At 40.4% G+C, this 57671-nt stretch carries 49 protein-coding genes (1 of these 49 only partly in view); 15 read left to right on the top strand and 34 right to left on the bottom strand.

Features of this window, described 5'->3' with window-relative positions:
• The 3 genes in view from rfaC to rfaD are tightly spaced (at most 10 nt apart) and all read right to left on the bottom strand, a layout consistent with a single transcriptional unit that may run on beyond the window.
• Positions 1 to 723: the 5' portion of a lipopolysaccharide heptosyltransferase RfaC gene (rfaC, locus tag G3341_RS19190; protein ID WP_163863398.1), read on the bottom strand. Its footprint begins 240 nt before the window's first position; 723 of the gene's 963 nt are visible here — the first part of the coding sequence; the start codon lies at positions 721 to 723; the stop codon falls past the left edge of the window.
• Positions 723 to 1769, bottom strand: a complete 1047-nt coding sequence (rfaF, locus tag G3341_RS19185) for an ADP-heptose--LPS heptosyltransferase RfaF (RefSeq protein WP_154624180.1) — start codon at positions 1767 to 1769, stop codon at positions 723 to 725. The genes rfaC and rfaF overlap by 1 nt, the downstream gene beginning before the upstream one ends.
• A 10-nt stretch (positions 1770 to 1779) precedes the next feature.
• The gene (gene rfaD / locus G3341_RS19180; RefSeq protein ID WP_163863395.1) at positions 1780 to 2718 is read right to left on the bottom strand and encodes an ADP-glyceromanno-heptose 6-epimerase; all 939 of its coding nucleotides are present in this window, start codon (positions 2716 to 2718) and stop codon (positions 1780 to 1782) included.
• 354 nt (positions 2719 to 3072) lie between these two features.
• Here rfaD and G3341_RS19175 point away from each other — a divergent pair, with 354 nt between their 5' ends.
• Both G3341_RS19175 and tdh read left to right on the top strand, forming a co-directional pair.
• Positions 3073 to 4269, top strand: a complete 1197-nt coding sequence (locus G3341_RS19175) for a glycine C-acetyltransferase (protein WP_154624178.1) — start codon at positions 3073 to 3075, stop codon at positions 4267 to 4269.
• Between the two features lie 23 nt (positions 4270 to 4292).
• Positions 4293 to 5321 carry an L-threonine 3-dehydrogenase gene (tdh, locus tag G3341_RS19170; RefSeq protein WP_154624177.1) on the top strand — a complete coding sequence of 343 codons (1029 nt, stop codon included), beginning with the start codon at positions 4293 to 4295 and terminating at the stop codon, positions 5319 to 5321.
• Positions 5322 to 5365: 44 nt separating this feature from the next.
• Here the strand turns inward: tdh and G3341_RS19165 are convergent, their stop codons facing one another.
• Both G3341_RS19165 and envC read right to left on the bottom strand, forming a co-directional pair.
• Entirely contained in the window at positions 5366 to 6361 is a 996-nt protein-coding gene (locus tag G3341_RS19165; protein ID WP_163863393.1) for a divergent polysaccharide deacetylase family protein, read from the bottom strand.
• Positions 6362 to 6387: 26 nt separating this feature from the next.
• Positions 6388 to 7680 (bottom strand): murein hydrolase activator EnvC, encoded by a 1293-nt coding sequence (gene envC / locus G3341_RS19160; protein WP_163863391.1) that lies wholly within the window; start codon positions 7678 to 7680, stop codon positions 6388 to 6390.
• A 496-nt stretch (positions 7681 to 8176) separates the two neighbouring features.
• On the opposite strand from envC, the gene G3341_RS19155 reads away from it, so the two are divergent.
• From G3341_RS19155 to cysE, 4 genes are all read left to right on the top strand, one after another.
• Positions 8177 to 8614: a rhodanese-like domain-containing protein gene (locus tag G3341_RS19155; protein WP_154624174.1), complete on the top strand. Its 438-nt coding sequence runs from the start codon at positions 8177 to 8179 to the stop codon at positions 8612 to 8614.
• 119 nt (positions 8615 to 8733) lie between these two features.
• Positions 8734 to 9201 carry a protein-export chaperone SecB gene (gene secB, locus G3341_RS19150; RefSeq protein WP_154624173.1) on the top strand — a complete coding sequence of 156 codons (468 nt, stop codon included), beginning with the start codon at positions 8734 to 8736 and terminating at the stop codon, positions 9199 to 9201.
• A gap of 8 nt (positions 9202 to 9209) precedes the next feature.
• Positions 9210 to 10238: an NAD(P)H-dependent glycerol-3-phosphate dehydrogenase gene (gene gpsA / locus G3341_RS19145; RefSeq protein WP_154624172.1), complete on the top strand. Its 1029-nt coding sequence runs from the start codon at positions 9210 to 9212 to the stop codon at positions 10236 to 10238.
• Positions 10239 to 10263: 25 nt separating this feature from the next.
• Positions 10264 to 11085, top strand: coding sequence for a serine O-acetyltransferase (gene cysE, locus G3341_RS19140; RefSeq protein WP_154624171.1), 822 nt, complete (start codon positions 10264 to 10266; stop codon positions 11083 to 11085).
• Between the two features lie 109 nt (positions 11086 to 11194).
• On the opposite strand, the gene G3341_RS19135 is transcribed toward cysE, so the two are convergent.
• The 19 genes from G3341_RS19135 to cpxR all read right to left on the bottom strand — a co-directional run bounded on the left by G3341_RS19135 (position 11195) and on the right by cpxR (position 32458).
• Positions 11195 to 11452 carry a Txe/YoeB family addiction module toxin gene (locus G3341_RS19135; protein WP_163863389.1) on the bottom strand — a complete coding sequence of 86 codons (258 nt, stop codon included), beginning with the start codon at positions 11450 to 11452 and terminating at the stop codon, positions 11195 to 11197.
• The gene (locus G3341_RS19130) at positions 11445 to 11699 is read right to left on the bottom strand and encodes a type II toxin-antitoxin system Phd/YefM family antitoxin (RefSeq protein WP_163863387.1); all 255 of its coding nucleotides are present in this window, start codon (positions 11697 to 11699) and stop codon (positions 11445 to 11447) included. Before G3341_RS19130 ends, G3341_RS19135 begins: the two co-directional genes overlap by 8 nt.
• A 78-nt stretch (positions 11700 to 11777) precedes the next feature.
• Positions 11778 to 12281 (bottom strand): tRNA (uridine(34)/cytosine(34)/5-carboxymethylaminomethyluridine(34)-2'-O)-methyltransferase TrmL, encoded by a 504-nt coding sequence (trmL, locus tag G3341_RS19125; protein WP_154624169.1) that lies wholly within the window; start codon positions 12279 to 12281, stop codon positions 11778 to 11780.
• A 162-nt stretch (positions 12282 to 12443) separates the two neighbouring features.
• Positions 12444 to 13469, bottom strand: coding sequence for a UDP-glucose 4-epimerase GalE (gene galE, locus G3341_RS19120; RefSeq protein WP_163863385.1), 1026 nt, complete (start codon positions 13467 to 13469; stop codon positions 12444 to 12446).
• 16 nt (positions 13470 to 13485) lie between these two features.
• The gene (locus G3341_RS19115; RefSeq protein ID WP_163863383.1) at positions 13486 to 15564 is read right to left on the bottom strand and encodes a polysaccharide biosynthesis tyrosine autokinase; all 2079 of its coding nucleotides are present in this window, start codon (positions 15562 to 15564) and stop codon (positions 13486 to 13488) included.
• A 33-nt stretch (positions 15565 to 15597) separates the two neighbouring features.
• A complete protein-coding gene (locus G3341_RS19110) occupies positions 15598 to 16026 on the bottom strand; it encodes a protein tyrosine phosphatase (RefSeq protein ID WP_163863379.1) in 429 nt (142 codons plus the stop codon).
• Between the two features lie 5 nt (positions 16027 to 16031).
• A complete protein-coding gene (locus tag G3341_RS19105; protein ID WP_163863371.1) occupies positions 16032 to 17186 on the bottom strand; it encodes a polysaccharide export protein in 1155 nt (384 codons plus the stop codon).
• A gap of 158 nt (positions 17187 to 17344) precedes the next feature.
• The gene (locus G3341_RS19100; RefSeq protein WP_163863369.1) at positions 17345 to 18568 is read right to left on the bottom strand and encodes a glycosyltransferase family 4 protein; all 1224 of its coding nucleotides are present in this window, start codon (positions 18566 to 18568) and stop codon (positions 17345 to 17347) included.
• A gap of 211 nt (positions 18569 to 18779) precedes the next feature.
• Complete coding sequence (locus G3341_RS19095) at positions 18780 to 19883, bottom strand: glycosyltransferase (protein WP_163863367.1); 1104 nt, start codon at positions 19881 to 19883, stop codon at positions 18780 to 18782.
• The gene (locus G3341_RS19090; RefSeq protein ID WP_208852754.1) at positions 19880 to 20974 is read right to left on the bottom strand and encodes a hypothetical protein; all 1095 of its coding nucleotides are present in this window, start codon (positions 20972 to 20974) and stop codon (positions 19880 to 19882) included. The genes G3341_RS19095 and G3341_RS19090 overlap by 4 nt, the downstream gene beginning before the upstream one ends.
• A gap of 8 nt (positions 20975 to 20982) precedes the next feature.
• Positions 20983 to 22332 carry a hypothetical protein gene (locus G3341_RS19085; RefSeq protein WP_163863364.1) on the bottom strand — a complete coding sequence of 450 codons (1350 nt, stop codon included), beginning with the start codon at positions 22330 to 22332 and terminating at the stop codon, positions 20983 to 20985.
• Positions 22333 to 22364: 32 nt separating this feature from the next.
• Positions 22365 to 23630: a lipopolysaccharide biosynthesis protein gene (locus G3341_RS19080; RefSeq protein ID WP_163863362.1), complete on the bottom strand. Its 1266-nt coding sequence runs from the start codon at positions 23628 to 23630 to the stop codon at positions 22365 to 22367.
• Positions 23631 to 23637: 7 nt separating this feature from the next.
• Positions 23638 to 24717 carry a DegT/DnrJ/EryC1/StrS family aminotransferase gene (locus G3341_RS19075; protein ID WP_272683016.1) on the bottom strand — a complete coding sequence of 360 codons (1080 nt, stop codon included), beginning with the start codon at positions 24715 to 24717 and terminating at the stop codon, positions 23638 to 23640.
• A 21-nt stretch (positions 24718 to 24738) separates the two neighbouring features.
• On the bottom strand, positions 24739 to 25320 hold the full coding sequence (gene wbpD / locus G3341_RS19070) for a UDP-2-acetamido-3-amino-2,3-dideoxy-D-glucuronate N-acetyltransferase (RefSeq protein ID WP_163762217.1): 582 nt from the start codon (positions 25318 to 25320) through the stop codon (positions 24739 to 24741).
• A 17-nt stretch (positions 25321 to 25337) separates the two neighbouring features.
• Positions 25338 to 26288, bottom strand: coding sequence for a Gfo/Idh/MocA family protein (locus G3341_RS19065; protein WP_163863360.1), 951 nt, complete (start codon positions 26286 to 26288; stop codon positions 25338 to 25340).
• 35 nt (positions 26289 to 26323) lie between these two features.
• Positions 26324 to 27634 carry a nucleotide sugar dehydrogenase gene (locus tag G3341_RS19060; protein ID WP_163863358.1) on the bottom strand — a complete coding sequence of 437 codons (1311 nt, stop codon included), beginning with the start codon at positions 27632 to 27634 and terminating at the stop codon, positions 26324 to 26326.
• 820 nt (positions 27635 to 28454) lie between these two features.
• Positions 28455 to 29894 (bottom strand): capsule assembly Wzi family protein, encoded by a 1440-nt coding sequence (locus tag G3341_RS19055; RefSeq protein WP_163863356.1) that lies wholly within the window; start codon positions 29892 to 29894, stop codon positions 28455 to 28457.
• Between the two features lie 498 nt (positions 29895 to 30392).
• Positions 30393 to 31763, bottom strand: a complete 1371-nt coding sequence (gene cpxA / locus G3341_RS19050) for an envelope stress sensor histidine kinase CpxA (RefSeq protein WP_154623646.1) — start codon at positions 31761 to 31763, stop codon at positions 30393 to 30395.
• Complete coding sequence (gene cpxR / locus G3341_RS19045; protein ID WP_004924392.1) at positions 31760 to 32458, bottom strand: envelope stress response regulator transcription factor CpxR; 699 nt, start codon at positions 32456 to 32458, stop codon at positions 31760 to 31762. Before cpxR ends, cpxA begins: the two co-directional genes overlap by 4 nt.
• 153 nt (positions 32459 to 32611) lie before the next feature.
• On the opposite strand from cpxR, the gene G3341_RS19040 reads away from it, so the two are divergent.
• From G3341_RS19040 to G3341_RS19015, 6 genes are all read left to right on the top strand, one after another.
• On the top strand, positions 32612 to 33151 hold the full coding sequence (locus G3341_RS19040; RefSeq protein ID WP_154623647.1) for a Spy/CpxP family protein refolding chaperone: 540 nt from the start codon (positions 32612 to 32614) through the stop codon (positions 33149 to 33151).
• A 428-nt stretch (positions 33152 to 33579) separates the two neighbouring features.
• Positions 33580 to 34329, top strand: coding sequence for a M48 family metallopeptidase (locus G3341_RS19035; RefSeq protein WP_163863668.1), 750 nt, complete (start codon positions 33580 to 33582; stop codon positions 34327 to 34329).
• Between the two features lie 279 nt (positions 34330 to 34608).
• A complete protein-coding gene (locus G3341_RS19030) occupies positions 34609 to 35250 on the top strand; it encodes a lysophospholipid acyltransferase family protein (RefSeq protein WP_154623648.1) in 642 nt (213 codons plus the stop codon).
• Positions 35247 to 36191: a phosphatidate cytidylyltransferase gene (locus G3341_RS19025; RefSeq protein ID WP_154623649.1), complete on the top strand. Its 945-nt coding sequence runs from the start codon at positions 35247 to 35249 to the stop codon at positions 36189 to 36191. Before G3341_RS19030 ends, G3341_RS19025 begins: the two co-directional genes overlap by 4 nt.
• Before the next feature lie 573 nt (positions 36192 to 36764).
• Entirely contained in the window at positions 36765 to 37742 is a 978-nt protein-coding gene (pfkA, locus tag G3341_RS19020) for a 6-phosphofructokinase (RefSeq protein WP_154623650.1), read from the top strand.
• A gap of 184 nt (positions 37743 to 37926) precedes the next feature.
• A complete protein-coding gene (locus tag G3341_RS19015; RefSeq protein WP_163863354.1) occupies positions 37927 to 38928 on the top strand; it encodes a sulfate ABC transporter substrate-binding protein in 1002 nt (333 codons plus the stop codon).
• 164 nt (positions 38929 to 39092) lie between these two features.
• Here G3341_RS19015 and G3341_RS19010 read toward each other — a convergent pair whose 3' ends face one another.
• From G3341_RS19010 to G3341_RS18990, 5 genes are all read right to left on the bottom strand, one after another.
• On the bottom strand, positions 39093 to 40049 hold the full coding sequence (locus G3341_RS19010) for an OmpG family monomeric porin (RefSeq protein ID WP_163863352.1): 957 nt from the start codon (positions 40047 to 40049) through the stop codon (positions 39093 to 39095).
• A gap of 126 nt (positions 40050 to 40175) precedes the next feature.
• On the bottom strand, positions 40176 to 42056 hold the full coding sequence (locus G3341_RS19005) for a glycoside hydrolase family 3 protein (RefSeq protein ID WP_154623653.1): 1881 nt from the start codon (positions 42054 to 42056) through the stop codon (positions 40176 to 40178).
• A 419-nt stretch (positions 42057 to 42475) separates the two neighbouring features.
• Positions 42476 to 43423 carry an OmpG family monomeric porin gene (locus G3341_RS19000; RefSeq protein ID WP_282560474.1) on the bottom strand — a complete coding sequence of 316 codons (948 nt, stop codon included), beginning with the start codon at positions 43421 to 43423 and terminating at the stop codon, positions 42476 to 42478.
• Between the two features lie 468 nt (positions 43424 to 43891).
• A complete protein-coding gene (gene tpiA, locus G3341_RS18995) occupies positions 43892 to 44662 on the bottom strand; it encodes a triose-phosphate isomerase (protein WP_154623342.1) in 771 nt (256 codons plus the stop codon).
• A 185-nt stretch (positions 44663 to 44847) separates the two neighbouring features.
• Positions 44848 to 45459, bottom strand: a complete 612-nt coding sequence (locus tag G3341_RS18990; protein WP_154623343.1) for a DUF1454 family protein — start codon at positions 45457 to 45459, stop codon at positions 44848 to 44850.
• A 52-nt stretch (positions 45460 to 45511) separates the two neighbouring features.
• On the opposite strand from G3341_RS18990, the gene G3341_RS18985 reads away from it, so the two are divergent.
• Positions 45512 to 45934, top strand: a complete 423-nt coding sequence (locus G3341_RS18985; RefSeq protein ID WP_154623344.1) for a DUF805 domain-containing protein — start codon at positions 45512 to 45514, stop codon at positions 45932 to 45934.
• Between the two features lie 36 nt (positions 45935 to 45970).
• Here G3341_RS18985 and fpr read toward each other — a convergent pair whose 3' ends face one another.
• Positions 45971 to 46717, bottom strand: coding sequence for a ferredoxin--NADP(+) reductase (gene fpr / locus G3341_RS18980; RefSeq protein WP_154623345.1), 747 nt, complete (start codon positions 46715 to 46717; stop codon positions 45971 to 45973).
• 390 nt (positions 46718 to 47107) lie between these two features.
• Between fpr and emrD the strand changes: the two genes are divergently transcribed.
• Positions 47108 to 48292: a multidrug efflux MFS transporter EmrD gene (gene emrD / locus G3341_RS18975; protein ID WP_163863350.1), complete on the top strand. Its 1185-nt coding sequence runs from the start codon at positions 47108 to 47110 to the stop codon at positions 48290 to 48292.
• 40 nt (positions 48293 to 48332) lie between these two features.
• Here the strand turns inward: emrD and G3341_RS18970 are convergent, their stop codons facing one another.
• From G3341_RS18970 to G3341_RS18960, 3 genes are all read right to left on the bottom strand, one after another.
• The gene (locus G3341_RS18970; RefSeq protein WP_163863348.1) at positions 48333 to 53384 is read right to left on the bottom strand and encodes a hypothetical protein; all 5052 of its coding nucleotides are present in this window, start codon (positions 53382 to 53384) and stop codon (positions 48333 to 48335) included.
• Positions 53385 to 53584: 200 nt separating this feature from the next.
• A complete protein-coding gene (glpK, locus tag G3341_RS18965; protein ID WP_154622272.1) occupies positions 53585 to 55111 on the bottom strand; it encodes a glycerol kinase GlpK in 1527 nt (508 codons plus the stop codon).
• 24 nt (positions 55112 to 55135) lie between these two features.
• Positions 55136 to 55978, bottom strand: coding sequence for an MIP/aquaporin family protein (locus G3341_RS18960; RefSeq protein ID WP_154622271.1), 843 nt, complete (start codon positions 55976 to 55978; stop codon positions 55136 to 55138).
• 304 nt (positions 55979 to 56282) lie between these two features.
• Here G3341_RS18960 and zapB point away from each other — a divergent pair, with 304 nt between their 5' ends.
• Positions 56283 to 56522, top strand: a complete 240-nt coding sequence (gene zapB, locus G3341_RS18955; RefSeq protein ID WP_154622270.1) for a cell division protein ZapB — start codon at positions 56283 to 56285, stop codon at positions 56520 to 56522.
• A 517-nt stretch (positions 56523 to 57039) separates the two neighbouring features.
• On the opposite strand, the gene rraA is transcribed toward zapB, so the two are convergent.
• Positions 57040 to 57564, bottom strand: coding sequence for a ribonuclease E activity regulator RraA (gene rraA / locus G3341_RS18950; RefSeq protein ID WP_154622269.1), 525 nt, complete (start codon positions 57562 to 57564; stop codon positions 57040 to 57042).
• Positions 57565 to 57671 lie beyond the last annotated feature (107 nt).

The following is a 57671-nucleotide window of genomic DNA, read 5'->3' as shown; positions in this document are numbered from 1 at the left end:
TTTAGGCAAAACGTCGACAAAATTAAATCCATCCGCGAGGCGTAATGCTCTTTGGCGTTCATGTTCAGCACCCCATGGCAGCTTTATTCTTAAACCACTTTCCGCCATTAATGCAATAAGTTCCCGCCAGTGGCTTTCAGGCCAGTGTTTATCATCACGGGTCGTTGAATGCAAAAATACGACGTAATCATCTGTTGTGACCGTCGGTGCATGTAAAAAATGTTGAGCGATTGCGTAGTCACCTTGTGTGTTGGGGCAATCATAGCCAAGGCTTGCGGCAAATAGTTGGCGAATACGCTCTACTGCGTGTTGTTGCTTACTGATTTGATATTTATAGTCGTAAAAAAAACTGGCAATTGGTTCCCGAATACTATGGCGATCATAGCCATGTTTCGGACCATCTGCGAGGCGAGTGACCAGAAATGCGCTTTTTAATAAGCCTTGTGCATCAATAATGGCATCATAATGCGTCGCGGTAAGCTGCTGGCGAAATTGAGCACGTTCGGCTCGGATTGGCGCAGAGAACCAATTCTTACGCCAACGACGAATGGCGACAGGGATCACTTGATGAACGGCGCTGTGCCATGTTGGGATCTGGGCAAAGCCTTCTTCTACTACCCAGCCAAATTGAATCTCTGGGAAGGCCAGTTGTGCATCCGTTAATGCCGGTAGGGAGTGTAAAACATCGCCCATCGATGAGGTTTTAACTAACAGTACACGCATTAATCGACACCTATGTGTAATCGCGCTAATGCCTCAATCACTAATTGCGGTTGAATATCAATTAAGCTTTGGTGATAGCCACTTTCCCCATCACCTTTACGGACTTTATGGTAGCCACTGATTAAACGAATCACTTCTGCTTGATGGGATAGTGGAGGTGTAAAATCGGGGCTACTCGGGCCATAGAGTGCGACAAGCGGTTTACCTAATGCAGCGGCGATATGCATTAATCCGGAATCATTACTAATAACCGCTTGGCAACTGGCAATAAGGCTGACAGCTTGCTCTAAAGATGTTTTTCCCGCAAGGTTACTGCAATGTTCGTTGGCACTGTCTGTTAGGCTTGCGCGAATTTCTTCGCCTACATCATGATCTTTTTGTGAGCCAAATAAGAGAACTTGATAGCCTTTTTCACTGATCAGTTGTTCAGCGAGGGCGGCATAATGATAATGGGGCCAGCGTTTTGCCGGGCCAAATTCGGCGCCGGGGCAAAAGCCAATGATGGGGCGCGTTGTATCGATGCTAAAAACATTCATCGCATCGGTAACTTCTTGTTCGTTAACGACAAGTTTGGGCCATAAAATAGGCTCAGGAATATCTGCTGCACTATGAATAGTGTGCTTATCATAAGCCAATGCCACATAGCGCTGTACCATTAATGGAAATGCGCTCTTATCTAATATACGTAGGTCATTGAGTAATCCATAACGCATCTCACCACGCCAGCCGGTCCGTTTAGCAATTTTAGCAAAGAAAGGCACGAGCGCAGATTTAAAGGAATTAGGGAGAACAATCGCTTGGTCATAACCATTATGGCGTAAGCTAAGACCAAGCTGGCGACGCTCACCGATAGCGAGCGCACCATGACCTAATGGCATTGGGATGGCTGCATTGACCTCGGGCATTTTGGCTAATAGTGGACGGCACCATTGCGGAGCCATCACATCAATTTGTGCTTGAGGATATTGAGCCTTGATTGTGCGATATAGGCTCTGTGACATCATCATATCCCCTACCCAAGAGGGGCCGATCACCAATATTTTCATAAAGTATGTATTAGTCTTCTTTATTCAGCCATTGCATATATTCGGCAACACCTTCAGCAACCGTTTTGAAGGGGGCTTTGTAGCCAGCCGCACGTAATTTAGTCATATCCGCTTGAGTGAAGCTCTGATAGCGGCCTTTGAGTTTTTCTGGGAATTCAATGTATTCAATAGCAACATTTTTGTCATTATGGAAGTGTGTTACGGCATCTGCCACCGCTTGGAATGATTCCGCACGGCCTGTTCCACAGTTAAAGATCCCAGAAACATTATTCTGCCAGAACCATAAATTAACGGCTGCCACATCACCAACATAAATAAAGTCACGGCGAAAACCATCGCTACCTTCAAAGAGTTTTGGTTGCTGCCCTTCATTAATCTGTTTATTTAGATGGAAGGCAACACTTGCCATGCTGCCTTTATGGTTTTCACGGGGGCCATATACGTTGAAATAGCGAAAGCCACAAATCTGTGATTGTGCTTCAGGTAAAATTTCACGTACATATTGGTCAAACAGGAACTTAGAGTAACCATAAACATTAAGTGGTTTCTCAAATTCACGTTCTTCGATGAAGTTATCACTGCGGCCGCCATAAGTGGCTGCGGAGGAAGCATAAAGGAAAGGAATTTCACGCTCTAGACAAAAGTGCAGTAACTCTTTTGAATATTGGTAATTGTTATCCATCATATACTTACCATCCCACTCTGTCGTGGATGAGCAAGCACCTTCATGGAAGACCACATCGATATCACCAAAGTCATCACCAGCCATAATACCGGCAATAAAATCTTCTTTATCAATATAATCAGTAATATCGAGGTCAACAAGATTGGCGAATTTAGTTCCATCTTTCAGGTTATCTACGACTAGGATGTCTGTACGACCTGCATCGTTTAATGCTTTTACAATATTGCTACCAATAAAACCAGCTCCGCCAGTGACAATGATCATCGGGTGTACCTCAAGTGGTTAATGACATATGGAACATGAATCTATCCATAATTTACTCTAAATGTTTCGAGGTGCAGCTAGGCGATAAGTGAATGGGTCGCTAGGCGCATATATAAGTATGCGACTCGTGTGAATGAATGAAGTCAACAACGCTGCAACTTGAAGTATGACGAGTATAGCATTTCTCTGCGCTGACGACACCATAACGAATAGACAAACATTCTAGAAGTGACATTTTTTATAGGCTAATGAGCGTGATCTTGGCTACAAACTTGATTTATTTATGCTGTAGCTGTCGCGAGTTCTAGTATCTATGATTAAACTCTAAAAATTGAATTATAACAGGAATAAGTTATGTCAGAGTTATTTTATCAGCAGATTAAAGAACAATTAGTGCAAACGGAATCCGAAGGTTTATTCAAGCATGAACGGATAATAACGTCATCACAAGGTTCTGACATTGAAATCGTTGGTGGTCAACACGTTATCAATTTTTGTGCGAATAATTACCTTGGCTTAGCTAATCATCCTGAACTTATCGAAGCGGCAAAGCAGGGGATGGATAGCCACGGTTTCGGTATGGCATCTGTCCGCTTTATTTGTGGAACACAAGATAGTCATAAACAACTCGAGAAAAAATTAGCCGATTTCTTAGGTATGGAGGATGCCATTCTCTATTCCTCTTGTTTCGATGCGAATGGGGGATTGTTTGAAACCTTATTAGGCCCTGAAGACGCTGTCATTTCCGATGCGTTAAACCACGCATCCATCATCGATGGAATACGCCTGTGTAAGGCAAAACGCTATCGTTATTCTAATAATAACATGGCGGAACTACGACGTTGTCTAGAGGAAGCTAAAGCATCGGGGGCACGCCATATCTTGATTGCGACAGATGGTGTGTTCTCAATGGATGGCGTGATTGCTGATCTGAAAGCCATCTGTGACCTCGCTGATGAATTCCAAGCTCTTGTCATGGTAGATGACTCCCATGCTGTTGGTTTTGTTGGTAAAAATGGTCGAGGCACCCATGAATATTGTGATGTGATGGGGCGAGTAGACATTATTACAGGGACGCTGGGGAAAGCACTTGGCGGGGCTTCTGGCGGCTATACCGCGGCAAAAAAAGAAGTCGTTGAGTGGTTACGCCAACGCTCTCGTCCCTACTTATTTTCCAACTCATTAGCACCCGCCATCGTTGCAGCCTCGATTAAAGTCATCGATATGATGAGTGAGGGGGATGAGCTACGTGAGCGGTTATGGCACAACGCGACACTATTTCGTGAAAAAATGACTGAAGCGGGTTTCACCCTTGCTGGTGCGGATCATGCCATTATCCCTGTGATGTTAGGGGATGCGGCGCTGGCGCAAGTTTTTGCGAATGAGCTACTGGAAGAAGGGATTTATGTTACGGGATTCTTCTATCCTGTTGTTCCTCAAGGGCAAGCACGTATCCGTACACAAATGTCTGCGGCGCATACAGAGGACGATATTTTACGAGTTGTTGATGCATTTACACGTATTGGTAAAAAACTGAATGTCATTTCTTAATGGTAACTAAATAAGGCCGTTCTATGAAAGCACTGTCCAAATTAAAAGCAGAACCAGGTATATGGATGACAGATGTTCCAAAACCGGAACTCGGGCACAATGATGTGATGATTAAAATCCGTAAAACTGCAATCTGTGGTACGGATGTGCATATCTATAATTGGGATGAGTGGTCACAAAAGACCATTCCTGTACCTATGGTCGTCGGTCATGAATATGTTGGGGAAATTGTTGAAATAGGACAGGAGGTTAAGGGCTTTAAAATTGGTGACCGCGTTTCAGGTGAAGGGCATATCACTTGTGGACATTGTCGTAATTGTCGGGGAGGGCGTACCCATTTATGCCGTAACACGATAGGTGTCGGCGTGAATCGCCCTGGCTGTTTTGCTGAATACCTTGTACTGCCGGCATTCAATGCCTTTAAAATCCCCGATAATATTCCGGATGAAATTGCCGCGATATTTGATCCTTTTGGCAACGCAGTGCATACAGCATTATCGTTTGATTTAGTCGGGGAAGATGTGCTGGTTTCGGGGGCGGGGCCAATAGGTATTATGGCCGCAGCCGTCTGCCGACATGTTGGAGCTCGACATGTCGTGATCACTGACATCAATGACTATCGACTGGATTTAGCGAAAAAAATGGGCGTTACTCGAGCCGTGAATGTCGGGCGAGAAAATCTACAAGATGTGATGAAAGAGTTGGGTATGCAAGAAGGCTTTGATGTTGCTTTAGAGGTTTCTGGTTCTCCCGCGGCATTTCATACGATGTTAGATACGATGAATCATGGTGGTCGTATTGCATTATTAGGTATTCCCTCTTCTGAAATGGCCATTGACTGGGGAAAAGTGATCTTTAAGGGACTCTTTATCAAAGGCATCTACGGTCGAGAGATGTTTGAAACTTGGTATAAGATGGCAACGTTAGTACAGTCTGGCCTAGATCTCACCCCAATGATTACTCATCAATTTGCTATCGATGATTTCCAGCAAGGCTTTGATATCATGCGTTCGGGGCAATCAGGTAAAGTGATATTGAATTGGGATAAATGATAAAAATGCCAGTGGCTAGCGTGTGTAAGCAACTGGCAGGATGATTAAGGTTTTTGTTGGGTAAACAGTGACGGCTTTTTATTTGATAATAGAGGCCGTAACGTTTTATCTTGATAAATGGATTCAACAACAAACATCAAAAAATGGATGCCTTCAAGTTGAGTTGCTGAGGTGTTGTTCGGTAGCTCAAATTCACAAATGCCAATTTCAACAGGGGTTGTTGGCGTGGTTTGCGTACCGTTAGGTGAGTCTTTTGACAACTGCTTAGGCTCTTCAGGTTGCATTTTAAGTGGTTGTTGCTCTTGAGGCTGCTGAGCACGATTTAATAGGGTGCTGACGTTAACTAACTCAATATCGCTGGGTAGTTGGGGTAAAAATTTCTGCAATGCCCGTACGGTGGATGGGTGTGGATGGCCAATTGCAATGGCATTACCGTGTTTACGCGCGTAGGCAACCGCTTTATTCAGCTGCGTCCGTGTCTCTTCTTCAGATTGATGGTTATCAAGAAAGAGATGACGTCGGACGGTGGGAACGCCAAATTCTTTAGCGGCTTTCGCAACTTGGGTATTGCCAATCGTCACGCTGTCTAAAAAGAAAAAATTTGAGCGGGAAAGTGAACGCATGACATTACGCATACCTGGCAGGCTGGAAGTCATCTCACTGCCCATATGATTATTCATGCCTGTGGCATGAGGAACTTTACTTATCGCCCGTTGAATAATACGGTCAACCTCTTCTGCGCTCATTGAGGGGGCAAGCGTATTTTTTTCTAAAGGTTGCTGACTAAGTGGCTTCATCGGCATGTGGATCAAAATTTCTCGCCCTTGTTGATGCGCTTTGTTCGCAACGAGCTGCCCATGAGGTGAATCAGGTAGGATGGCAATGGTGATTGGCGTTGGCAGTGCCAATATTTGGTTATCTTCTTTGGTGCGATAGCCAAAATCATCAATGACTATCGCCAATTGTGCTGCACTAGCCTGAAGACTCATTATCAATAGAGATAACCCAATGAGTCGCTTAAAAGGCCGGTGTTTTAACATAATTATCTTCCTAACTGTTTGCTTGGTTATTTACCTAACCAAGGGCGAGGGTTAACAGTTTTACCCTGCCGGCGAATTTCGAAGTACAGCGCGGGGCGTTCCTGCCCGCCACTACTTCCCACAAGTGCGATAGGTTGCCCAGCCCGAACTTCTTGTCCAACATTCACGAGTGCGCTTTGGTTATAGCCATATAAACTCATGTCGCCTTTACCATGCTCCACGACAACAACAAGGCCGTAGCCTTGTAACCAGTCAGCAAGTAGTACGCGGCCATCTGCAATGGCTTTGACTTGAGTCCCTTCATTGGCTCCGATCACCATACCTTTCCAGCGCAGCTCACCTGAAATGGCATCGCCATAATTATGTAGCGTCTGTCCACGTACTGGCCATAAAGCTTGCCCCGCAGGACGACCTAAGCCACCGGTTCGAGACATTAGTGAACGCTCACTCTCTGATGGCTTATAAGTTGAACCTGTTTGTTTCGCTTTACGTTCTTTTTCGGCAACCTCCGCACGGATACGAGCCGCCTCACGCGCTTCTCGTTCTGCTCTCGCTTTGGCTTCACGTTCTGCACGCGCTATCTTATCTCTTAGCCTTGACTCGTTTTGTTTCATCACAGCCAGATTTTTTTGATCTTCTTTCAACGTACTTTCAAGCGCTGAGAGTGTTTGCTTACGTGCAGCTTGCGCATTATCTAATTTACGTTTTTCTTGTTGCTGACGTGCTAAGGCTGTTTTTTGTTCAGCTTGTTTTTTCTGTTCAAGTTGCTTTTGCTGATTAAGTTCCAGAGTCGTGGCTTCAAGCTGTTTAATATTTTTTTCGCGTGCTTGGTTGAGATAGCTGTAGTAAGCCAAAATGCGCTCTTCACGCTGGCCTTCTTCACCCTTTAAAAATAATGATAAACCTTGGTGTTTACCTAATCGAAATGCGGCATCGAGTTGTTCCGCCAGTAATTTTTCATGCTCACTTTTTTGTTTTTGTAATCGATTAATGTTGCTATTTAACTCAGCAATGTCTTTGTCTAATTGTTTAAGCTGAGCTTGTGTGTTATGCAGTTCGCGTCCTGCTGCTGAAATACTTTTTTCTTGTTGTTGGAGCTGATTGAGTAGTGCGGATCGCTTGGCCTGCTGGTCTTTTACGCTTTTTTCTTTTTCAGCGATATTTTGCAGCAAATTTTGCAGTTGATCTTTGTTTTCTGTGATCTGATTGGCCGCTATTGCTTGCATCGGCAAGAGTGCGATGAAACCACAAGCGAACAGCGTTGAGGTAATAGCTTGACGAATAACGGCTATTTTCATCCAGTTATGTTTATTGGCCATTCTGATAGAAAACCTCGAATAAATGCGATAGCTGATTATTTCATCTGATAGCGATAGTTACCAGCACCCTATTCTGAATATCGTAACAAATAACATTCAACCAAGCGGTTTCAATTATCTTATGAAAGATAAACGATTTGGTAGTGATGCAATCATAATCATTTGTCATTCCATTGATTGTATCGTGTCTTACATCATTTTGTAGCATTAAATCAAATATTATCAGGATCTGTTAGTGCTTAGGGTGCTTTTTAATCTTGCGAATACGGATTGTACATAGGCTATTTTTGGTGACGACTAGGGCTTATGGTAAAATAGCAAAAGTGTCTATCTTGATAGACAAATGATATTTTGTTGGGAAAAGAGATTATTTCTGCGTACTGTTTCGCAAAAAAATCCATCTAGTTTGCGCTAACTGGCTGTAATTAGCTCAACACAAAGGTATACTCTGAACCCTTTGATATTCGTTTTTAACTAACGGGAGTGATTGCCCCCCATGATGCAAGAAATCATGCAATTCGTCAGCCGGAACATGTTGTTGAGTCTGGTTTGGATCGCGCTATTTGTCGCGGTGGTCGTAATGACCTTTAAAGGTCTGTTCTCTAAATCAAAAGTGATCACGCGCGCACAGGCGATTGCTCTGATTAATAAAGAAGAAGCCGTCATTGTGGATTTGCGTACACGTGACGACTTCCGCAAAGGGCATATTATTGATTCTATCAATTTAACGCCATCTGAAATTAAAGAGAATAATTTAGGTGAGCTAGAAAAACACAAGCAAAAACCAATAATTGTGGTTTCGGCGAGTGGCATGGAATCGGGTAAACCGGCTGAGCATTTAGTGCAACACGGTTTTGAAAAAGTCTTTGTCCTGAAAGAAGGGATTGCTGGCTGGTCAGGTGAGAATCTGCCGTTAGCTCGTGGTAAGAAGTAATTTATCCGACATGTAAATTGTAATAAACCTAACGATAACATTTGTGTGGTAACACATTATTTGAACGTCTGCCGGTCTATACAGTCAAATTCATATGGAAGTTAAAAGGTATTAAAATTATGTCAGAACAAAACAACTCTGAAATGGTATTCCAGATCCAACGTATCTATACAAAGGATGTTTCATTCGAAGCACCTAATGCACCACATATTTTCCAACACGAGTGGCAGCCAGAAATTAAATTGGATTTGGATACTTCATCTACCCAATTGACTGAAGGTGTTTATGAAGTTGTTTTGCGTGTTACCACAACAGCAAAACTGGGCGAAGAAACCGCATTCCTGTGTGAAGTTCAACAAGCTGGCGTATTCTCTATCGAAGGTATTGATGGGACTCAAATGGCACATTGTTTAGGTGCATACTGCCCAAATATTCTGTTCCCATATGCACGTGAAGCAATCACTAGCATGGTGAGCCGCGGTACATTCCCTCAACTGAACCTAGCGCCAGTTAACTTTGATGCTCTGTTCATGAATTATTTGCAACAGCAGCAAGGCGAGCCAGCGCAGAATAGCGAAGTTCAATAGGACGCTTAATGAAAACTGCTTCAATGACAGTCATCGGTGCCGGTTCTTACGGCACCGCTTTAGCGATTACGTTAGCACGTAATGGCCATCAGGTTATGCTGTGGGGACATGACCCTCAGCATGTGCGTAAATTACAACAAGAACGTAGTAATCAGGCATTTTTGCCTGGCGTTTCTTTCCCTGATAGTTTATCTCTCGAAACGGACCTTAAACGTGCCGTGGAAGCGAGTCCAAATATCTTGATTGTAGTACCAAGCCATGTTTTTGGTGATGTGCTCAAACAAATTCAACCTTATCTCCGAGCTGACTCACGTATTATCTGGGCAACGAAAGGCTTAGAAAGAGATACAGGGCGTTTATTACAAGATGTGGCGCGTGAAGTATTAGGCAATGAAATTCCACTTGCTGTGTTATCCGGCCCCACGTTTGCCAAAGAATTAGCTGCGGGTATGCCAACGGCAATTTCAGTTGCCGCAACTGACAGCCAATTTGGTGATGAACTGCAACAGCTTTTCCATTGTGGCAAAAGTTTCCGTGTGTACAAAAACCCTGATATGGTTGGTGTACAGCTGGGTGGGGCAGTAAAAAATGTGATTGCAATTGGTGCGGGCATCTCGGATGGTATGGGCTTTGGCGCTAACGCACGGACAGCCTTGATCACGCGTGGTCTAGCGGAAATGAGTCGATTAGGTGCTGCATTAGGTGCTGACCCCTCCACCTTTATGGGCATGGCGGGACTGGGTGATTTAGTGTTAACCTGTACCGATAATCAATCACGTAACCGTCGCTTTGGCATGATGCTTGGCGATGGTATTAGTGTGAGCGAAGCTGAAAAAGAAATTGGCCAAGTGGTGGAAGGTTATCGCAATACCAAAGAAGTGAAGGCACTTGCTGAGCGTGCAGGGGTTGAGATGCCAATCACGGAGCAAATTTATCAAATCCTTTATCGCCAAAAAAATGTCCTAGAAGCAGCACAAGCGCTATTAGGGCGAGCGACTAAAGATGAAATTGCTGACATGCCAACATCGAAGGACTAAAAAATCAAATTTTAAGTGAGTCATTATGTCGCGAGAAGAATTGGATAGAATCTGGGGATTCATTAAAGATGAAGCAAAGTCACTTGCCGATTGTGAGCCTCTGTTAGCCAGTTTCTTTAATGCAACCTTGCTTAAGCACGATAACTTAGGTAGTGCACTCAGTTATATGCTAGCCAACAAACTCAGTTCACCTATCATGCCAGCCATGGAAGTGAGAGAAATTGTTGAACAAGCCTATCGTAATGACGAACAAATGATTTTTTCTGCTGCGATGGATTTATCCGCCGTGCGTCTGCGTGACCCGGCGGTTGATAAATATTCTACCCCCTTGTTATACCTGAAAGGTTTCCATGCGTTACAAGCCTATCGTATCGGGCATTGGCTATGGAAAGAAGGTCGTCAAGCACTTGCCATTTATTTGCAAAATCAGATTTCAGTCACCTTTGCTGTTGATATTCACCCAGCCGCTCGCATTGGTTGTGGCATCATGTTAGACCATGCAACAGGAATTGTGATTGGTGAAACGGCGGTTGTTGAGAACGATGTTTCTATTCTGCAATCCGTGACTTTAGGCGGTACGGGTAAGACTTGCGGTGACCGTCACCCTAAAGTTCGTGAAGGCGTGATGATCGGTGCGGGAGCGAAGATCCTTGGTAATATTGAGATTGGGCGTGGTGCAAAAATAGGCGCGGGTTCAGTTGTCCTTCACCCCGTTCCTCCTCATACTACGGTAGCGGGTGTACCTGCTCGTGTCGTCGGTAAACCAAATAGTGATAAGCCATCGTTAGAGATGGACCAAAACTTTAATGGCTCGATTTATGGTTTTGAAGACGGTGATGGGATTTGAGAAGAGTCATTATTGTATCTGAGCTGAAACGGCTAAAAGATATGGATGAATACACTAGCCATACAGATGAGTTATTTCATGTTACTGTATCACAATTTGTTGAACCTTATTAATAATAACGACAAGCAATAATAGTTAAACCCTCATCATCTATTGAATAAATGAGCCTATTTGTTTCATCTATTCGTCTAGACCAGAAGCCAGCTAAGTTTTCTTTTAGTGGTTCTGGTTTTCCTATCCCATAAAAAGGTGTTCTTTTAGTCTCGTCAATGAGCTTATTAATGCGTTTGAGCGTTTTTTTGTCTTGGATTTGCCGGTATAGATAGCCTTCCCATCCTTGGTCAGTCCATATTAAAAATCTACTCATTTATAAGCTCTCTTTTCTTTACTTTTCCGGCTTTAAATTGAGCAATTGATTTATTTAAATGTTCGGCATTTGCTGGTGAGTGTAATAAATAAACCGTTTCCATTAGGCTATTGTAATATTCTAAAGACATAACTCCAGCATCCTCTGAGTCACGAGGAGTGATGATAGTTGTATCTGTATCATCAACAACTCTATCTAATACCGATTTTAGATTATTTCTAGCCTCACTAAATGAAATTGTTTTCATTTACCGCGCTATACTTGTACTTTATTCTGTACAAGTATAATGGCGTTATAAGGAAAGTTCAGTATGCATGCTGCTAAATTAGTCGCGTAATAATGCTCCTGCGTAACCCAATTGTCGCCATGCCTCGAACACTACCACGGCGACTGAGTTTGATAGATTCATACTACGACTATCTGCCAACATCGGGATACGAATTTTTTGTTCCATTGGCATATTATCGAGGACGTATGGCGGTAGTCCCCGCGTCTCAGGACCAAACATTAAATAATCATCTTGTTGATAACTCACATTACTGTGGCTTGGTTTACCTTTAGTGGTTAACGCAAAGACACGGGCACCACGAGCAGATTGATTATTATCTGGATTTAATCCTTCGCTTGCTAAGAAAGCAAAATAATCATGATGGTGTTTGATGTCAGCAAATTCACTATAGTCTAAACCCGCACGGCGTAGCCGCTTGTCATCCCAAGTAAAACCTAACGGATGGATCAGGTGTAAGCTAAAGCCTGTGTTAGCACAAAGGCGAATGATATTGCCCGTATTTGGCGGAATTTCAGGTTCGAATAAAACAATATGTGGCATAACGAATGACTGTGTTAAACAGTAAATTTAAATGAAACAGTGGTAAAGGATTTTACGCGCAAATGATGCAAGTTGCATGTCATTGTGAATACTAAAATGAGCGCAATAAAAAAGCGGGTTCGATATGGAACCCGCTTTATGTGAATCGACGCTAGCTAACGACTATTGCTTATAGCCATTAGGGTTTTGAGATTGCCAGCGCCAAACGTCGTTAGCCATATCTTGAATAGAGTATTTGGCAGTCCAATTAAGATCATGCTGTGCTTTAGCGGGGGTTGACCAATACTCAGCAATATCACCAGGGCGGCGTTCTGCGACTTTATAAGGAATGGGTCTGCCTACAGCCTTTTCAAAAGCAGCAATAACTTCAAATACGCTAGTGCCTGTACCTGTGCCTAAGTTATAAATATGCAAACCTGCTTTTTGACTAACACAATTTAAGGCTGCAATATGTCCATCGGCTAAATCCATGACGTGAATATAATCACGCACACCTGTACCATCTTTGGTTGGATAGTCTCCCCCAAATACAGTGAGCTCTGGTCGGCGGCCTACCGCAACCTGAGCAATAAACGGTGTTAGATTATTTGGAATGCCATTAGGATCTTCTCCCATCAAACCAGAGCTATGTGCACCGACTGGATTGAAATAACGAAGCAACACAGCTGACCATGTCGGATCGGAAACGACTAAGTCAGATAAAATACGTTCAACCATATACTTACTGGTGCCATAGGGGCTATTAGTATTACCAACAGACGCTTCTTCCGTTAATGGAATATGTTCTGGTTCGCCATACACAGTGGCTGATGAGCTAAAAATAAGACTCTTCACACCGGCTTTTTGCATACAAGAGACTAACACTAAGGTGCCATTGACGTTGTTATCATAATACTCAATTGGCTTTTGAACTGACTCACCAACGGCTTTTAGCCCAGCAAAGTGGATCACCGATGTGATCTGGTGCTCAGCAAAAATCGTATCCAGAATCGCGGCATCACGAACATCACCGACATAAAACACGGGTTTTGTACCTGTGATAGTTTCAATACGTTTTAAAACCTCAGGGTTAGCATTGCAGAGATTATCCAAAATAACGGGTTGCATGCCTTGTTCAATCATCTGTACACAGGTATGGCTACCAATGTAGCCAAGGCCGCCTGTGACTAACACTTTTGTTTGCTTCATCTACATTTAAATGCGATTAATATTCATAAACATAGTTATAGTCGTCTGATTTCGCATCGATACCATTGAGGATCACGCCAGTAATTTCGATATCGTTTTGTTTAAAGCGTTTTAGTGATAGCTCAACATCTTTTACGGTATTGACACCATAGTAGGCAATAAGCAGTGAGGTACCGACATATTTACCGATAATTGCAGCGTCAGTGATCGCTAAGATTGGGGCAGTATCGATAACCACAATATCGTATTGACCTTTCATCGTGTCGAGTAAATGCTTAAAGCGTTCCCCCATTAAAAGCTCAGAGGAGTGAGTGACATTTTTACCTCGGCAAATCACATCCAAGTTTTCAATGACATGACGATGAATATTTGGCTGGTTGGCATCTTGCTGAGCTAAGTAATCAGATAAGCCCATTTTATTACTTAAGCCAAATGCTTTATGGATACGGCCTTTACGTAAGTCGGTATCAATTAACAGGACTTTTTTGCCAGCATTAGCCAATACAACCGCCATATTGGAGGTGACAAAGCTCTTACCGACACCTGGTGAAGCACTGGTAATCATCACAAGGTTATTCCCTTGGTTCATCACCGAGAAGTAAACGCTAGTTCGTAAAGAACGAATGGCTTCTACAGCCGTATCGGCAGGGTTTTCTAACGCCAAAGGATGTTTATTGCCCTCGGCAATCAGTTTTTTCTCATAGGTAGAGAATGGGATGGTGGCATAGACGTTAACGCCTAGCGCATCGATATCCTCAGTACCTTTAATTTTATTATTGAAGAACTCACGGGCAATCACATACGCACAGCCCACAATAAAGCCAAGGATAGTGGCAAGAACAAGTATTAACGCCTTTTTAGGGGCGACTGCATTGGGTTGAGATTCCGCGGAGTCAATAATACGCACATCAGCTGTAATACCTGAGTTGAGTACACTGAGTTCTTGTTGTTTGGCCACCAATTGATTGTAGATAGCTTGTTCGGACTCGACATCACGGGTTAAACGTACAATCTGCTGTTGGGTGTTAGGGAGTTTTTGAATATTTTTGCTGATTTTCTCTTTTTCACGTAACAGTTGCTGACGCTTATCGAGCAATGATTGGTAAGCGGGGTGGTTGCGGGTATAGAGCTGCTGGATTTCAACTTCTTTAAAGGTTAACTCATTGAGTTTCTCTTCAACTTGTAAGGCGCTGTCAAGAGCCGATTTAGCCTCTAAGGACAGATCAATAGATTCATTCTTTTTACGGAAAGTATTCAATTGGTTTTCATAGTTATCCAATTTAGCTTTTACTTTTGGTAAATATTCATCTAAGAATAATAAGGTATTATTGGTAACCTCTTTTTTGCGCTCGGTATTTTGATCCACATAATTTTGAATTATGTTATTCAAAATTTGCACATTTTCCACTTTATCGGTACCTTTAATTTCCATGCTGATAATGCCAGTTCCTTTACCGACTTCAGCTATAGCTAAGGTTTTACGTAGGTTTTCAATGGTTGAATAACGGGCATCTTTAGATAAGGTAAATTCTTGTCCAACTTCTGCGTTGATTGAAGAGATTAATAGGCTGATGTCATTTTGCTTAAGTAGCTCGCCCACTTTACCTTCAACGGTTTGGTTATCAATGTGAAGCGCATAACGATTTTCACCTAAATAAGTGAGGATTGCAGGCTCACCAATAAGAGATTCTGGTACAAAATAGAGGGAAATAGCAACAGAGGATTTATCTCCCCAAAGTTTATCGAAAAAACCAGCCGGTGCAATTTGGGTATCTAAATTAAGGTCCGTAACCGTTTTGCCGAGCACCATCCGAGACTTAATTACTTCGATCTCGGAATCTACTTGGCTATTACTATTAGCAAATGGCATCACGTCGCTCATTTGATCTAACAATGAAACTTGGCTCATTTTATCGTATTGCAGTGTCGCATTGGCTTGATAAATAGGCGTGGCTAAAAAGCTATAAGCGGCGCCAATGACAATAAAAAAGAGGGTAAAAAAGCCGATTTTAAGATAACTGGATTTGAGTACCTTAAACAGCGCCAGCAGATCGATTTCGTCCGAGGCAGCGGAACTGGTTTTTGTCGTGTTCATAATCAATTAACGTTAAGCCTTCAAATAGTAAAATTAAATTTTCCCTTGCCACTGTATAACGGCTTTTTCCATCAGTTGATAAACATGCTCAAACATTTCATCACTGCGTTTATGCGGATCTGGGATCTCGGTTTTATTTAGCCATTGGCCGAACAACATGACTTTGCCACGTGTTTCGGGGAACTGTTGATGGATTCTATCAATATGATCGTTTTCCATCACTAGGATTAAGTCTGCTTCTTTACATAACTCACTGGTTAAACGACGTGATTGGTGATTATCTAAAGAGAGATTGTGGTTCTGTGCAATACGGACAGCGCTATCATACGCGGGGCGATCCTCTTTGGCGATAATGCCTGCGGAATGGATCTTTTTATTGGGAAAATGAGCTTGTAATAAACGCTCCCCAGTGGGGGAGCGGCATATATTTCCCATACAAACAACAAGAATATTGTTAAACATACGGATTACCAGTCGTGAATACGTTTAGTCCCTTCGGTTAATTGATTATAAGTTGCGATGGTTGGTAACAATTGAGTGATTAGACGGTTCCAACGTACCACTGGGGCAGCAGTGACATAAACCAGGTCATAAGGTTGTAACTTAAATTCTGTTCCCATCACCATGGAGGTGGCATCAGAGAGATCTAACTGATAAACCGCTGCCATTTTCTTCGGCAGTAGGGCGTCTAATTCTTTATCACCGGAGGTTTGGTTTTTAATTGGACGGATAACAAATACACCCGTTGCATTAGCGGTAGTTTGATCTGTACCGCCTGCTTTACTGAGAGCTTCGGTGATACTCATACCGGCACGGTCAATGGTTAGGGTATTTGGCTGACCGACTTCCCCCATCACAAACACTTTTTGCCCATCGTTACGTGGTACGTATAACACATCACCCGGTAGCATCAGATGGTTCTGGGTTAGGTCGCCATACTGAACTAATGCTTGCAGTGAGATTTTAATTTCTTTGCCATTACGGGTTAGTACGACATTGTCCCAATCGGCCTTTTCAGTTAGACCACCGGCATTATTAAAGGCTTCTAAAACCGTTAATGGTACGTTGGTAATTGGTAATGTGCCTGGTTTAGAAACTTCGCCAGATACATACATTTTTTGTGAGCGGAAGGCGGCGATACTGACATCCACTTGCGGAGATTCAATATAAGTTGCAAGGCGGTTACTCACTAAATTACGGATTTCAGTGACGGTTTTACCAATGACTTTCACTTTACCAATATACGGATAGTAGATAGTGCCGTCTGAATGTACCCAGTTACCGGAGTCCGCAGCGCTACGGTAAGAACCGGCGGGGATGGTGAGCTCAGGGTGATCCCAGACAGTAATGGTTAATACATCACCTACACCAACACGGTATTCATAGGTGGCAAGCTGCTTCTCTAAGGTTGGGTTAGGTTTTGCAATAACCTGTGGGGTATACATCTCATCTAATAGTTTTGGTGAGATCGGGTAGATATCCACAAATTTAGAAATATCACGATCGCCAGTATCGACGACGTTTTTGCCTGATGTGGACATATAGACACCGGGAGTAACGGTACAGCCAGTGAGTAATATACTGAAGGCTAAGAATGAAATAGATAAGCGTTTACTGGTCACATAATTATCCTATATATGTTTATAATTATAAAAGTATAAACTAAATACTATACGATTTTATTCTAATTAGAAATTATCTTTAGACCAAGGTTTACATTCCAAAGGTAGTGTGAGAATAGTTAAACCTGTAGTAGTCAAAATATAATTAGGCTTATAGACTAACGAAATGCAATGTCAGCTAGTTTCTTAGATAGTTGAGAATACTCATATAATTCTAAGGCTGCTTTTCGACCATTAGCTCCCATAATATTCCTTTCTTGTGAAGTCATATTATAAAGTTTTAATATAGCTTCAACAAGTTGCTGTGGATTATTGGCAGGTACTTGAATACCTGCTTTAGCTTCTTTTATTGGATCATCGGAGCCGGAGTATGCATGTATAATTGGTTTACCTGAGTAGAGGTATTCCGGAATTTTATTTGCGCCAATCCCAAACTTATAGAGGGGGTCATCTAACCAGCCAATAAAGCATACATCAAATAAGTTTAACATAGATTGAATTTCAATCTTTGGTATTGGGTCTATGAAAAATACATTATTTAGATTCATTTCTTGGGCTTTTCTTTGTAAAGTTTGTTTTTCTTTACCATCACCAACTAAAACGAAAGATATTTCAGCATTGTCTCGTAATCTATATGCAGCTTCTAAGAGGTTATCTAAAGCATTAGCTATACCAATAGTGCCTGTATAGCCAACAATAAATTTATTTTTAGGTAATTGATTACAGGCTATTAAATTCAAAGGAGTTTTTTTATTCACTTCATCTAAAGAAAATCCATTAGGAATCCAAGAGAATTTTTTTCTGTCCATACCATGTTGAGCCATGTGTTCAATTGAATTAGGAAGATTTGAAACCACAGAAGAAGAATAATAATAAGCCTTATCTTCAGTCCATTGCATCAGTCGAATAAAGGGGTTCCTAGTAGAATATCCACCTATTTCGGTGAGTGTTAATGGCCAGATATCTCTAACTTCAAATATTAAACGAGCAGTATATTTATTTGCTAGTCTACGAGCTCCCCAAAATGCAAAAGGAGAGGGAGATGATGATAGAATGGCATCAGGTTTTTGAGTGATAGCTTTAGCTAATTTTTGTATACGCAATGGGAATAAAAACCAATTTATAGCTCGTTGCTTACTATGAGCATTATCATATAAAGGCATTTTAACCCAAACAAAATGAAAGTTATTAGAAATAGTCTGAATTTGATATGATGTATTTATCTCAGGGGGATGTCTTAATAAATGATTTGAGGCTGACGCTATAAGATAAACAGTATAGCCTTGTTTAGCTAATTCACTTCCCAGATAGTAATGTCTACCTCCCATACCTGTTTCCGGCGTAGATGCATACTGATGAACTATCCAAATAGTCTTACTCATTAACTTACCTTTAATAGAAAATTTATTAATTTTTTATGTTTTATAAATTAAGCCTTTTAAGTAAAATATAAAATATTTTTAATTTTACTGACTAGAATAATATTGTAACTTTCATTCTTTACGCTGAACTATTAATTCAAACGTTTAATTTAGGCTTCGTTAAGAAAAATAATAAAATATTTGAATTTGGAAAATGTTTTATCATTATACATTATTTATAATTTTGTATTGTTTTTTTATAAGTATCAAGCATCGTACTAATACACTGATCCCAAGAATAATATTTAGATACGTGTAAGCGCCCATTGATTCCCATACTATGACGTAGCTCTGGATTTAATATTAATTTCTCAAGAGCATCCGCCGCCGCTTCAGGATCGTCCCGAGGTACTATGATACCAGTTTCACCATTAACAGTAACTTCAGGTAGACCTCCTGCATCAGAAACTATCACTGGGCGTGCTGATGCGCTTGCTTCTACAATAGCAACACCAAAACTTTCACTATCTAATCGACTCAACGCTACGTATATATCTAGTTTCGCTAATTCTTGAGGAACACAAGAGTGAGGCACTTGCCCAATAAATTTAACGCTATCTGAGATACCTAGGTTAGCTGCTAATAATTGTAATTGTTTTGTTTGCTCACCACCACCAACTAATCTTAATTCTAGCCGAGGAAGAATCAGTTCAGGATTATTTTGAAAGCGTTTCGTTAAAATACTATAAGCCTCTATAAGAGTATCAATACCATATTTAGGTTTCATGGTTTTGACTGTTCCTATAACTAATTTCCCTTCTTGTTTTGATGATAAAGGCGGTAAATTAGAGTAATCATTTAAATTAACACCAAAGGGTGTGATAGATATATCATTTAGTTCAGGTACTAGTTTACGGGTTTCATCAGCCATACAATAACTAGTTGAAGCAACATGATCAGCCGCACGCAAGTTTTTTTGGACTAGCCATTTATGAATATAAGTTTTATTAGGGAAATCATATATATCACTTCCCCAAACAGATAGTAACCAAGGATGGTAGCCAGCTAATCTTGCTGTAGTCGCATAGCCACTTGCATAATGAGCGTTGACAATATGAGGATTAATTTTGTTTAGTAACGCTCTAACAGAAAGAACTGATGTAAAATAGCCAAGCGCTCCACGATAAGGTAAAAGGTGTACTTTAACGGTAGGATTAAAAGAATCTATAGCCGGGTGCTGGCTAATTACATGAACCTCATGGCCGATTGAATCTAAGCCATTTGCCCATCGAACCGTATGTATAGATGAAGCTGCAGAAAGAAGAACAATTTTCACTGGGTTAGATCCTTACATACTTGTTTAGCTCTTGATTGCCAAGAGTGATTAGGTGCTAGTTTTTTTAAATTTTCATGTATGCTATCTAATTGGCTAGGATCATTAATAATATTAGTTAATAAATTAATTAATATATTTGTATCATATGGAATGACCCAACCTATATTATTATTTTTAATAAAGCTTCCAGCTAAAGTTCCTTTACTGGATATAATAGGCTTTTGATATCCTAAGTATTCATATAATTTCACTGGAGATGCAAAAGTCCAATACTCATGTGGTTCTACAAATAACATTGTTATATCACTTGCACTGAGTTTTTTTTCCATTTCCTCTCCAGATAAGTGAACAATTTTTATATTTTCTGGAATATAGGGATATTCTCGTTTTGCTGAAAGCCATTCTATCTCACGTGTACAAATTGTTAATTCAACCTTGGGTAGTTGTTGGATAGCATCAAACAATTTATGCATTTTGTAATGATCAGAGAAACCACCAACATAAAATAATCTTAAATTTCCGTTTGTAAGTGTAGTCTTTGAAGAGTAATTAATATTGGAGGTAGAATGACCTGGTGGAAGTGTTTTGAAAATTTCAGTTGGAACTGTAGGAATATATTTCCCCATCTCAGTAGATGGAAGATAAAGTGTTTTTAATGTTTTTTTGTAAACCCAGAGATCAAATTTGTAGGAAGTTTTAGCAATAAATCGCTTAAGAGGGCTAAGATTTTTACCATAACTATCAAACAACCAATAAATATCGCGATAGAATAAGCCTATAGGAATATTATTTTTATTACAAAATTTGAAGAAAAAATAATCTGTTAAAGGATGTAGCGGTAAATGATGAGTATCAGTTAATATAGTTGGCATTGTTGATGATTCGGAATAAACAAAATCATATTTCTTGCCATTTCTAATGTTTTTCTTTATTTGTTTAATGCACTTTCTTCGCTCATTTGAATAGCCTGTTATTAGGTCAACATGGTAACCAAGTTCTTGAAAGGCTGATAACATTTTTAATGGACGAATGCCACTTGCTGATGTTGCTTTTGTATTTAAAGGCAAAGGTGTGTGAAAAATTATATTCATATAGATTATTATCTGGTCGATGTAAAACGAGAGTATTTTTTAAAAACAGCAGCTAAGCTTATTATCAGAAGAAACAGAATAATCATCATCAAAAGCCCAGGATTATAGATATAATCATTAAAACCGCCAGTTATAGAACCTCCAAATGAAAAACTAACAAAAAATGCCAAGTATAGGGGATTCTTAGGGCGTTTTAAAAAAAATATATAAAGAGTTTGTATAATAAAACCAACCCAGAGAGGAGATAATAAAACACCTAGAATACCAAAATTAGCCCATGCTTCAGCTATAAATATAGAATTCATCACCCCAGCGGTGCCATCTTCAACTCCTCTTGGATTAAATGAGGTCATAGCTATACGTGCTGCTCGATCAACATATTCATAATCAAATAAATCAGATAAAAACTGTGATATAGATGAGAAACCAATAAAATCATGTGGGTTGGGGAATATGTCAAACATGATATAAAGACCTGCTGCTTGACTTAGAATTACTCGCCCAATAGGACCTGTATTATAATTTAAAATATGATCTGAAGATACGCCACCAATAGAATACATTATTATTATACTAATTATAACTATTGTAATTAGTATAATTAAATGCAAAATTTTAAATTTACCTAATCCATAATAATAAACAAAAATAAAACTCAATATATACCAAAGTAATGGACTTTTTGAAAAATTATAATATAAAATTGAGACTGAAAGAAAGACAGTAAAAAGGGTCATTAAAAGATCTAATGTTTTTTTGTTCGCGATATAATAAAAAAGCCAAACATAAGAAAGTATAGGCATCATTATTAATGCAAAGAAATTTCGGATATATACATCTCCAGAAAAATTTCGTGATACAGATATACGAATAGAAGCTAATTCAGATGAGCTACTAGTGATAGCTTTTAAAAAAGGATAATATCCAATTTGTAAGAATGTATAAAGACAAGATAAAGTTGAAATAATAGTAAAACACCATATTGAATACTTTAAGGCATTACCTGATGATCCTGTAATAAGAATAGGAGAAGATACATATTGCTCTAAAAAGGATTTCATCGATTTTTTCTTTAAAAAAATCGATTTAGAGAGCAACATTCCTATTGGAAATGCTATCATCATGTACATGACTGATAGCCAAGCATTAAATCGTACATCAGCACCCACTCTATTTATAATGTAGTGATTATCAAAATATAAAATTACGAGTATAGATGCTAAGAAAACCTCTATAATTATATTATAATAGAAAATATAACTTATTAAATTAGGCTTAAATATGCTGAGGGTTCCAGCAGCACGTTTAAACAAAAAACTAGAAATTATAAGTACAAATATTGAAATTATTATATACATGATTTATGTTTTTAATTTTTTAATTAAAAAGATTATTTTTTGTTAATTATAGATAGAATAGTGAACTGATATATTAAATAGAAAATAAAACCAGATAACGCATAATATTCTCCTATATATGAACTATGAAATTTTAAAGCAAATGATACTAAACCAACTCTAATTGCTAAACCAAAAACTTGTAAAAATAAAGCTATTTTCTGGTTTCCTGTTATATGTAATGACATAGATATTGGAGATGTAATAAATTGCATGAAAAACCAGGGAACCATCCAGCTAATTAAAATTCCTGTACGTTGCCATTCATCTCCTAGGATATAGGGTATTGCAAACGGAGAAATTATTGCGGTGAGTAGTAATGGAAAAAATGCTAGCTTGGATAAATTAATTATGGTACGTCGTGTAAATTGTTTTAGTTTTCCTTGGTGAAAATATTGAGATGCATCAGCAAGATATACTTGTGAGACCGCACTTCCAATCAGTGTCATGGGTATGGCAAGTATTTGCATTGCAATCATTAAATAACCAGTTTCGGAGGTTATGTAATAAGATGCTATTATTAGTATAGGAATTTGTATACTTCCTATATTAGCAAAAGCCTCTAAAATTGAATATTTAGGGAATTTATCATAACGCTTTAATGCTATTTTTAAGTGATTAAATTTAAGTTTTTTAAATATATTCCAGTCATTTTTTATTAAGGATAAGCCTAAACTAATAAAACCAACGCTTTGTGATAAAAACTGACCTAGAATTAGTCCTGTGATAGAACCATTAAATAAAAAACCGGACCCTAATTTGATACTATTTCCACCTATTGATTGTGTGATCCTTGTTTTTGAAATTAAGTTGAATTTTTTATTTCTAGTACTCCAGTATTGTAGTGCATTATATATACCAACCGCTAATACACCCAAAGGAATTAACCAAATAAAATTTTTAATTTTATTATCAGTTAATATAATAAATAAATCTGGTAAATATAGGATTACTAGAGTTATTAATATACTAAATGAAATTGTACTTATAATAGAAAGAGTGCAAAGAGCAGCTGCTATTTTATTTGATTTAGGTAGTGGAATTGCAATTTCTAACCTCATACAGGAGATTGCCGTAAGTAATGACAATATAGATACATATATAGCGAGATTAGAAAAAGCTTCTGGGGAATATAGTCGAGTTAATATAGGTAAAGATATTACGCTAATAAATTGTCCAATAGCCGTGCCTCCTACTAATAGGCTGACACGGCGTAAAAATGGATTCTTAAGAAGTTTTGCTTTATTGAATAATGCCATTTTAAATTTAATTTTTCAGTGACGATACTACTTTTTTTATATTTTCCTCAGTCATATAAGGATGCATTGGTAAGCTCATCACTTCTTTTGCTATTTCATCCCCTATTGGTAATAATACATTTTGATCAGCAACAGCTGGTTGTTTATTTAATGGAGTAGGATAGTGTACAGCAGTAGGGATTCCTAGAGATTTTAATTTTTCTTGAATCAAATTTCGATCTTTGACCCGAATAGTATATTGTGCCCATGCACTGATATTATGCTCTTCAATATAAGGAGTCGTTATTATTCCTATATCATTCAGCAATAAAGTATACATTTGTGCAACTTTATTTCGTAATTCAATTTCTTCCGTAAAAATTTCTAGTTTAGATAGTAAAATAGCGGCTTGCAATGTATCTAAACGGCTATTGATACCAACTCTGATATGATGATAACGTTTATCTTGACCATGACGGGCAATTTGTCTCATGATTAATGCTAGTTGGTCATCGTTTGTAAAAATAGCTCCACCATCACCATAACAACCTAAGGGCTTACTTGGAAAAAAACTAGTACAAGCAATTGTACTTAAGTTGCAGGATTTTTTGCCTTTATATGAAGCTCCAAAGCTTTGGGCTGCATCTTCAATGACAGGAATTTTATACTTGGCAGCAATTGCGTTTATTGTATCAAAGTCAGCACATTGCCCATATAATGATACAGGTATGATGGCTTTTGTTCTCGGTGTTATTGCAGCTTCAAGTTTTGTCGGATCCAAATTATAAGTTTTTGGGTTTATGTCTACATAAACAGGTTTTGCACCTAATAGCGCAACAGTTTCAGCTGTAGCAATATAAGTAAAGCCAGGGGTAATCACCTCATCTCCTGGTTTAATATTGAAGGCCATTAAAGCTATTTGTAATGCGTCTGTACCATTTGCAACACTAATACAGTATTTAGAACCTGTATAGATAGCTAATTTTTCTTCTAACTCATTAACTTCAGGGCCTAAGATGTATTGCCCATGAGTTAAAACATTTTGAATACCTTTATTAATTTTATCTTTTATACGTGCTTGTTGTGTAATTAGGTCGATAAATTGCATAATTTTTCTCGTTATTAATTTTTAAGCTTTTATTTTTTGAAGGCGATTACCTGTTAGCACATACTTATCACCAGTATGTGGACAAATAGATTCGGCATTACCATTTAATGGTATATCTAGCTGTTCACCAAATTCGCTCATCCAACCTATTTGCTTAGCAGGTACGCCTACCATTAAAGCATAATTAGGAACATCTTTATTAACTACTGCTCCTGCGCCAATAAAAGCAAATTCCCCAATAGTCACGCCACAAACTATTGTACAGTTAGCACCTAAAGTTGCCCCTTTTTTTACGAGCGTATTTTTATATTGGTCTTTACGTTCAATTAATGAGCGAGGGTTGTAGACATTAGTAAACACCATGCTTGGACCACAAAACACGCCTTCTTCAAGAATAACATTATCGTATACTGAGACATTATTTTGAATTTTGCATTTGTTGCCAATAATAACTTTATTACCAACAAAAACATTTTGACCTAATGAGACATTTTCTCCAATTTTTGCTCCACTACATATATGGACAAAATGCCATACCCGAGAGCCAGATCCTATTTGTGCTCCCTCATCAATGATTGCACTAGTATGTTGATAATAACTCATGGTGTCTACCGTCATCTCTATTTAATTAGTTGGCTTAAGAAAGGGTGAGCTTCATTAGCTGCTGCTGTAGTTGGTTGAGAATCTCTTATTGTATTGACTGTTTCAATACAATGTCTTGCATCTTCTAAGCCATACCCACGACCAGCTAAAATTTCTTTATAACTTATAGTATGTAAATCTGTGAACCCTTTTGAAAATTCTATTTCATCATTATCAACTGTTATCGAACGATAAGTTGTTTGTTTTCCTTTAACTGATTCAGGTAAGTCGTTTGCATCAATTGATAAAAACCAACGTACACGTGCATTTTCATATTCAAGATAGCCTGCGGCTTTCTGTTCATCAGCATAATGCAGATGATTTTTTTCTAGTTTACCAAAAATAAAATGCAGCATATCGAAGAAATGCACACCTATATTTGTTGCAACACCAAATGATTTTCGAGGATCACCTTTCCAACTTTCCATATACCATTTACCGCGAGATGTTATATATGTCAACTCAACGTCATATTTTTCTGCTTTATTTGCATTATTAACTTTTTCTTTTAAGTCGAGTATTGCTTGATGGTGACGTAACTGAAGAATGTTATATACTTTTTTTCCAGTTTCTTTTTCTACTAAAGCTAATTCATCAAGTTGTTCTGAAGTTGGTACTAAAGGCTTCTCACAAATAACATCACAACCTAATCGTAGGCCTGCAGTAATATGAGATAAATGGAGATAGTTTGGAGTACAGATTGAAACGTAATCTAACCGTGTTTCAGCATTACGTTGTAAGCGATATGAGTAATCAGAAAAACGTTCAAACTCTGTAAAAAATTCACTTTGGGGGGAAATACTATCAATTATTCCAACAGAGTCATTAATATCATAAGCTACAGATAGTTCATTATTGGTCTCTATAATAGCTTTCATATGGCGGGGGGCAATATAACCAGCCGCACCAATTAAGGCAAATTTTTTCATTTTATAATCCTTTAATTTAACATTAAATATAAATTTTACGCTTTAATTATATTTTCTGCCGGTTCGCGATAAATACCTCGCGTATCGATCAGTAATTTAGAATGTTTTTTAATTAGTGGATAGTCAAATTTATCATGATTAGTGGCAAGGATGATGGCATCAAATTTTGATAGAGTATCAATTGAGATTTCCTCACTTGATAGATTGAAATGATGTTCTCGCATTTTTGGGAAAACTGGAACATGGGGATCGCTATAAGCGATAGTCGCACCTTTTTCTTGGATAATCTCCATCAACTCAACAGATGGTGACTCTCGCATATCATCAACATTTTTCTTATATGCAATTCCTAAAATAAGTACTTTGCTGCGGCTTAGTGCCTTCCCTTGCTGATTAAGACCATCAATCAATTTATTTAAAACATATTCTGGCATAGCACGATTAATTTCTCCGGACAGCTCTATAAAGCGAGTATTTACACCGTATTCGCGCGCTTTCCATGTCAGATAGAAAGGATCAATTGGTATGCAATGGCCTCCTAATCCCGGACCTGGATAATATGCTGTAAATCCGAATGGTTTTGTTGCAGCAGCATCAATAACTTCAAAGATATCAATTCCCATTTTGTCGGCAACTATTTTCATTTCATTAACTAATCCAATATTAACCGCTCGGTGAATATTCTCTAATAATTTAGTCATTTCAGCTGCTTTAGTTGAACTAACAGGGACTATTTGCTCAATCGCTTTACTATATATTGCTTTACCTGCTCTCAAGCATGAATCGGTGTGTCCACCGATAACTTTAGGTATTGTTCGCGTTTCAAAATTTGGATTACCGGGATCTTCTCGCTCAGGGGAATAAACAAGAAAAATATCCTCACCAACGATAAAGCCTTTCTCTTCAATACGCGGCAATAACTCTTCGTTAGTTGTTCCAGGATATGTGGTACTTTCTAGAGATAATAATTGCCCTTTTCGTAAAAAAGGTTTAAGCATGTCTGTTGTATCAATAATGAAACTGATATCGGGTTCTCTATATTTGTTTAGAGGAGTAGGAACACATAAAATGATAATATCGCATTCGCTAATATGAGAAAAATCTGTTGTAGCTTTAAAGCCTGTTTTTATGGCAGATGTAATTCTATTTGATGATATATGCTCTATATAGCTTTGACCGTTATTCAATTGAGTAACTTTATTTTCATCAATATCAAAACCAACTACTTTATAACCAATTTCATTATATCTAAGCATTAAGGGTAACCCTACGTACCCAAGACCTACAATAGCAACAACTGCAGAGTTATTGTTTATCTTTGCTTCTAAGCTATCAATTATTGACATATCTAACCTTACAAATTTTAATAATGAGATTATTTAATAGAATAAAGATGAACTATAAACTAATTTAAAATCTTAATTTTTATAGTTATAGTCATTCATGTTGATTGAGTTTCATACAAATTTATAGTGGCTAAGCCATGTTGTATATTATGAGATATAGCCATAGCTACCGCACTGGGTTGTCGGGTCCCAGAGCACCATTGAATTCTATATCTATGCTTATTAATTGATAACATTACATTTTTATGCAACTGCTCAATTGATAAGCATTTCTTATCGTTTTTACCCCCCGAGAGGGTATGCCTCTACGCTGACTCGGTCAAGCGAAAGCCACTAATAATAACACTAAATATAGGTTATGACTATTAATGTGATAGTCTTAAAGAATAGTCTTATTGGTTTTGTAAATCATATAAATTCTTTTAAATTATAAGGTTATATTTTTCCTAAATAACGTTTGATAATTGGCAACATTTTATTTTAAGAGAGATAAAATAACCCTATTTTTTGTCGAGGTATTATCTTAATTAAACTAATAACTCTCTCGTTACAAGAGTATCGCGTTAAGATAACTTGAATAATTGAGATATACATCATTTTTATTTTTTGGTTGCCAATGAATATTCGTAAAAGGCGTTTAATTGATAAATTAAGATAATTAATTTTTGATGTAATAACTCAAGAACACTCAATAAGCGATTTCTCGTGTTAATTATAGTGTGGCCTTAACTAATTGCGAATGAGAAGGTGTCAAAAAATGAATAATACCCTAGCTGCATGGAAAGGCTGCTAGGGTATGTCTTTTAGATAAGGGGGAGTATTACCACTTGAATGGCAGTGTCACCATCACGGAAGCACCGATATCATCACGGGTATCGTAATCGGTTTTCGAAACCCAGACTTTAGCGTCTGTACTAACTCGGTCGTCAAAATTATGCCACCAGCCTAAATCAAGACCTTTAATCGTTTCTGACTCAGGGAATGCTTTATTTTGCCATTGGTTTTTGGGATTTACTTTTGCATACATTAATCGAGTACTGATACGGTTACTATCATCTAAAGTATATTCTATTTTCGTTGACAGCATCCTTCCATCTCCCCCCATAGCATGCCCTAAAGGGTATCCTTGCTGGTAATAGCCTGCTTTATATACTGAATGCATATACATAACATTGTAGTTATTCCATTCGGTTCGTGTATTAGCTGCCTCTATGTACCAACTAAGAGGGTTACCAGCCAACGAATGGTATCCTTCAAGTCCCATCATATAAGCATTATGAGATGGGAGATAGCCAGCTTCATCTTCTCCTGTATATTGCCCATATACGCTAAGTGGTAAGTTAATTAATGGGTATAATTTAAGTTTGAAATCAAATCCTGCTAATTGGTTGCCTGGATCTTTGGATTTATCGGTTGTATTGGAATGGCCTGTCATTGCATCCCAAAATGAGCTTGCTGAACTAGGGCGACCATCACCAGCCCACATAATTGTTCTAGCCCCACCTAATTCAAAAAAGTCAGTTGGATTCATTGTTACACGTAGGCCAATTAGTTTCACTCCTGATTGGACAGGATATTGCTTAATTTGCCCAGCAGTCAGCTGATATTGCCATGAACCAATCCATGACAGCCAAGGGGTCTCAAATGGACTTTGGTCTGCACGCTGCATAAGGAAACCAGTAACTGGACGTGCTGCATCAGTACGAATCAAACTACCATCATGACCAGGTCCCCACCATTGAGGGATTTCACCGAAACTTACCCATTGGTTCCAAATTTTTACACCACCATAAGAACCATTAAGGTTGTAATCAGAGCCATTTTCAACACGTAGCGCTCGTTCAGCGTTGGCTTTTAGATTTAAGTCAACATCGTCGGTACTATAGTTGCCTTCAACGGTGTAACGGAAATCACTGTATTCGCTTTGGGCGAATCCTTGTGGCATGGAAGGCTTACCAGTGGATAAATAGGTTTGTAATTGAACACTATTTTTCGTGCGGTTTAGTTGCTGCTTAATACGTTGTACTATCGCTTCTTGTTCACTATTGGTGATATTGGCATTATTTAGTGAGCGGGTTATTTCTTCTGCCGATAAAGGCCATGTTGAAAGACTAATTTGGATAACATTACGCTCTGATAACCAGGCGAGGTCGTTACGTAGATTGTTATCGGGTAATACGAGTCCTCCAGCAAGAGCGTTACCACTCATTGCACTCAATAACGTTAGGATGGCCAACTTGGTAAGCTTAATTTTTTTCATTGATGAATCCGTTGAGTTGAGTCGTCTAATTTTTTGTGTCTTGATGCAAACAATTGCCTATAAAATAATTCAAATTGAACGCAAATTAAGAGTGATAATTGCCACGCTGAGATTACAGGGATATTTGTCGTATTGATTAGACATGCGTGCTGCGTTCTATATCAATATAATAGGTAATCTTTGAGTAAATAAAAAGCAGATTATCAATATATCCGGTATTTTGTCTGTTTATGATTATAGATCACGAGATAAATAGAAATTGAGGGATTAATATCGAGTATTCATTTTTATTAATATGAGAACTTCCTATTTATTGTTTTTAAATGGCTTTTAATTCCTATCAAAAAATGATGATAAAACGTGTTGATATTGAAATAAGCAAGAATGCTTAAGTAAATAGGTGGGCGTGAGTGAGGTATCAATATTGCGAAATAAAAAGTAAGCCCTTTAAATAATCTTATTTAAAGGGCTTAAAATAAAGCTTATGGCTGGATAAGATTATCGACCATGTTCGGGTAACCAAATCTGTAAACGTAAACCACCAAGTGGGCTATCGTCAGCTTTTACCCAACCTTTATGTTGTGATATCGCTGTTTCAACAATCGCCAAACCTAACCCCGTGCCTCCGGTTTCTCTATCACGAGCTTCATCAGTGCGATAGAACGGGCGGAAAATATTTTCACGGTCTGCTGGGCTAACCCCAGGGCCATCATCATCAACAGTGATTAATATGCCGTTGTTTTCCTCTTTAAAATTCACCGCAATGTGTGTATTAGAGTAACGAAGGGCATTACGAACAATGTTTTCAAATGCACTGCCAATTGCCGATGGGTTGCAGTAGATAGGCCATGGGCCGGGCGGTGCGGTTACATCCAACGTTTTATTCATTTGCTCTGCTTCAAAGCGAGCATCCTCTAAAATATCTCCCCATAAATCATCGGCTTTAATGTTCTCCCTGAGGATTTCATTTTTGTGTTGGCTACGTGATAACACCAATAAGTCGTTGATCATGCTATCTAAGCGATGGGTTTCGGTTTCGATGCGTTCTAACTCTTTACTTTCACCGTGGCGACGACGTAATAGTGCCGTTGCCAACTGCAATCGAGTTAATGGCGTTCGTAATTCGTGTGAGATATCAGAAATTAAACGTTGTTGGGCGGTGACCATGCCATCAAGCGCACTGATCATCTGGTTAAAACTATTACCTGTAGAAAGAAATTCTTGAGGTCCAGATTCAAGTTCAGGGTGTGGACGTAAATTGCCTTTTGCGACATCGTCAGCTGCCATTTTTAATTTACGAGCAGGGCGAGCCAGACTCCATGATAGCCAAAGTAGTAACGGAGCACTGATTAACATGGTGGCAATTAACAGCAGGAATGGTCTATCAAACAATAAGTTAATAAAGTCTGATTGCGGGCTATTTGCCGGTCGTACTAAATAGAGTTGATAGTGATCTTCACCGTCGCGAATGGAAAACGGTCCAAGAATTTCGGCTCGTCCGTATTTTTTCTTTTTCGGGTGATCGGCGTTGTCGGATTGCCCGATAAAGTTACGGATCACTTGCATTTCACTGGGCATCGCACCGATAACACGTCCTTCACTGGTCACAATGATGAGACGTTGCCCCGGGGGAGCCCATTTTTTGATGGAGTTAGAAATACGTCGCCACCAAAGTAGGTCGTTCATCGGTGCCTGTGCAAGTTCGGCTTCGATGTGTTGCTCAAGCATCTCCCCTTGGCGTTGCTCACTTTCCAGTAGGGAAGTGAGCTGCCTAGAGTCTAGCTTGGGTACCATCAGCACTAGCATTAAAACTAGTGCGAGGGTAAACCAGAAAATCGCAAATATTCTCGCGGTTAAGCTATTTATCATGTTGCTGAAACCATCAAGTATCCACGGCCACGCAAGGTTTTAAACCAAGGTTGACCATCTGTACGTTCTGGGAGTTTACGGCGTAAGTTAGATATGTGCATATCAATTGCACGGTCAAACGGTGTTAACCGCTTACCGAGCACTTCTTGACTTAAATGTTCTCTTGAAACAACTTGACCAAGGTGCTGTGCTAATAAATACAGTAACGTGAATTCGGTACCTGTTAGGTCAAGAATTTCATTGTCAAAGCTAGCTTCTTGGCGGCCTGGATTCAATTGTAGTTTATCCACCTGTAATACCGGTGTATTGCTGTTATCTCCTTGGTTTTGTTCACTCCAATTAGAGCGGCGCAATAATGCACGGATACGCGCGACTAATTCACGGTCATTAAAAGGCTTAGGCAAATAGTCGTCAGCACCTAATTCTAACCCTAATACTTTGTCGAGTTCGCTTCCGCGGGCAGTCAACATAATAACGGGGGTTTGGTGGATTTGACGTAGCTCTTTTAATGTCTCAATACCATTTTTCTTTGGCATCATGACATCGAGTAATAACAGGTCAATGGACGAATCAAGTTGTTGTAAAGCCTGTTCACCATCATAGGCGATGACAACGTTGAAACCTTCCATTTCGAGCAGTTCTTTTAAGAGCGACGTGAGTTCACGGTCGTCATCAACTAATAGGATTTTATGCATGTGTTTAAGTCCTCCAGCTGCCAAAATACGATAACAATCTTCACGATTCCATGACTTTACGTTCTTTTACATGCTCTGACGCTAGTTTGCAGCCACCAGCGTATAGTTGTCTACATTGAATCACGAGCACTGTCCGAGAACAAGGAGTTGGGAATGCAAAGAACAGCACAAACAACAGTTATGTTGACGTTAACCTCTGCATTTATTATCGGATCAGTGACGGCTTTTGGGGATACACCAGAAAATATTATTCAAACTGGTGATTCATCGACTCCCCTAATGTTACAAATGCAAAATGAGCCGGAGTCTCCATCAGTAGTTGCTCAGCTTCAGCACCATGAGCTGTTTGGTAATGCAGAACGCACAAGTACATTTATGTTTAATGGTATCACGTTAAATGAAAAACAGCGTCAGCAATTGCGAGATTTAATGGCAACACAGCGTCGTTATCAATTTGATAACCCAGTTTCCATGCAAGAGCGTGAAGCACTGCACAATTTAATCATCGCCGATGATTTTGATGAAAAAGCGGTTCGTGACCAGTTAGAAAAACATATGCAAAAAGAATTGGCCCAGCGTGTTGAAATGGCGCGTATTCACCATGAGTTGTACCAGCTATTAACACCTGAGCAGAAAGCCCAACTTGAGCAGATCCATCAACAGAAGATGTCTCAATTTCAGGCTTTACAGTAAATAGTTTTGTTGAAGTTGTTTAATTCGAAATTCTCTTGATCGTAGTAGTGAAGTAGCAATAAGTGAAGTTTTTCCTTGCCATAGACACCATCCCTGTCTTTTACAGCCCCTTCTTGGGGCTATTTTTTTGCCTATTACTATGTATCATAGGCCTTATAAATCCAAAAAAGACTGATTTAATGAATATGAACAGTTGAATTGTGCACAGGTTAATATCGGGATAGAGCTTTCCTGTTATTTAATTTTAATCATATTATTTAGTCTATCGTGATTTATTCTGCTGCAAATTCTACTATTGAGATAAAAAACAGATGAACTTCACTTTATAAGTCGATTCTTACTATATTCCTATTGTTATTTTTTGCAGACTTTATAGTCTTTAAAACCTTAAAAAGAATGGTTATGTGTATTGCAAAGGAAAAAATATGATGAAGATGAAGGCGCTTGTTGCAGTCGCTGTTTCAGCCGTGATTTTGACGGGATGTAAAAACTTAGATCAGGGCATGCTAACAAACTCGGGTATGCAATTACTGCAAGCTGCTACTTTAACTGACGGTGACGTGAAGCAATTAAGTGACCAGTCATGTAAAGAGATGGATGCACAAAATAAAATTGCACCTGCTTCTAGCAAATACTCGAAGCGCTTAGATAAAATTGCTAAAGCATTAGGCAATGAAATCGATGGCACTCCTGTTAACTATAAAGTTTATCTGACCGATGAAGTAAATGCGTGGGCAATGGCGAATGGCTGTGTGCGTGTTTATAGCGGTTTGATGGATATGATGAATGATAATGAAGTTGAAGGTGTATTAGGCCACGAAATGGGCCACGTTGCACTGGGTCACTCACGTAAAGCTATGCAAGTTGCTTATGCCGCTGTTGCTGCCCGCACCGCAGCGGCTTCAGCAGGTGGCGTGGTTGAGCAATTGAGCGCGTCTCAGGTTGCTGCATTGGGTGAAAAACTGGTTAACTCTCAGTTCTCTCAACACCAAGAAAGTCAGGCGGATGATTTCTCTTATGATCTGCTGAAAAAGCGTGGAATTAAAACCGAAGGTCTGGCAACCAGTTTTGAGAAATTAGCAAAACTGGGCGATAGCGAAAGCAGCATGTTTGACTCGCATCCACCGTCAGCTGAACGTGCTCAACATATCCGTGACCGTATTGCGGCTGATAAATAAGCCTTTTTGTTAGTCAACAATCATATTGAAGTGCAGCTATGGTGAATCCATCGCTGCACTTTTTTTTGCATTTTTTGTGAGTTTTTTCAGAGAATTTGCAGCGTGTCTGCGAGTGTAATCTCAAATAAGAGGAATTCAGAGCTTCCCTGTTGTGCTAATAAATAAACCCGTTTAGCTTAAGTCTTAATTTTCATTTCTGATGTGTTAATTAAAAAATATTTATCCCTTCTGACTAAGAACTGGGTAGAAAAATAGAAAAACGCTTTGCAAGGAATAAAGATGGAAAAAGCTCAAAGAGTTTCTTTGATGGCAAAAGGAATGGGGATGTTATTATCATTTACTTGCCGCTTATTAACCGGTGTACGTACGCGTTGGGTCGGTTGTCAACCAACGATGACGTCTCGTATATATTATGCGAATCACTCTAGTCACCTTGATGGTCTTGTTATTTGGTCTGGCTTACCTCCTTTAATGCGCCATACCGTCCATCCTGTGGCAGCAAAAGATTATTGGGATAAAACACCGTTTAGACGTTATTTGGTTAATAAAGTATTCCGAGCCGTATTGGTTGATCGAAAAGGGGAGGGGGCCGCCAAAGACAATATATTAGCGCCGCTAGAAGCGGTGTTAGTACAGCAACAATCATTGATCCTCTTTCCGGAAGGCACTCGCGGCGATGGCGAAGAATTAAGTCATTTCAAAAGTGGTATTTACCACCTAGCTAAAAAATTTCCTCATGTCGAAGTGGTTCCTGTTTATCTTGAAAATTTAAACCGTGTGTTGCCAAAAGGCTCCAAGCTCGTGGTTCCCGTTATTTGTTCCGCAGTAGTGGGAGCGCCTCTCTCGCCATTAGGCGAGGATGAATCTAAAGCTGAATTTTTACAACGCGCTAAATCTGCATTAGAGGAGTTGATGCCATGAGCCTTTGGGATAGCGAGATCGTGTTATTGCTATCGGGTGTATTCAGTATACTCGTGGTAGCCAGTATCATTGGTGGGATCCTTGCTTATCGCTATTCAGGAGAAAAGAGCAATCCTACAATCGACAATTTAAATGCCAGAATACGTGCATGGTGGTTGATGTGTATCGTGTGTGTATTGGCCGTTGTGATAGGCAATATCGGTGTTGTGATTTTATTTGCGCTAATTTCATTTTTCGCATTGAGAGAGTTTATTACTTTAACGCCAACTCGACGTAGTGATCATGAAGCGTTATTTTGGTGCTTTTTTATATTCCTGCCGTTGCAATATGTTTTGGTTGGTATTCAGTGGTATGGCATGTTTTCTATTTTTGTACCGGTATTCGTATTTCTTTTCCTACCGACACGTATCGCTTTAGCGGGGGATACTTATCATTTTCTTGAACGCACAGCCAAAATTCAGTGGGGCATGTTAGTTGCGGTGTTTTGTTTAAGTCATGTTCCTGCTTTATTGATGTTAGATATTCAAGGTTATGAAGGCGAGAATGTAAAATTACTCCTGTTTTTAATTGTTGTGACCCAACTTTCTGATGTGTTGCAGTATGTGTTTGGGAAATTGTTTGGCAAACATCCGATAGTGCCAAAATTAAGTCCTAATAAAACAATTGAAGGCTTTATCGGCGGCATACTCTCTTCGGTGCTTATCGGGATCTGTTTATATTGGGTAACGCCTTTCAGTTGGTGGGTTGCAGGATTGATGTCTCTTGCGATCACTTTAATGGGATTCGTCGGGGGGTTATGTATGTCGGCGATCAAACGTGATAGTGGTATTAAAGATTTCGGCGCAATTATTGAAGGGCATGGTGGCATGTTAGACCGTATCGACTCGTTATGTTTCGCAGCGCCAATATTCTTTCACTTAACACGTTATTTTTATACGTAATTTGGCTTCTGTGTTCGATTAACTCCAAAATGAAAAAAGTGCTTGAACCCGCGCGGGTCAAGCACTCAACTAAAGCCTATCAAATTTTATACCTCGCGACAGTTGGTGTGTTTAGCAACCCAACGACGGCATGTTGTCGTCCTCACGCTACTGGGGAATGATGCAAGGAGGTTCACCTTGGCTTCCTTAACACCCGTGAATAATGGCGCTTTATCATGTGAATATAGATAACCGTGCGAGTGACTGCCGCTGATGTTTAACTCGCAAGGTTAACTTTCTATTTCATATCAATGCTATGATGGAGACTTAATTTTTGTTTCGAAGTAAGGCAACAACCGCTATAGTGAGCCTGTGTTTTTACGGTAATCCATTTTATGAACTAAAATTGTGTAGACTGGATCACAATAAAGTATCAAAACTTGATGGAAAACAGGTATATCAGTACCTTTACCGTATTATAGTGGTAGGTGAATCAATTCAGCACGATGGTTTATAATCGAATTTGATGTAGAAAAGCGCAGGTGTTGTGTCTTTTATCGATTTGCAATTTATATTCATTAATCAGAGGTCATCATGGTCAAGCAGATTAAAAGAATTGGGGTATTAACAAGCGGTGGTGATGCACCAGGTATGAATGCTGCAATCCGCGGCGTGGTACGTGCTGCATTGAGCGAAGGGTTAGAAGTCATGGGTATCTATGATGGATATCTAGGTTTATATGAAAATCGCATGAAACAGCTAGACCGTTATAGTGTTTCTGACATGATTAACCGCGGTGGTACCTTCCTCGGATCTGCGCGTTTTCCTCAATTCCGCGATGAAAAAGTTCGTGCTGTTGCCATTGAAAATCTGAAAAAAAATCATATTGATGCTCTCGTCGTGATTGGTGGTGATGGTTCTTATCTCGGTGCTAAAGCATTAACAGAAGCTGGTTTCCCATGTATTGGTCTACCCGGCACTATCGATAATGACGTTGCAGGAACAGACTATACCATTGGTTACTTCACTGCCCTTGAAACCGTTGTTGAAGCGATTGACCGTCTGCGTGATACCTCAACTTCTCACAAACGTATTTCTATTGTTGAAGTGATGGGACGCTACTGTGGTGATTTAACGCTATCCGCGGCGATTGCGGGAGGGTGTGAGTTCTTAGTCTTGCCTGAAAATGAAATGGCTTATGATCGTGAAGAGCTGTTGTCTGAAATCAAACAAGGTATTGAGAAAGGCAAGCGACATGCTATCGTTGCGATTACAGAACATGTTTGCGATGTTGATGAATTAGCTAAATACATTGAAGCAGAAACCCATCATGAAACGCGTGCAACGGTACTGGGGCATATTCAACGTGGTGGATCGCCTGTTGCCTATGACCGTATTTTGGCCTCGCGTATGGGGGCATACTCTATTCAGCTCCTTTTAGAGGGCTATGGCGGTCGTTGTGTCGGGATCCAAAACGAAAAATTGGTTCACCATGACATTATTGATGCGGTAATGAACATGAAGCGCGTCTTTAAGAAAGATTGGTACGATACAGCGAAAAAACTGTACTGATTTTTACCTCTACAATTGCAAATCTCTCCTGTATCGTGCATTAACGGCACGATACAGGTTTGTTCTCTCTCATCGAATTCACGGTATATTCTTTTGTTGCATAAATTGTCATTTTTAATTATTTCATGTTATCTATGAAATCTGTCAGCCTGCCTTAACATTTAAATGAATGAGGTATGGAAGAATGGCACGAAAATGGCAGTCAGCAACGGCATTGTTATTAATACTGACGACGGGAGCATGGGCGAAAAACATTCAATTATTAAATGTTTCTTATGATCCGACTCGGGAATTTTACCAGCAATATAACCAAGCTTTTAGCCAGTATTGGCAAGGAAAAACTGGGGATACGGTAACCATTCGTCAGTCTCATGGTGGTTCAGGTAAACAAGCAACATCTGTCATTAATGGCTTGGAAGCCGATGTCGTCACGCTAGCGTTAGCTTATGATGTTGATGCCATAGCGGACAGCGGGCGCATTGATAAAAATTGGATAAAACGGCTCCCCGATAATTCCGCACCTTACACTTCAACAATTGTCTTTCTTGTCCGTAAAGGCAATCCTAAAAATATCCAAGATTGGGATGATTTGATCCGTCAAGATGTTGCGATTGTGACGCCGAATCCCAAAACCTCAGGCGGAGCGCGTTGGAATTATCTTGGGGCTTGGGGATATGCTTTGGAAAAAAATCATCATGACCCAGAGAAAGCCAAACAATTTGTTAAACAACTCTATCAAAATGTTGAGGTGTTAGATTCTGGTGCTCGCGGCGCAACAAATAGCTTTGTGGAACGTGGAATTGGAGATGTATTAATTGCGTGGGAAAACGAGGCGTTATTAGCGATTAATGAGCTTGGTGAAAATGGTGAATTTGAAATTGTGACGCCTAGCATCTCTATTTTAGCTGAGCCTACTGTGGCTGTGGTTGATAAAACCGTCGATAAACGTGACCGCCGAGAAGTCGCACAAGCCTATTTGGAGTATTTATACTCCCCTGAAGGGCAAGAAATAGCCGCTAAAAATTATTATCGACCCCGTGATGCGGATGTCGCTAAAAAATATCAGCAACGCTTTCCTAAACTGAAACTATTGACGGTTGATGATGTGTTTGGCGGTTGGACTCAAGCGCAATCTACGCATTTTGCCAATGGGGGCGTTTTTGATGAGATTAGTCGCCGCCCCTAACACACACGGCATATTTTGAGTCGCCGACATCATTTTTGTGCACCTAATGGCCGGTTCTTTAGCCACCGAACGGCATGTTACATAGGAGAAACAGGGGTTGCTTTATGATGCTTGTGGATTGCTACCGCTCAATGAGGGGATGAGCGGTAGCAATATTTTTTCTGTTATTGCCAGACGTATTTCACGCCTAATTGGCCTAAGTAGAATGTTTGGCGGTTATGACTACCAGAGGTAATGCCGGCACCTTTCGGATTTTCCCAAGTACTCGGTTCAACAGCGAATCCACCCCATAATGTGATTTTGGGGGTTAAATTATAGAAAACTTGTGTGCCAACTCGGTAACCCTCTTTCACTTTCTGGGTCGTACGTTGGTTGCTGTCGTAATTGTGCTCATTTAGGTAATAGCGGAAGTACGGCATAATACTCCATTCTTGGTTTAGGGTAACTGGGAAGTAGCCACGGATTTGGTTTTGTTCCCATGTTTTATTGAAGTCTTTATCCCATGTCCAGTCGGTGTACATATAGAGTTTAGCGGTTGCCGAATCATTCACCTTGTAGACGATACCGTGCTCGGATTCCCACTCATAACTATTGGGGGCGTGGAAATTATCGTAGTGGTAAAACGCATCCCAGAAATTAAATGCCCACTTATCGTTGAAATTATAAGTCCCGCTAGGCATCAACCAAAATAGTGTGTTCGATGGACGCGCCATCGTTCCGGGAGCCGAGTCATTTGATTCTTTTCGGTAGGTCACGTTTAGGTTGAATTGCCCTACATCGCTCGAATACATTTTACGTGTTGCCCCAATTTGGGTACGGTTACGAATAAAAGAGTCTTTTGATGTAGAGAAATTATGGTTATAGCTTCTTAAAGACTCTTTGTGTTCAAGAAAGAAGCTCCATTTAGATTCAGGGTTTGATAAGAAGAGCTGGCCTATCATCGTTGTTTTGTCATATACCTTGCCGCCACTGGTATTATGGTGACCTTCAAATTTTTCTAATTCCATATAAACGTTAGACGTAATTCGCCAGTAGTCGTTATTTATAGGCTCAGCCGCTAATACTGGGGTAGCAAGGCTAGTAACAGAGAGAAAGAGTAAACCATTCAATGATATTTTCATGATGATCCTTTAATTTTTAATTATTGTTTATGAGGTAGCAGTGTTTGTTTTTGTTGAGGTGTAATAACCAGCCTTATATTTCCGATGGAGATATAGAGGCTGGAAAGTACAGAGTGAAAATAGGCGTTAATGTGTTGTGTTGTAGGTTTCACCGTAACCATAAGGAAACAGGATTTTATCCCCTTGAGGGTTCTTGATATTGACCGGCAGTTGCCCCTTAGGCATATTCAAAGGTTGTGTCTGTTGGTCTGCAAATAATGTGCGTAATCCACTACGAATATTCGTTTCCAGTGAATTACGGTTATTATTCGTAATATCAAATCCAGTAATGCCGTAGATAGCGATGTTAGCTTTAACGTCTTTCAAATAGGCGATATCGTAAGGGTTACGAGAGGAAATAACGACGAGCGGAATATTTGCTTTATTCGCTTCATCAATGATTATCTGAGCGTTAGTTGGATTATCTTTTAAGTTATAGGTGGTCAATAAGATCAGATCTTGGTTTTTTAATCGAGGTTTAATATCTTTTTCAGTGAGGGTGTTTTCCGCTAATTTGATCACGATTTCTTGGCTATCAATAGTGACACCCGTTTCATTAGCAATAGCATTTAAGTGTTTTTGAATTAATTCATTACGTGGTTTTTCATCGGAAATGACGAGTATTCTATTTTGTGGTTTCAAGATATAAGGCAGAACATGATCATTTTTGATCACCGTAATCGCTTGCTCTGAAACCATATTCTCCAGATCTTTATGGCCTTTAGAGGCGACAATCTGTTGAGCATTTTTTAAATCAACCGGTTGAGCGGTGATCTCTTGCTGTAATTTTTTCAGTATGACGCGTTTAGCCGACTCATCAATACGTTTTTGTAATTCAGGGTTTTTCTTAGCCTCACTTTCAAGATAGCGATACATATTGTCTAGACGAGTAATTGATTCGCTGTCCCACATTTTGATTGGCATAAGGATGATATCCGAGCCTGCTAATAAAGAGGTTTCTACAGCCCAATTCATATCAAAATTATCCGCAATCGCTCCCATATCCATGGCGTCAGTGATGATGAGGCCATCATAATTTAGCTCATCACGTAAAATGCCGTGTAGGATAGGTTTTGACAGCGTAGCGGGTGTTCCCACCTCTTTCCCTGTTAGCGTTTTGATCTTGCTGTTATCGAGGGCAGGCACAATGATGTGCGCCGTCATTACTGCGTCTGCGCCATGGTTGAGTGCATACTGGAAGGGCGGTAACTCTGTAGAGCGCCACTCTTGTTCATTTGAATTCACGACAGGTAAGTCTACGTGAGAGTCAGAGGAAACATTACCATGCCCAGGGAAGTGTTTTAGTGAGGTCAATAAATTGTATTTATGGATGCCTTTGATGTAATTGGTCGAAAGCTGTTCGACCAGCTCTTTATTATCCGAATAGGAGCGCACACCAATGACAGGGTTATTTTGATTGTTATTCACATCGACAACAGGGCCAAAGTTGATATTAAAGCCGAGGCTGGATAATTCATAGCCATGGATCATGCCGGTTAGCTCTGCGAGAGCTGGATTACGGGTCGCGCCTAAGGCCATATTACCGGGCATTTCGGTTCCGACACGAAGGCGAGTGACATAGCCGCCTTCTTGGTCAGTACCAATAAAGAGTGGCAAATTACTACGGGAAGCTTGTAGCTGGTTAATTAATTCCACCGTTTGGGGGGTATCAATTAAATTTTCACGAAACAAGATGACAGAACCTAAGTGGTATTGATTAATTACTTTAGAAACTTCCTCGTTCATGACCAGAAATGGAGCTGGCTCGCCTTTGCTATCCTGATTCCAATATCTGAAGTCCAACATAAATAGTTGGCCAATTTTTTCGGCTTCAGACATATTATTGACAATTTCTTCAGCAGATTTTTGTTTGTTTTTCCACAAAGTATCAAGCTGTGCTTGTGAAATAGGTTCAGCCAACGACACGGCGCTCAATAAACAGAGGGAAAGTAGAGTCAGATTTTTCATCGAGTTATTCCTAAGTTATTTTTCGATGAATAATAAGTAGGGTTAATTAATTATAAAGTGAGATAAATCACAGATAAGATTATTCTTATTTGTTATGAAAGAAGAATAGTTATCGATTTAACAAATTGTGCTATATTAAGTAGTGCATTGATTTTGTTTGATTAATTTTGTGGAATACTTAATATTTCTATAGAATAATTCCACTTTGGAATTATTCCCTTATGTGATCTAGGCTGTGAATTGCGTGAAAAGATTTAATTATCTAAACTATTAATTGAAACTGAATTTTTATTCTGATTAATGTGTAAAAAATGTTTTAATTATTAATTTTAATATAAAATATAGCGTTTAATAAAAAAGCCGTATTACTGTTATTACGACTTTTTTATCTTTTAAAATAAAGTGTTGTGTTCCGCTTATTATTGCCAAGAGTATTTGATACCAATTTGCCCCAAGTAGTAGGTTTGACTATGACTCCTTCCTGATGTCATATGATTGTTTATGGGGTATTTCCACTGTGTCGCTTCAATCGCTGCGCCACCCCAGAGTGTTAATTTGGGGGTCACGTTATAAGCGATTTGTGTTCCAATACGATAGCCGTTTTTGATCCGTTGAGTTAAATTTTTCTGGCCATCATAACTGCTGTCATTCAAAAAATAGCGAAAATAAGGCGTAATCGCCCATTTTTCACTGATCTTAATAGGGAAGTAGCCTCTTATTTGATCCCGTGCAAAAACTTGATTGAAATCTTTATCCCACACTCTATCGTTATATAAAGTGAATTTTGCTGTAACGGCATTCGAGTGTTTGTAAGTGACGCCGTGTTCAGCTTCCCACTCATAGTAGTTTGATGCTAAAAAGTTACTGTAGTAATAGAGCGCATCCCAAAAATCAAAAGACCATTTTTTATTAATTTGAATGCTACCTGCTGGCATTAACCAATATAAGCTATTGGATGAAAGCGCGGTGGTATTTGGTGCGGAATCATTGGATTCTTTTCGGTAACTTCCATTTAGACTGAATGCTGCAACCGCACTTCGGTAGAGCTGGCGGGTCGCGCCAATTTGAGTTCGATTACGGATAGAGGAGTCACGGGAACTCGAAAAGTCATGCCCATAATTTTTTAATGACTCACGATGTTCGAAATAAAAGCCCCATAATGATTGCGGGTTAGTCAGTGCAAGCTTACCTACCATGCTGACTTTGTCGAATACTTTGTTATTAAAGCTGTCTCGTTGACCTTGGTACTCTTCAACTTCGACATAAACATCTGTGTCTACATGCCAATAATCATTACTGGCTTGGGAAAAAGCGGTTGTTGGTAATATTATGACTGTGCTTAGAATTAAACCTTTAAAATATTCCATAATCATCCTTATCGTGAATGCTTTATTTGATGAAAATTAATAATGCAATGTTGATGACGAATAGCCGTTATCATTTTTTATTTAACAGTAAGGTGTTATTTATCGTTAACATTCATTTTTTTAAAACGTGTAAATAATTTAAGGTCGAAGCCAATGTGAATTTAATGTAAAAAAAGTCGCCTTGTCGAGTATTCTTGATAAGAGGTATGAAAGGAATATTTAAGATTATTAGTGGGATAAGTAATAAATCATATTGATGATTTATAGTTTATTTTTCTAGGGATGATAAAATGCGAAAAGGAATAATTTATTTTAGGGAGTTTTTGTTTTTGTGACTCACATAAATAAAATGAATTTTCTTTATTGTGGAAATATATTGTTTTTTATTAGCGTTATTATTCTTTTATTATGGCAGCAAATAAAAAAACCGCCAATAAATATTGACGGTTTATTCTCAATAAAAATAAATTATTTCGCGTTTTTCGCTTCAGCAGCCGCTTTAACAATCACAGCAAATGCGTCAGCTTTTAATGACGCGCCACCGACGAGTGCACCATCAATATCTGGTTGAGTGAAAAGCTCTGCCGCATTACTTGCATTAACAGAACCACCATATTGGATGATCACTTGTGCTGCGATGGCAGCATCTTTTTTCGCAATGTGGTCACGAATGAATTTATGAACAGCTTGTGCTTGCGCTGGGGTCGCTGATTTGCCTGTACCGATAGCCCAAATAGGCTCATAAGCAATCACTGCTCCTTGGAATGCCTGCGCGCCGAGTGTATTGAGCACCGCATCGATTTGGCGAGCACACACTTCTTCTGTTTTACCCGCTTCGTTTTCCGCTTCTGTTTCACCAATGCACAGCACAGGGATCAAACCTTGTTCTTTCAATACCGCAAATTTTTTAGCAATAAACTCATCGCTTTCTTTATGGTATGTGCGGCGCTCAGAGTGACCGATGATAATGTATTTTGCACCGATATCTTTGAGCATTTCCGCAGATGTTTCACCAGTGAATGCGCCGGAAAGGTTTACGTCAACGTTTTGTGCACCTAATGCGATACGGCTACCTGCAAGCGCATGTTTTGCTTGACCTAGGTAGATAGCAGGTGGGGCAATCGCTACATCGCAGCCATCAACACTGCTCAGTTCATTGCGTAAACCCGCGATCAGGTCATTAACCATATGGGTGCTGCCGTTCAGTTTCCAGTTACCCATTACCAATGGATGTCGCATGTTGTTTCCTCCAACCAGAGAGTTTGATTTATCAATAAGTGACTCGCCGCGCTGTTACATTTTGTGCAACGAGAAAAATGTTTCTGTCACTGTGCCTAAAATTGAGGTGTTAAGTATAAAGAGAATACATAACAATAGCTTTGCTTTTTATCACGCTGCTGACGATTGCTGTGATCCTTATCTATTTAAGGCGCTTCTGTTTCTAGCTTAATCGGTTCAACAGCAAAAGTAAGCACATTATTTTCACTTTTTACTAAAATGTAGCGTAGACCGCCTAAACGAACCTCTTCGGCGTGGACGGCATCTTTATTCGCCATAAATTTATTTAATGCGAGGGTTAATTCAGGCGCTTTATCGACAGAAATGTTTGGGTCAAATTGATGGATAATCGCCATAATATAGCGCTCTGCTAATTGCCTATTCGCTTGAGTATCTTGACGCTCTTCTGGCAGTAAAGTGACTTGTAAACTTTTAATCTTTTCGCTTCCACGCTCAAGAACAGCGGATGAATATAGGTGAGCATTAATTCGAGAAGCGGCACGAATATAGGGAGCCGAAATATCTTGGCTCGCTATCACCTTGTATTCATGTAGCGGTAACGTCGGATTGGTTTGATTAAACTGGTTACGTAACTGAGGGATAGTGAGGTCGAATGAGGGCGCGTCAGGGGCTAAGTAAGCCACTTCAAAGTCCGTGTTAGGCAGTGTCGGTACTTTTTGTGCAAATGTCAGTTGTGGCAAACCAAGTAGAAAAACGGTTATGATGATAGGGATTGAACGGAGTGCGGGTTGTTTCATTTGTTTTGCCACTCATTTTAGGGTTTTTAATAGTGTATCAGGATCTGGTGTAATGACATTACAACAATGGGCCTTCTCCTTCAAAGGGCGAATAGGTCGTCGACCTTTTTGGGCGGGCATCGCCTTATGCTTTATTTTAATGACGGTTATTGTGCTTTTGCAAAATGCATTGCGCTTACCTGAAATCGTAGTGATCGTGTTGTTTGTATTGTTGCTATACCCGTTAGCGGCAATTTTTACCAAACGTCTACATGATAGAGGAAAACCCGGCGGCTGGTTTGCATTAATTATTCTTGCATTTGCCTTGTTTTCCATGGATGTCAGCCAATTAGCACCTGTTTGGCAATGGGGAATTGGGCGTTTTTTACCTCTTTTAATCGCCATGATTATGTTATTAGACTGTGGTGTTTTTGTCGGGATGGATTCTGAAAATCAATACGGCAAAAAAACACAACCTGTTGATTATCTTTCTTGATCCCCTATATCACGCATTAAGGGGATCTTAGGATGACTACCAATATTGCTCACTGCTGATATGACCCGGTTTACGGCGTAAATGTTTGCGCATATCACGGGTTTTTATCAGTACTTCTCGTGTGTCTTTAACCATTTCAGGGTTACCACATAGCATTACGTGGCTGCTAGCAGCATCAAGGGAAACTCCTGTAACGTTTTCGAGCATCTGGTTTTCAATTAATGCAGGCACTCGCCCATATAAAGCGCCTTCACACTGCTCGCGGCTGACAACGGTCACCAAATGGAGCTTTTCTGGGTAGCGCTCGGCTAGCTGTTTCATTAAAGGAAGATAACTTAGGTCTTTTTGATAGCGGACGGCATGTAAAAGGATAATTTTTTCAAAACGCTCAAGATCCTTACCTTCTTGTAAGATAGAGAGAAAAGGACCTATTGCTGTGCCCGTTGAGAGCATCCAAAGATGCTGGCAGTCAGGGATCTCATCCAAAATAAAGAAACCAGACGCCTCATCAGTGACTTGCAGTGTATCTCCTACACGCAATTGGGCAAGTTTAGGGCTTAATTTCCCGTTAGGGACGACGACAAAGTAGAATTCAAGTCGATCATCGCTGGGAGCATTGACGTAAGAGTAGGCGCGTTGTACACGTTCTCCCTCGATTTCCAAGGCAAGTTTTGCAAATTGACCAGCGATAAAAGGTTTAATGGGGGCATTGATGACTAAGCTAAAGAGTGACTCGGTCCAAAATTTTGCTTCAATAACAGTTCCGTTAACCCAATTGGCCATAAATTTTCACCTCTGAATTTTTTTCAGCTTTGCGACTTATCAGAGTTTCATACTAAATCAGTTTACTATTTGCGCTTATCGATAAAGTGTTCCAGTGAATTATTCTTTTAAATGGTGCACTGCTAAATTTAATGTACAGTTTTATTGCCATATGTGGCGAATTTTGCTGACGTTGGCATGCTAATTAAAATGCTATCCTATCTCGAAAAAAAAATTCAATTTGTTATCTTAGTCGCGCAGCAGCTAACGATGGGATAACGGCTGCTTTATCAAATAAAACAATCGATAACACTCTGGGGTGTTCCCCTGAAATAAAGCTTTCATGTTATTTGTGTCTAATGACACAGCTAGGCTGTGCGCTCAGGATGATAAAATTAGTTTGAGAAGAAAATGAGAAAACTGGAAAATTTTAATTTACTGATCTTGCTGATTGCTTTAGCGGCAGTGGGGCAGATGACGCAGACGGTTTATGTACCTGTCATTGCGGATATTGCCGTGTATTTTGGACAACCGTCCGGCTCTGTGCAACGCGTCATGGCGGCCTATCTCTTTACTTATGGTTTTTCTCAGCTGATCTATGGGCCGTTGTCAGACCGAATTGGTCGCCGTCCCGTGATTTTAGTGGGAATGGTGATCTTTTTACTCTCAACGTTACTGGCTATTTTTGCGCCTACACTGGATATTTTAGTGCTCGCGAGTGGTTTGCAAGGTCTGGGAACTGGCGTCGCCGGTGTTATGGTTCGTACCATGCCTCGCGATCTTTATAAAGGCACTTCATTACGCTATGCGAATAGCTTATTAAATATGGGTGTATTAGTGAGTCCTTTAGTGGCACCGATGTTTGGGGGCTTATTAGCCCACTTCTGGGGCTGGCATGCGTGTTATATTTTCTTATTTGTATTAGGCGCCACTGTACTGTTAAGCATGTATCGCTGGTTGCCTGAAACAAGACCTGTTTCACCAGAAAAACACAAAATGCTCACTTCATACCGTCAATTATTATCAACGGGTTCTTTTGTGTCTTATTTAATCATGTTGATTGGCGCATTAGCGGGTATTGCCGTTTTCGAGGCGAGTAGCGGAGTGTTGATGGGCGGCGTACTGGGCCTTAACAGTATTACTGTCAGTATTTTATTCATTATTCCTATTCCAGCGGCGTTCTTTGGGGCTTGGTATGCAGGGCGTGATGGTAAAAGTTTTTATCAGTTAATGTGGCAATCGGTCATTTGCTGTCTGATAGCTGGCTTAATGATGTGGATCCCTGGTTGGTTTGGCACAATGAATATCTGGACTTTACTGGTACCGGCTTCTGTCTTTTTCTTTGGTGCGGGTATGTTATTCCCGCTTGCTACAACGGGGGCCATGGAACCTTTTCCCTATTTAGCGGGGGCGGCGGGCGCCTTAGTCGGCGGTATGCAAAATGTGGGATCCGGCATAGCAACTTGGGTGTCCGCGTTATTACCCCAAAATGGGCAGTTTAGTTTAGGGTTATTAATGTTCTTGATGTCAGTACTTGTTTTATTGTGTTGGCTGCCATTAGCACATCGCATGGATAGGACTGAACATACGGTATAATCCTCAGTTGCAGGCGGTACGCAATACCGCCTGCTCTAGCTTAGAGAGTTAAAGGCGCAGAAAAATTCTTGGTGCTAGCTGACCACAGTGTGTCGTTTTCTACACGCATATGCAGCGGTGTGTTATCCATCGCAGCAATCAAATCAATGTGTTGATCTCGCTGATTAAAAACAACGGGCCGATTGTAATCTAGCCACTGAGTATTCTCACTGAGCGGTATGGATGTATTTTGGTTTAATATTAATGTATTAGGATGAATATCGTCTTGTAAGTGCCTATCGATATAAACCTTAAGCCCTGTGATAGTTAATTTGGGTGTACTGTCGATATTGCCGATAATCGATAATTGCTCTCCCTGTCGTGATATCATCCATTGCTCTTGGGGAACTTGCTCTTGAATTTGCCCTGAGCCATCATCCAGCAGTAAGGTTAGCCAATAAGTGTATTGTCCTTCTGGCAGTTGCATCGCTGAGATATCCACGGTTTGATTAATATAGGCATCAGACAGCAGTAAACTCTCTGATTCAACATCATAAGCTATTGGCGTTACATATTTATCGATAACCTGCTCTAAGTGATTGATGGGTGAAAATGTGTGCACACCGTGAGGTAAGGCATGTTCTCCCCACGGATCACGTAATGAAAAATATTGTTTTTGCCGCTGCCCATCTTTCACCCAAATAGCACATAACACACTGTCTTGAGTTATTTTCTGTTTGTCGATTTTTCCAGTGGACATATCAATCAACGCGGTGTCTGTTGCTGACCAAAATAGTTTACTGCCTTGCCAATAGTCATCGAGCGTCAGCTGAGGAGTCGGGGATGTGCTATCCCACTGGCTAAATAGGCGGTTTGCCAAAGCATTGGGGTTGTTGTAGGTATAAATGGGCTTATCGAGTTGTTTATCGGTATTGATTTTGGCTAATTCAAGTTTGACGAGTTCCCCTTTGTCAGGAAGATTGAGGTTGATTGTTGTTAAGTCCGTGACCGCTTGTAGATGTTCGGTCAATAGACCATATTGAGTCGCGTAGGTCACTTTAAGTGCATAGTGCATGTCGTCACTGTAAGGCCGACCTGTTGCTGTGATTAAATTATGGTATGGCGCTGGTAGGTGACCACGTGTTCGTATTGGCTTGAGCGTGCTATAGGGGTGAAGCTGACCATTTGGCATGGTTAAGATTGAAGCATTGATCCAATAGACAGGGACATCTCGTTGATGGGCTAATTCATAGGGAGAACTCGTTGGGTAAAACTGCGCGAAATTATCTTCCGTGAGTGTCTCCCATTGATGACTATTATCTGACCAACGCTGATAATAACCGTCACCAGCGAAACCATGATCTTCAATATCTTCACCTTCTAGAGCGTTTGGCTGCCAGCGTAATTTTTGTCTCAGAAATTGTTGTATACGCTGAGTAAAATAATCGGAGTGGGAAGTGAATGCATTAAAAATATCATGGCCTGCATCACTTAGGTAAGGATATAACATAGGCAACACTTCAGCCACTTGGCCTGTATACGCATTGATGTACTTGTAAGTCATATATGACTGTGCCTGTTGGTCAAATGCGATGTTGAAGCCGTTGTGTTTCTTATCAAATGGGTAAGCCGTGCTAGGCTCCGTAGTATGGTGCAGACCAAATCCATGTCCATACACTTCGTGCCACATGACATTGGCATAAGCGACACCACTACCTTGGTTTTTCCATGCTAAGCCAAGTAGGCTACTCACGCCTGTCGGAGTCAGTGAATAGTAATTAAAGTCACTATCAAGTCCATTTGTTCGACTGGTTTCGATGCTGCGATGGGAACCCCAAGAAATTTGTTCGCTGTGATGAGGATAAAGGCCGCTTAACCTATCATAGGTCGGCATAAAAAGTGCTGCGCGATGTGTGATTTGTGGCTCGAGAGGTAAAAACTGCGACAAAGCTGGGTAACTATATAAGGTAAATGCGTTAGTGGGCAGCTTGGCTGCGGCTTCCATCCCCCAGCTCAGGGGGGAATAGGCATAAACACCTTGTCCATGACGATAAAGGCTATGGTTCGTGACACGCGAAACCATGTCATTGCTTGTGCTAATTTGGGGAGTAAAGATACCGTGGTGATCGGTGTACGGCATCACCACCGGGGTATCACCTACCAATAATTGCAATTTCATACCCGGTTGTATCCATTGACCTTGAAGCGGAGCCGTATAACTCTGCTGATGCAGCTCATGGCTTTTTATGGTTGGCGTATTTGGAATAACAGGTAATTGCTGAGGTAAATTTTCTGGTCCAGTTAAACGAATTCGCCCAATTTCTTGGTCATCTTTATCCATCACGACTGCGGTAATGTCTGGCGCATTCGCGGAGGATGGGCTTGTGATATCAACTTTTAATAATGCCCAACGATTGGCCGTGAGTACGAAATAGGGGGCATCGGGGCTTTGTAAATGGGTCTGTGCGAGCTGGATGGTGTGAACTTGCATATCTACCGGTACGTGATTGCCACGCGCAGCAGGCTCATGGTAGATCGGATCAGGTAGTGTAAAGACTCTTTTCCCCGGGTAGTTTGTCACAGGGGCATCGTCTGATTGTAGTTGAATCGACATGGGGGCGGAATATTGGCCATTTTTCAAAATGGCCATAAAGTCAAATTGATCGCTCCCTGAAAAAGGGCTATCGCTATTTGCCTGATAGAGCCATTCACCTGTTTGATGGTTGAGTCTGACCTTGCCAAATGTTGGCTCCTCAAGTAAACGGTATTCAATAACATCTGGGTGAGTAGGCAATTTTCCCGTTATTGCTCCGATGACCAAAGAGGCGGCTTCTTCTCTATGATTTTCAGCGATAACAAAAGGCAATGTCTGATGTTGCAAACCCAAATTGAAGTTTTCAAGGGAACGCTTTAATGGGTCGAAGAGAGATAGCACCTGCTGATTTTCATCATAGCTTACATGCAGCGATTGGGTCTGCGCTTGGGACCGTAGATAATGCTGTAATTGTGCAACAAATTGCTCGGATGATGTGATCGGTAAGTCAGGCGATTTAAATTCACTCTTTAGCAAATGTACACGCTTGTCCGTTTCGCCTGCCAGTGATAAAGAAAGATGTGTTAATTCTTTCAGGCTATTCGCATACAGTTTGAAGGTGTGTGTCGTGCCATTTTCATCCTCTGTCGATGCTATGTGTGTGGGATTGATGGATATATGGGCGGTTGGTCGATTTTGTTTCAGTTGAAATTGAGTAAAATAAACATCATCACCTTGAATAATAATATGATTATTTTGATATCTGACGGATACCATTGTGTCCACGTGGTCGGTGATCCGCTGATTAATGTGTTGTTCTATTTCTTGTACTAATGATTGCCATGAAGGGTGAGATGACAGAGGGATATCTTCTAAGATAAAGGGCGTCGTGGCTTCAGCCGTGTGTAGCGTGAGTGAAAAGTACTCAGTTTGAGCAAGCATTTCTTCCGTTAAATTCAGCGTATTTATTGATGTTGAAGGCAACTGAATGGTTTGCTGATAATGAGATTGCCTTAATGAAGGTTCGGTTATTGTCGGAATAGGGTCTGAACTCACTTGAACGTCAGCGGTGTCATACTCTAAGGCGTCATCAGGAACCGGTTTATAGTCTTCACCATGACAAGCTAATTGCCAATAAAGTGCGAAGTGAGGCACTTCCCCCTGCGTCATTATTGTGGCTTGAATAGGGTAGCTTTCACTTGATTTTATATTATGAACTTGATTGCTTTCAGGGTCCTGAATGTGGCTGACTGAGTTTATTTGATAAGAGAAGGGCTCTGAACCTCTGCTGGTTAACCATAAGTCACCATCTTCAGGTGCCGTGACTACACCACTAAATAGCCATTGAGTTGGTCGGCTACGAGCAGGTAGGGGATCATTTGAGTTTGCAGAGAGCATATATTCTGCAACTCGCGTTGTTTCGTTAGTCAGCGGATCCCAGTCACTTACGGTCACTTGTAATCCCTTTCTCTTAAGGGTGACCGCTGGAATGGTGACATGTTCTTCATGGTTTTGTTGAGGATGAATGTCACTGATTAATTGTTGAATGGCTAGGCTGGGAACATGATGAGTTGGGCTGTGTAAAATAAAAACACTGCCGCCAGTCAGCTCCATCCAATGGCGGATTAACGCCACTTGTTGTTGATTCGCATTTGCTGGTAATACGACGATGTCATAATGGCGATGCCATTCACCACTGGGGAGTAGGGCATCTGCTAGTTGCTCTGCGGCTCGATGGTCGTTATCTTGCCAATGGTGTGGCGAGTTAAAGCTATCAACAAATAGATTGTGTTTGGTGTGAAAATCAAACCCAGAAAATTGTTCGGTATCGACCGCACTTAATAGGTAAGTTTTGCGGCTTTCATGAGCAATTCGTGGTTTTCCTGCTAACCAACTGATCAGTTGAAAGGCCGTATTGCCCACCTTGGAATCGGTTGGACCTTGGTGAGATAATGCAGCGAGTAGTGCCGAATCATCGCGTATTACCGCAACACGACCACGATTCTTGTAATAGCCTAGCTGTAGTTTTTTTTGCTCAACTTCATGCACAATAATGGTATTGATGGCTTCATTTTGCGGATGATCGAGAGGTGTTGTGTTTATATTAGAGGCTTCTCTATGCTGAGGGTGGTGAAGTACATGGTCGGGCACCACTTCAAACCCATTCCCAGCATCCCAATAAAAGCGAAATTGTGGCACTAAGCCATCTGTAATGGCGGTAAATCGGATGGGGTATTGTTCCCCTGATTTGAGATGGTCGACGGTGATACCATCAGCGATTTGTTGTTGGCTTAAGTCGATTTTTTGCTGATTGATTTCAAGCGATAACGGTGTGTTATGCTGATCAACCATGAAGAGATATTTTCCATCCCGTGGCACATTGAGTACTCCCTCATAAACCCACTGGCTTTGAGAGGGCCTTGCCGTTAAAGGCGTCGTGTTATTTCTTAAATCCGAAATGGCAACAGATTGTGTCATAACAGGGAGATTTGGATCTGCCATATCATAAACAAACGCTAACAAACCAGATTCATTTTTTTCTTCTTGTGGTAAAGATACGGCCTCTTTTTGGTTATCCATAACCTATCTCCGTTGTTGAACAGTGGCTTTTATTCCCTATAAAATCAATTGGATATTTTAAGTTATTAAAATGTGGCGTCTAATTTATTATTAATATACTAATAAGCTAATTATTTAATTAATCGATGGCGCGGTCATATAAAAAAGGCAACACCGAAGTGTTGCCTTTTTGTATGGGTTAGTGAAACGTGGCGTGAAAACTAGGCGCGATCTTCCCACTCTTGCGCTCTTGCAACCGCTTTCTTCCATCCTTCATATTTATAATTACGTTCTGTTGTTTCAATCCCCGGTTTGAAGACGCGTTCGATGCTTGCTTTTGATTGCAGTTCATCAAGGCTATTCCAAAAACCAACGGCTAAGCCGGCTAGGTACGCGGCACCTAAAGCGGTGCTCTCACGCACTTGAGGACGCTCAACAGAAGTCCCTAAAATATCCGCTTGGAATTGCATTAAGAAGTTGTTTGCGACCGCACCGCCATCAACACGTAGCGCTGCAAGGCGTGTTTCAGCATCCGCTTGCATTGCATCCAACACATCACGAGTTTGGTAAGCGATGGACTCCAGTGTGGCACGAATAATATGATTACGGTTTGCACCACGTGTTAAGCCAAAAATAGCCCCACGTGCATACGGATCCCAGTATGGTGCCCCTAAGCCAGTAAAAGCAGGTACAACGTAGACACCGTTACTGTCTTTGACTTTAGTGGCGAAATACTCGGAGTCAGTCGATTCATCGATCAGCTTCAACTCATCTCGTAGCCATTGAATGGATGCGCCACCGACGAAAACAGCCCCTTCCAGTGCATAATTGACTTCACCTCTTGGACCACAAGCGATTGTGGTAAGTAGGCCATGGTTTGAACGAACCGCAGTTTCACCCGTATTCATCAATAAGAAACAACCGGTGCCATAGGTATTTTTTGCCATACCCTGTTTCACGCATAATTGGCCATAGAGTGCTGCTTGTTGGTCACCAGCCATACCTGAAATAGGAATACGTGTTCCACCTTTACCACCGATGTTAGTTTGCCCATAAACCTCAGATGATGGACGAACCTCGGGTAGCATTGCTCGTGGAATATTTAAGGCTTTTAAAATCTTATCATCCCATTCCAGATTGCGGATATTGAACATCATGGTACGGGAAGCATTGGTATAATCTGTTACGTGAACACGCCCTTGCGTCATTTTCCAGACAAGCCAAGTATCGACTGTGCCAAACAGCAGTTCTCCTTTTTCAGCACGTTCACGTGCTCCTTCCACATGGTCCAAAATCCATTTGACCTTGGTGCCGGAGAAGTATGGGTCAACAACCAGCCCAGTGTTTTGACGAATATACTCTTCTAGTTCCCGATCATTTTGTTTGAGATGCGTACAAAAATCAGCGGTACGGCGGCACTGCCAAACAATGGCATTATAAATTGGCTTACCTGTCGCTTTTTCCCAAACAATGGTTGTTTCACGTTGGTTGGTGATCCCGATACCCGCAACTTCGTCGGTACGAATATCTGCTTTCGCCAAGACTTCAATCAGTGTTGAGCTTTGTGATGCCCAGATTTCCATCGGGTCATGTTCTACCCAGCCTGGCTTAGGGTAGATTTGGGTGAATTCACGTTGAGAAATACTGATAATGTTGGCGTCGTGATCGAGTACAACGGCCCGCGAACTGGTTGTTCCCTGATCAAGAGCGACAATATATTTTTTCTCGATATTTGTTTCTGTTGTCATAATTTAAACCTGTTCCGGTGATGATTAAACGTTTTTACTCGCTGTTTTTGATTGCTCGTCTTTTTTCGTATGAATGAAACCGGGTAAATGACGAGTAATCAGCATGCGATAACCAAATGCACCAATTAACGCACCTACAATAGGAGCAATTAATGGGACAAGAAAATAAGGAATTTCACGGCCACCCGTGAGCGCAATGTCTCCCCAACCAGCAAAATAGGCGACGACTTTAGGGCCAAAATCACGAGCTGGGTTTAAGGCAAATCCTGTCAGTGGTCCGAAAGAGCCACCAATAACAGCGATTAATATACCAATTAGAAGAGGTGCTAAAGGACCGCGTGGAATACCATTACCATCGTCAGTGAGTGCCAAGATTAGGCAAAGTAGAATCGCGGCGATAACGACTTCAATAAAGAAGGCATGCATTTCGCTTAGCTGTGGTGCTGGGTAAGTGGAGAAAACACCCGCAGTAAAGAGACTTTCTTGTGTGCCGCGAACAATGTGATGAACTTGGTCGTAGTCAATGAATACAGGGGAGTACATGGCGTAAACTAAGGCAGCAGCAAAAAAGCCGCCTAACATTTGCGCAACAATATAAGGGGCAACTTTATGTCTTTCGAAACTCGCGAATAACCATAATGCGATGGTTACAGCTGGGTTAAGGTGAGCTCCGGAAATACCGGCTGTTAGATATACAGCGAGAGCAACACCAAAGCCCCAAATAATACTGATTTCCCAGAGACCGAGTTGTGCTCCCGCGATACGGACGGCAGCAACGCAGCCTAATCCGAAGAATACGATGAGTGCAGTACCTAAAAATTCTGATATGCACTGACCTGTAAGTGTAGTTGTGGTCGTTTGGCTCATATCTTTCTATCCTACGAAAATTAAAATTATTGTAATGTTTTTCAGATTAAGATCTTCAAAGTGAAAACCTATAGTGTAAATTTATCGTTAATGAGCGCAAACGAGAAATATCGAAATTGAAATATGTGTGTTACATCACCAAAACGAAAAAGAACGACCAAAAATAGTGACGTAATCGACCTTTGCAATGTGATCCGACCAGTGTTTTAAAATAAGTGATTAAGGGAATCAGAGTCAAGCTACTAGACACAGGGGATCATGCTACTTACAATCGATAATAAAGCTTACATGGGAGGTTAGAAGAATGTCATTTGAAGTATTTGAGAAATTAGAAGCAAAAGTCCAACAAGCGATTGATACAATCACATTGTTGCAAATGGAAATCGATGAACTGAAAGATAAAAATAGTGCACTCGTTCAAGAACTCGATAACGCGAAATCAGGTACTGAGTCACTCGTACGTGAAAATGAACAACTGAAACAAGAGCAGCAGACTTGGCAAGAAAAGTTGCGTGGGTTGCTCGGCAAAATGGAAGAAGTTTAAATACCCGTTATGTTTCGCGCCGCAGCAGTGCTGGCATCTCTCGGTTGCCTGATGCATATCTAGTGTATGTTCATCGGGGTCACTTGCGAATCGCTGCCTAGCTGCAACTCGAATAATTTAGGGTATTCAGTTAACGAGTTTCAATTCGTTAGAGCGGTATGTTTATTCATCAAGATAACAGTAATTTGGTGTTTAACGGCAACACAGGCTAGTTAGAGTGTTATACATTCAAGACGTTATGACGCCGTGTATGTTTGCCGTCATAGCTTGTGATGGCGACCCAGTTACAATACGAACGGTGTAGAGTATTTGGGAGAGTAATGGCTTTAATCATTTATAGCTGTTACTGATACTTGTAGGTGACATATTGGCATTAAAAGCTGACATGCTTGATGGGGTAGTGAGATTAACACCGCTACCCTTTGTGATATAGATACAGCAAAACGTGTTCTACCGAAAAGAAGGGCCGATATCATCATCGGCCCTTCTTTTTTAATGGAATTTGTTTATTTAAGGCCTAGAGGTCTTCATCGTCAATGACTTCAAAACCTGCACTATCCTGCGTTGCAAGAGGCTCTTCTGACAGAATAATGCCTGTATTATCGGCATAAAGGTAGTCACCAGAGAAGAAGGTAACGCCGCCAAAATTAACGCGGATATCACTTTCCCCAATCCCTTCATCTGGGCAACCGCTCGGTATTGCAGCAATGGCTTGAATACCCAGATCGAGCTCCATCAATGCATCCACTTGGCGTACAGCACCGTATATCACAATGCCTTCCCAGTGGTTATCGACCGCTAATCTAGCGAGCTCTGCATCAATGAGTGCTTTACGCACAGAACCGCCCCCATCGACGAGGAGAATACGGCCATGGCCATCTTCTTCCAGCAAATCATACAGTAGGCCATTGTCTTCAAAGCACTTAACCGTAATGATTTGACCGCCAAATGAAGTACGCCCACCAAAATTGGAAAATAGAGGCTCTACCACATTGACGCTTTCTTGGTAGATATCACAGAGTTCGGAAGTATCATATTTCATAGTGTATAGGTCTTTTTTTGCTGCAAGAGAGATAAAGTATATCCCTTTTAAGAGGTGATTGGCAAAATTCACCTCTTAAAAATAGGGGGGTCGAGTCAAAAAATAAG

The organism is Providencia vermicola, from assembly GCF_010748935.1.
In the GTDB taxonomy this organism is placed as follows: Bacteria; Pseudomonadota; Gammaproteobacteria; order Enterobacterales; family Enterobacteriaceae; genus Providencia; species Providencia zhejiangensis.
This window is presented reverse-complemented; position numbering and strand designations above follow the sequence as displayed.

What these genes read in the sequence shown, in the direction of transcription:
- rfaF (WP_154624180.1), bottom strand. Translation starts at nt 1,769, where the DNA reads ATGAAAATATTGGTGATCGGCCCCTCTTGGGTAGGGGATATGATGATG.
- rfaD (WP_163863395.1), bottom strand. Translation starts at nt 2,718, where the DNA reads ATGATCATTGTCACTGGCGGAGCTGGTTTTATTGGTAGCAATATTGTA.
- G3341_RS19175 (WP_154624178.1), top strand. Translation starts at nt 3,073, where the DNA reads ATGTCAGAGTTATTTTATCAGCAGATTAAAGAACAATTAGTGCAAACG.
- tdh (WP_154624177.1), top strand. Translation starts at nt 4,293, where the DNA reads ATGAAAGCACTGTCCAAATTAAAAGCAGAACCAGGTATATGGATGACA.
- G3341_RS19165 (WP_163863393.1), bottom strand. Translation starts at nt 6,361, where the DNA reads ATGTTAAAACACCGGCCTTTTAAGCGACTCATTGGGTTATCTCTATTG.
- envC (WP_163863391.1), bottom strand. Translation starts at nt 7,680, where the DNA reads ATGGCCAATAAACATAACTGGATGAAAATAGCCGTTATTCGTCAAGCT.
- G3341_RS19155 (WP_154624174.1), top strand. Translation starts at nt 8,177, where the DNA reads ATGATGCAAGAAATCATGCAATTCGTCAGCCGGAACATGTTGTTGAGT.
- secB (WP_154624173.1), top strand. Translation starts at nt 8,734, where the DNA reads ATGTCAGAACAAAACAACTCTGAAATGGTATTCCAGATCCAACGTATC.
- gpsA (WP_154624172.1), top strand. Translation starts at nt 9,210, where the DNA reads ATGAAAACTGCTTCAATGACAGTCATCGGTGCCGGTTCTTACGGCACC.
- cysE (WP_154624171.1), top strand. Translation starts at nt 10,264, where the DNA reads ATGTCGCGAGAAGAATTGGATAGAATCTGGGGATTCATTAAAGATGAA.
- G3341_RS19135 (WP_163863389.1), bottom strand. Translation starts at nt 11,452, where the DNA reads ATGAGTAGATTTTTAATATGGACTGACCAAGGATGGGAAGGCTATCTA.
- G3341_RS19130 (WP_163863387.1), bottom strand. Translation starts at nt 11,699, where the DNA reads ATGAAAACAATTTCATTTAGTGAGGCTAGAAATAATCTAAAATCGGTA.
- trmL (WP_154624169.1), bottom strand. Translation starts at nt 12,281, where the DNA reads ATGCCACATATTGTTTTATTCGAACCTGAAATTCCGCCAAATACGGGC.
- galE (WP_163863385.1), bottom strand. Translation starts at nt 13,469, where the DNA reads ATGAAGCAAACAAAAGTGTTAGTCACAGGCGGCCTTGGCTACATTGGT.
- G3341_RS19115 (WP_163863383.1), bottom strand. Translation starts at nt 15,564, where the DNA reads ATGAACACGACAAAAACCAGTTCCGCTGCCTCGGACGAAATCGATCTG.
- G3341_RS19110 (WP_163863379.1), bottom strand. Translation starts at nt 16,026, where the DNA reads ATGTTTAACAATATTCTTGTTGTTTGTATGGGAAATATATGCCGCTCC.
- G3341_RS19100 (WP_163863369.1), bottom strand. Translation starts at nt 18,568, where the DNA reads ATGAGTAAGACTATTTGGATAGTTCATCAGTATGCATCTACGCCGGAA.
- G3341_RS19090 (WP_208852754.1), bottom strand. Translation starts at nt 20,974, where the DNA reads ATGAATATAATTTTTCACACACCTTTGCCTTTAAATACAAAAGCAACA.
- G3341_RS19085 (WP_163863364.1), bottom strand. Translation starts at nt 22,332, where the DNA reads ATGTATATAATAATTTCAATATTTGTACTTATAATTTCTAGTTTTTTG.
- G3341_RS19080 (WP_163863362.1), bottom strand. Translation starts at nt 23,630, where the DNA reads ATGGCATTATTCAATAAAGCAAAACTTCTTAAGAATCCATTTTTACGC.
- G3341_RS19075 (WP_272683016.1), bottom strand. Translation starts at nt 24,717, where the DNA reads ATGCAATTTATCGACCTAATTACACAACAAGCACGTATAAAAGATAAA.
- wbpD (WP_163762217.1), bottom strand. Translation starts at nt 25,320, where the DNA reads ATGAGTTATTATCAACATACTAGTGCAATCATTGATGAGGGAGCACAA.
- G3341_RS19065 (WP_163863360.1), bottom strand. Translation starts at nt 26,288, where the DNA reads ATGAAAAAATTTGCCTTAATTGGTGCGGCTGGTTATATTGCCCCCCGC.
- G3341_RS19060 (WP_163863358.1), bottom strand. Translation starts at nt 27,634, where the DNA reads ATGTCAATAATTGATAGCTTAGAAGCAAAGATAAACAATAACTCTGCA.
- G3341_RS19055 (WP_163863356.1), bottom strand. Translation starts at nt 29,894, where the DNA reads ATGAAAAAAATTAAGCTTACCAAGTTGGCCATCCTAACGTTATTGAGT.
- cpxA (WP_154623646.1), bottom strand. Translation starts at nt 31,763, where the DNA reads ATGATAAATAGCTTAACCGCGAGAATATTTGCGATTTTCTGGTTTACC.
- cpxR (WP_004924392.1), bottom strand. Translation starts at nt 32,458, where the DNA reads ATGCATAAAATCCTATTAGTTGATGACGACCGTGAACTCACGTCGCTC.
- G3341_RS19040 (WP_154623647.1), top strand. Translation starts at nt 32,612, where the DNA reads ATGCAAAGAACAGCACAAACAACAGTTATGTTGACGTTAACCTCTGCA.
- G3341_RS19035 (WP_163863668.1), top strand. Translation starts at nt 33,580, where the DNA reads ATGAAGATGAAGGCGCTTGTTGCAGTCGCTGTTTCAGCCGTGATTTTG.
- G3341_RS19030 (WP_154623648.1), top strand. Translation starts at nt 34,609, where the DNA reads ATGGAAAAAGCTCAAAGAGTTTCTTTGATGGCAAAAGGAATGGGGATG.
- G3341_RS19025 (WP_154623649.1), top strand. Translation starts at nt 35,247, where the DNA reads ATGAGCCTTTGGGATAGCGAGATCGTGTTATTGCTATCGGGTGTATTC.
- pfkA (WP_154623650.1), top strand. Translation starts at nt 36,765, where the DNA reads ATGGTCAAGCAGATTAAAAGAATTGGGGTATTAACAAGCGGTGGTGAT.
- G3341_RS19015 (WP_163863354.1), top strand. Translation starts at nt 37,927, where the DNA reads ATGGCACGAAAATGGCAGTCAGCAACGGCATTGTTATTAATACTGACG.
- G3341_RS19010 (WP_163863352.1), bottom strand. Translation starts at nt 40,049, where the DNA reads ATGAAAATATCATTGAATGGTTTACTCTTTCTCTCTGTTACTAGCCTT.
- G3341_RS19005 (WP_154623653.1), bottom strand. Translation starts at nt 42,056, where the DNA reads ATGAAAAATCTGACTCTACTTTCCCTCTGTTTATTGAGCGCCGTGTCG.
- G3341_RS19000 (WP_282560474.1), bottom strand. Translation starts at nt 43,423, where the DNA reads ATGGAATATTTTAAAGGTTTAATTCTAAGCACAGTCATAATATTACCA.
- tpiA (WP_154623342.1), bottom strand. Translation starts at nt 44,662, where the DNA reads ATGCGACATCCATTGGTAATGGGTAACTGGAAACTGAACGGCAGCACC.
- G3341_RS18990 (WP_154623343.1), bottom strand. Translation starts at nt 45,459, where the DNA reads ATGAAACAACCCGCACTCCGTTCAATCCCTATCATCATAACCGTTTTT.
- G3341_RS18985 (WP_154623344.1), top strand. Translation starts at nt 45,512, where the DNA reads ATGACATTACAACAATGGGCCTTCTCCTTCAAAGGGCGAATAGGTCGT.
- fpr (WP_154623345.1), bottom strand. Translation starts at nt 46,717, where the DNA reads ATGGCCAATTGGGTTAACGGAACTGTTATTGAAGCAAAATTTTGGACC.
- emrD (WP_163863350.1), top strand. Translation starts at nt 47,108, where the DNA reads ATGAGAAAACTGGAAAATTTTAATTTACTGATCTTGCTGATTGCTTTA.
- G3341_RS18970 (WP_163863348.1), bottom strand. Translation starts at nt 53,384, where the DNA reads ATGGATAACCAAAAAGAGGCCGTATCTTTACCACAAGAAGAAAAAAAT.
- glpK (WP_154622272.1), bottom strand. Translation starts at nt 55,111, where the DNA reads ATGACAACAGAAACAAATATCGAGAAAAAATATATTGTCGCTCTTGAT.
- G3341_RS18960 (WP_154622271.1), bottom strand. Translation starts at nt 55,978, where the DNA reads ATGAGCCAAACGACCACAACTACACTTACAGGTCAGTGCATATCAGAA.
- zapB (WP_154622270.1), top strand. Translation starts at nt 56,283, where the DNA reads ATGTCATTTGAAGTATTTGAGAAATTAGAAGCAAAAGTCCAACAAGCG.
- rraA (WP_154622269.1), bottom strand. Translation starts at nt 57,564, where the DNA reads ATGAAATATGATACTTCCGAACTCTGTGATATCTACCAAGAAAGCGTC.